This window comes from Alteromonas sp. KUL42 (assembly GCF_006538325.1).
Classification (GTDB): Bacteria; Pseudomonadota; Gammaproteobacteria; order Enterobacterales; family Alteromonadaceae; genus Alteromonas.
Genome location: NZ_BJKK01000020.1, coordinates 1 through 57,671, shown reverse-complemented (window position 1 = coordinate 57,671; position 57,671 = coordinate 1). Strand labels below are relative to the sequence as shown.

The following is a 57,671-nucleotide window of genomic DNA, read 5'->3' as shown; positions in this document are numbered from 1 at the left end:
TTGATATGAACTCTGCGTCTCAAATCAAATACGATGAAGCGCCCAAAAGTTTGATGACTCGCAGAGCGCCATCAACACTCAATGATGTGAACAAAACCCGTCTCTACAACAGTATGTATTATTCGGGGGGCTTTTTGCTTTCTGATGCTGAGCTAACCGAAGACAGCGCTACATTCTATGGTACGCAAGTCGATTACCGCAATAATGATGAAGCCATTGAAAGGCTAGGGCGCGTAATTGCATCAGAACTACCTGATAGTGTGAAGAGCTATCACATTATCGATAGTCGCGCTGGTTTGCCAATGGTTGATACTCAAGTTGACGCAGAGGCATTTATCTCAGCGGCACGATATGAGTCGGTAGACGCTGATATTAAAGAAACTTATGTAAGAACAACACCTACTAAAGCACAACTTGATGCTTATGATCCAGAAGTAATAAGTGGTGCTTTTTACAGTGCTGACTTTTTTTGGAACCAATCGTTTGGTAACCCTGAAGCTTTCTATTTGTATCAGATGGGGGCAATGCTAAATGGTGGGTACGCATTCAACAACAAGCTGTCAGTTATTGGTGGTGCACGTGTTACCCTGCTGGATAACTTTGATAAGTTTAATTACTTAGTTGATGGTGAAGAGGCCGCATTACCGCGAGTGAGAACGCGGGTAAGAGAATATGTCTCGCAAAATGATGTATGGCTAGATACAGCCTTTTTGCATTATAAGGACAACCTTTCAGAGAATGTTTACGGCCAAGTATATGCTGGCTATTTGGAAACTATGTTTGCAGGCGTGGGGGGAGAAATTCTTTATCGCCCTGTAGATAGTAATTTGGCTTACGGCTTTGATATTAACTATGTAAAACAGCGCGATCCTTTCAAGCAACTTGCAACGGAAGATTACGAAGCAATTACGGGCCATGCGAGTGTATATTGGAAACCTGAGTTTCTAGACGGCACACAAATAAGTGTAAGCGTTGGTCAGTTTTTGGCAAAAGACAAAGGCGTGAATATTGATTTTGCTAAACGATTCGACAGCGGGATTGTGGTGGGCGCGTATGCTGCATTTACCGATGTATCATCGCAAGAGTATGGTGAAGGGAGTTTCACCAAAGGGTTTTATATTTCAATTCCCACAGATTTATTCTTGTTAGAACCGGCAAAAGGACGAGGTTTATTCCCGTGGGTGCCGATTTCTCGTGATGGTGGGCAAATGTTGAGGCGCCCTGTTCGTCTTATTGATATGACGGAAATACGCTCACCTTTTTATGACTAACATTCAAAGGCTACGATGATCCTCTCGTAGCTTTTTTTGTGGCGGTTCTCATGGGTGAGTAAACATAAACCAATAATTGCTACCATAACGACCTGTTATCATGCGTACTCAATTATTTTTAGCATTCGAGCTAAAATCTGAAGGCGCTTCAGTATATAATGGGGAAATTCGCAAGAGAGTGCTAATTTTTTGAGCATAAAACAGTTAAAAAGTAACCTTTTTGTAGTTTCTTATTGAAATGATCCTGCCTTTGCTGTATAAAATGCGCCCTCTAATTTATAGTAATACGTCATTTGACCCAACGACTGTTTGAGTGCTGGGATCGACTGACGCGACAGTTATCGTTGTTCTGGAGACAAATACAATGTCAAGAGTATGTCAAGTAACAGGTAAGCGTCCAACGGTTGGTAATAACCGTTCACACGCAAGAAATGCGACTCGTCGTCGCTTTTTGCCAAACCTTCAAACACACCGTTTTTGGGTTGAGAGCGAAAACCGTTTTGTAAAGCTACGTTTGTCTGCGAAAGGCATGCGTATCATCGATAAGAAAGGTATTGATTCAGTACTTACTGATATCCGTACCCGTGGTGAGAAAATCTAAGGAAGCCGACAATGCGTGATAAAATTAAACTAGTTTCTTCAGCAGGTACAGGTTTCTTCTACACTACTGATAAAAACAAGCGTAACATGCCTGGCAAAATGGAGATCAAAAAGTATGATCCCGTTGTGCGTAAGCACGTTATGTTCAAAGAGGCAAAAATCAAGTAAAGCCCTTTTCTAAGAGCACTTGCTTTTGTCTCCACGAAAACCCAGCTTTTGCTGGGTTTTTTGCGTTTGATCGACAAGGAAATGGAGGCGGATCCTCAGGATCTGTCGGCAGCCCTTTGTGATCATAATAGTGTTTTGTACCTCGATCACTTAAGCGATGTTTAGCTGGTCTGAGATCCTTGCCTGTTTAATTGGACTAATGCGAATAAGGGTTAGCATCTAGTGCACTAACACATTAATATTGCGTATATTAAAAGAGTGTTTGGATAAAGACAGTGGCAAGAATTTCGCAGCGCGCTATGAACAATGTGGTTATTATTGCCATGTTGATAATGATAGCCCTGTTCAATTTAGACAGCTTCCTCCCCAAGCCTGACGTGGCGCAATCACGCACGCTTTTGCCAGAAGGGGCGTATGTCCTCAAAATTGAACAAGACGGCAATAGCTTAGAGCGCAGTGGTCAGCAATGGCGACAGAGCACACTTGCTACAACACTCTCTGTTGCTCCTGACCGACAATTCTCAGAGTGGCAGCGAGCTGCGATCACACCTGTTACATCCGTACCTGAAAGTGTTGTTCAGTCACAACCTCACGTGGTCGTAGTGTGGATTGCAGGTCAACCAAACGGTATTGTATATGGCTTTTATCCTAATACCACACCTACATTAGTTGAGTTTGAAGGCAATTGGTATTCTCTTACCAATGCAACTTTTACCACACTCTTACCTTGGAACAGCACTATCTAGGAATAGCGCAACCTTGGGATCGCCAAACCAGAGAATGATCAGCACTATCTAAACAGCGGAATATTAACATGCCTGAATTACCAGAAGTTGAAGTCAGTCGCTTAGGAGTTTCACCTCACTTACTGGGTAATACCATTACCCGCATGGTAATTAGGGAACGCAGAATGCGCTGGCCAATTCCAGAAGAGATCTCGCTTGCTGAAGGTCAAATAGTGATGGCGGTCAAGCGTCGTGCTAAATATCTCTTAATTGAAACCCAAGCAGGCACTATTGTGCTGCACTTGGGAATGTCAGGGAAATTACGGGTAATTGATAGTACCACTCCACTGGTCAAACACGACCACGTGGATATTGTTCTTAATACAGGAAAATGCCTGCGATTTAACGACCCTAGACGCTTTGGTGCCGTACTTTGGCAAGCGCCTAGTGCACCACTTGCCATGTTAGGTAATTTAGGGCCAGAACCGCTTACAGAAGATTTTGATGATAGTCGTCTATTTAGTTTATCTCGTAGTCGAAAAGGCCCAGTTAAGAACTTCATTATGGACAATAGCGTGGTTGTTGGCGTGGGGAATATTTACGCGAATGAAGCCCTATTTTTGGCTGGAATTGACCCTAGGCGCCCAGCTGGAAATATCAGTGCTCAGCGCTACAAGCGTTTAACACAAACCATCAAGCAAGTACTGGCAAAAGCGATTGAGCAAGGTGGCACAACATTGAAAGACTTTGCTCAAACAGACGGAAACCCAGGGTATTTCGCACAACACCTAAATGTATATGGAAGAAAAGGGAAGCCGTGCGAAGTGTGCGGTAAAGAAATACAAAGTAAGGTGATTGGGCAGCGCAATACATTTTTTTGCACACACTGCCAACGATAGTACTTTATGACGAACGATTAGGCTTTTTGGTGAAGTCTGTCTTGCAAAGCTTGTTCAACAACAGGGTGACAGAAGCCACCTACTGCCCCGCGATGCAATGCTACTTCCTTTACTAAAGTGGAAGAAATAAAAGAGTTTTCTTCTGCCGGCGTTAAAAATACGCTTTCTAGCTTAGGGTTTAGCCTTCTATTCATGTTAGCCAGTTGGAATTCATATTCAAAATCAGACACGGCACGTAGACCGCGAATCAGGATAGTCGCGTTTTGATGATCGGCAAAATCAGCCAGTAGCCCGGTAAAACCAACAACTTCAACATTGGGTAAGTGTTCGGTCACTTTTTTTATCATCTCAACCCGTTCTTCCAGCGTAAACAGTGGCTTTTTACTTGGGTTTGATGCAATGGCAACTATCACATGAGAAAACATCTGTGCTGCGCGCTCAATTAAATCAGCATGGCCGTTAGTGATTGGGTCAAAAGTGCCAGGATAAAGTGCTCTTGTATGCATAAGCTCGTGTCATTTGGTTGGAAAGTGATTATTGCTAGCTACGATCTGTTCGCTTTGCCTTAATGTATCACAATGAAATAAATTACCAATTAGCTGGGGGCATTAATTGCACCTTTATAACCCGAGAGGAAGTATTGCCATTGAGCAAATTCCCAGTGGAAAGTGGTGTTCTTTTCTTTTTCTTTGCGCAGTGAACGAAGTAGCCTGTCGAGGTTACTTTGCTTCCAACTTTCACCAGAACGCACTTCACAGCGGTCGAAATCAATTAGCCAGATGTGTCGGTTGTTATCCATCATGATATTTCGGATGTTGGCGTCATGGTGATAAACCTGACAATTGTGCATGGCCGCTAACGCTTTGCCTACATTAGACCAGTCGTCGTTTGAAAGCGGTGCTTCACAAAGCATATGATGCAAGTCACGGCTATAGGGAATATTTTGAGTGATGAGGTCAGCGCGATAGATAAGGCCACGACGATGAACTCGTGCAGCGACAGGTACGGGTACACGCAAGCCTTGGCGTTGCATAAGCGAGAGCAATCGAAACTCTTTAAACGCTCGGCTATGTTCAACACCGACAAAGAAGTATTGATCACTGAGCAACTTGCCAATCATACCGCCGCGCTTGTAATGCCGCAGCACCCACTGCTGTTGTTCGTGTTGTATGAAGATGGTAGTACCACGTCCTTTTGCTTGGCCTGTTACCTTATTTTGTAGTTGCCAAAAATGTGAGCTAAACATATCTTCATTGGGATGACTCACTAAAGTGTCATCAAATATAAAATAGTGCCCAGCACCGATGTCGCGTCGTATTGTCGCCATGTTGCCCACAAGTTATGGTAAATTTCACATTCTAATGATTTATTTTGGTTTTTCAGCAACGAGAGAGCGTCTGTGGTAAAAAAGATTTGTTTAATGCGTTTATCAGCAATAGGGGATGTCTGTCATGCGGCTGCTATGGTAACGCGCATTCAAACCCAGTGGCCCAATGCTGAAATTACGTGGGTCATTGGCAAAGTTGAATATCAATTGGTTAGGCTAATGCCAAATGTGCGCTTTATCATTTTCGATAAGTCACAGGGTAAGGCAGCTGTGAAAGCACTAAAAGATGCTGTAAAAGACGATGTTTTTGACGCATTACTAATGATGCAAGTGGCATTGCGCTCCAATATGGCATCGCGGGTGATAAAAGCGAAAAAGCGCATTGGATTTGATTGGGCGCGCAGCAAAGAATTGCATTGGCTATTCGCCAATACCCGTGTTGCGCCAAGAAAGCATGCCCATGTGCTAGACGGCTTTATGGATTTTGCGGACGCCTTGGGTGTACCAGAGGTTGATAAACCCAGTTGGTGTATTCCGGTATCTGAAGAAGACGAACGTTGGGGTGAGGAGCAGGCCAGTGAATTGGGGAAATATGTTGTTATTTCGCCCGCGGCAAGTAAAGCAGAGCGCAACTGGTTGCCAGAGCGCTATGCTCAAATCGCTGACTACATTCAAGAAAAGGGCGTAAAAGTGATACTTTGTGGTGGCCCGGGTAAGCTGGACAGAACTACCGCAGACGCCATCAAAAGTTTTGCCAAAAAGGACATACAAGATTTTACTGGTAAAACGTCGTTGCACCAGTTGCTTATGCTATTGAAACACGCTCAGCTGGTTATTGCGCCTGATACCGGGCCAGCACATATGGCAACCACCGTTGGTACGCCCGTCATTGGTTTGTATGCACACTCAAACCCCCGAAGAACGGGGCCATACAATGATCTACAGCACGTTGTATCAGTATACGACGAGTGTATTGAAGCGCAAAAAGGAAAGCTTTGGACTGCGTTACCCTGGGGTACAAGAGCAAAGGGTAGCGAGCTTATGAATAAAATAACCTTTGATATGGTTCAACAAAAAGTTTCGTTATTTGTTGGATAATTAATGTCGTTGTAAGGTAAAACTAACAACTAGAATCTACACTTAAACGAGCGCAGTCTTTCCTTTGCTATAACAGGGAGTCGTTACGAGATGAAAAAGCCAGCTTTGCGGTGGCTGTCAGCTGTTTTTGACCACTCAAATATACATTTAACACTGCTTGTTATCGCGGTGGTATTTTTGTGTGTGCACAAAGTTAATGCCGCAGAGCTCAATGTCATGGTTAACGAAAGTGTAGTAATGTCGGAGCTAGAGCGCACCGAACTGCGTCAAATTTTCACGGGGCATCGTCAGTACTGGCACGATGGCACGCGCATCACAGTATTTGTACTGCATGACAATAACGAACTGCACAAACGCTTCTGCCGCGACACGCTAAAAATGTTTCCTTATCAGCTGTCTCGCTTGTGGGATCAAATTACTTATTCTGGGCAAGGAGTAACGCCTGTGCGTGTATCGTCATACGAAGAGCTTGTGCAAGCGCTTGAGAATACAGAAGGGGCCATCGGGTATCTTGAAAGTGACAAAATAGCCAAATTACGGCATTTAGAGGTAGTCGAATGATAAGAAAATTTTTATTTTTCACTTCGCTTCTAGTTAGCACCGTCGTTCAGGCAAACTTTGAAGGCTTGTCGTGGCACGGTTATGTATCACAAGGTCTTACACAATCAAAAGACAGCTTATTTATCACCGATAACGATGACATCACGGGCGAACTTACTGAAGTTGGACTGAACGGTTATTACCAAGTGGTAGAAAATATTTCCATTGCAGGGCAAGTGAATTATTTGGACGGTGGGAATAGGTTTGAACAAGGTACACGATTAGATTATCTCTTCATTGATTGGAAGTTGCCGAATATCGGCAGTGGCTGGCAAGCTCAGGTTCACTTAGGCCGATTCAAAAATAGACATTGGCTGTATTCAGTAACGCGGGATGTACCGCAAACACGTCATACAGCAGTGCTCCCTCAATCGGTTTATTTTGATGGGTTTCGCGATGTTGCGTTGGGCAGCAATGGAGTGCAGACCAGTTTTTCTCGCTATGGCAAAGATAATATCTGGGAGCTCAATTGGAGCTACGGACGTTCATCTATCAATAATTCCCAGCGTGACTTTTTGTTAGGGGAAGAAGCAAAGGGCAAAATCAAACAAGATTTTGTGCATCAAGCCAGTGTGTTTTGGCAGCCTTCCACCATGGAAATGAAAATAGGTGCAAGTTGGCTGTCTTCTGATTTTACCTACAAAGCTGCCAAGGTTGACAATCGGTTGTCGGGTAAAGCCAATATTCAACGCTTTATGTTGTCTGCGCAGTATTTTTCAGAAAATTGGGAAGTGTCTTCTGAAATATTGCGTGAAATTCAAGACAGTGCTGGGCTTTTCGCTCCAGATTACACCGAAAAACGCACCGGTGAGGGTGGCTTTATTCAATTTCGCTATTTATTCAACAGCCAATTAAGTGCTCTGGTGGGCTACGACACTTATACCAATGATGTGTCAGACCCCAATGGTGAGAGGCTTGAGATGTTCACTGGCGGTCTTATTCCGGCTTATTTCGCCTACCAAGATACTGTGACAGTTGGTTTTAGTTACGACATTGCACCTAATTGGCGTTTACAAGGCGAACATCATTGGGCAGAAGGTGCCACACGCGTGGTGAGTTTACTGGATAGAAATGTTGCTTCCCATACCGATGAAAAGTGGAAAATGTGGTCGTTGCAATTGATGTATTGGTTCTAGGGCCGCGTGATGAAGGTTAAGGTTTCATTTACCACTAAAACCATCATCACGCTGTTGGCAATGGTGCTAACGGTAACCATTGTTATCTCGGCAGTATTGATTAAAGAGTCCGAAGAACGGGTATTGCTGCAACAAACCGAAAGTCAAATTAACAACCAACGCCGCGTGCAACTATTCGAAGAAATATTGCACAACAGAATGATTTTACTAATAGATATCATTAGCCACAAAAGCGGTACTCAGGCTAATTCACTGGAGGCCTTAGAGAATACTCTTAGCGACTTGAATGAGTATCTAACGCTGAATTTCCAGGTTGAACAAATCTATCTTTTTGGTGAGCAGGGCGTTGTCAATAACACCAATATAAAAGCAACGGAAGAAGTTACTCGTTTGGTAGAAACTACCCGTGCTACGTTTGAAAGTCGCTCTTTATTGTACTGCGCGTCAGTGTGTACACACTACATCTCTATTCCCATTATGACCGACACCAATACCGTCCCTGTTATTGTCGTTTCGGCCTCTATGCGAGAGCTTCTCTATTTGTTCAGCCGTGCTACAGACGTACACAAGGTTGCTATTGTTCAGCAAGCAGAAGACGCATTAGGCAAAACTCAGCTGGTTATTTCCAGCCAACAGTCGGCAGCTAATAGACAATATTTGCAACGCTTATTTGAAGCCCTACCTGAAGGTTGGAGTGTTGACGCATTAATCACACAAGGTTTATTGGCGCCACTAGATGACAAGCAGTTATTAATGAGTTTACTGCCATTTAACCATGCCACGGGGGATCACCCCTATTTGCTTATAGTGCAAGATGTGACGAATAAACAATTACAAAATGCACAATATCGCTACGTTGTTATTTCAACGGCCACGGCCCTATTTATTGTGTTTTCGTTTCTTATATACCTGTTTTTAAACCAATATCGCATTCGTCTTTTAGGTGTTAGCGAGCGTTTGCCTATGCTGGCAGAGCACAAGTTTGATGAGTTCTATGCGGTAACCGCAAAGCGCAGGAAAGCGCCGCTGTTTAATTTAACCGACGAGCTAGATGTGGTTGAAGATGCTGCGAATAATTTAGCCAGACAGCTTGAAAGCTTCGACGGTCAAATGGCCATTAACACCGCAAAATTAGAAAAAATGGCGATGTTTGATGTGTTAACGGGATTACCTAACCGCAACATGCTTACCTTTCAAATAGAAAAGCAATTAGATGGTACTGCAAAGGAAGATCAGTTACTTGCCTTGATGTTTATGGACTTAGATGACTTCAAAAAAGTGAATGACAGTCACGGGCATGATGTCGGAGATAAATTACTTAAAGCCGCTGCAATGCGGATCTCAAGGCCGCTTAGGGAAACCGATATAGCGTCGCGCTTTGGCGGTGATGAATTTGTTGTTTTGCTCTCACACATTGCAAATAAACAACAAGTAGACGATGTGGCGAAAAAACTTATAGATGAGTTTAAAGAGCCAATCATTGTTGAGGGCACGAGTTTTTACGTATCTATCAGTATAGGTATTGCCATTACGACCCATTCAATGGCAACACCGGCGGAATTGTTACGCCATGCTGATATTGCCATGTACGAAGCCAAAGAGAAGAAAGGGGCTGAATACCGTGTGTACGATGCCACCATGAATCAAAAAGTCATGCAAAAAGTAGAGCTGGAATCTGAAGCGCGAGAAGCACTTCGCGACAATCAATTTAGCTTAGCATTGCAGCCTCAAATTGAAATGCAAACTGGTAAGCTGGTGGGGTTTGAAGCGCTATTGCGCTGGACACATCCCACTAAAGGCCCAATCTCACCAGCCGACTTTATTCCTTTATTGGAAAGCACCTCATTTATGTTGGAACTCGACTACTGGGTTGTTACAAGGGCTACCTATTTGATCAAAGAGTTAAAAAACAGTGGCTATGGTGATATCAAGCTGGCTATCAACTTATCGGCTGGACAGTTCCTTGACCCCAATTTGCCCGATTTTCTACAACAACAAATCATCAATAACGAAATAGCGCCAGAGCAGGTGTGTTTAGAGCTAACCGAAACGGTGTTGGTGTCTGATATCGACAGAGCTACCAGTATAATGCGCACTATTCGCGAAATGGGCTGCATGATTGCCATTGATGATTTTGGTACGGGTTATTCATCGCTTAGCTATCTCAAGTCGCTGCCCGCTGACTTTATAAAAATTGACCGTTCGTTTGTCGCTAACATCGCTAGCAGCGCAGATGACAGAAACATTGTTCATTCGACCATTTCTATGGTGAGTAATATGGGCATGTTAGTGATTGCCGAAGGTATTGAAACACCGGAACAGTATGAACTGCTATGCCAATTCGACTGTCATATAGGGCAGGGCTATCTAATTAGTAAACCCATTCCTGAAGCTGATGTTTGGGATGTGTTGGGACACCGAGTAAATTTAGGTTACTGGCGCGAATCTGCTTAGAGCTTGCTGGCCGTTGAAGTGAACTGGCAGGGTTTAAATTAATAAACCATCGGCACTTTCTATGCAATCCTATGCAATGTTTCACTAAGTGTGCTAAATAATTTACAAGCTTAGTCGACGAACCCATTAAATACAGCGCATTAATGTGTACCCTTCAGTGCGCTTTCATTACACTAACGGTTTTTAAATACCTACAATCGGAGAATGGCATGTCTGCGGCATTTATTTCGCATTTGCAATCGCAAATTGAAGCCACAAAACAAGATGGTTTGTACAAAAAAGAACGTGTGATCACCTCACAACAACAAGCTGATATTGGCGTTGCCAATGGTGAGCTCGTTATTAACTTTTGTGCGAACAACTACCTTGGTTTGGCGAACAACGAGCGTTTAATTCAGGCGGCCAAAGAAGGTTTAGACAGCCATGGTTTTGGTGTGGCGTCGGTGCGCTTTATTTGTGGAACCCAAGATATTCACAAGCAGTTAGAATCGTCTATCAGCGACTTTCTCGGTACGGAAGATACCATTCTTTATCCATCGTGTTTTGATGCCAATGGCGGTTTGTTTGAAACCCTGCTTGGCCCAGAAGATGCGATTATTTCTGATGCGCTAAATCACGCCAGTATTATCGACGGCGTGCGCTTGTGTAAAGCGAAGCGCTACCGCTATGACAACAACGACATGGCGGCACTGGAAGCGCAATTGAAGCAGGCTGATGCCGATGGCGCGCGCTTTAAGCTAATTGCCACTGACGGTGTATTCTCAATGGACGGTGTTATTGCTGACCTTGCGTCCATTTGCGACTTGGCTGATAAATACAATGCCATGGTTATGGTTGACGACTGTCATGCTACGGGCTTCTTAGGTGAAAATGGCCGAGGCAGTCACGAATACTGCGGCGTAATGGGCCGTATAGATATAATTACTGGCACACTTGGTAAAGCTCTTGGTGGTGCGTCTGGTGGTTATACGTCAGGTAAAAAAGAAGTGGTGGAATGGTTGCGTCAACGTTCTCGCCCTTACTTGTTCTCTAACTCTGTTGCACCACCTATTGTTTCTGCGTCACTTCAAGTGTTTGAAATGATGAAAGACGGTGATGAGCTGCGTGCGAACTTATGGCGCAATGCAAATCACTTCCGCACGCGTATGGAAGAGGCGGGCTTTACACTTGCAGGTAAAGATCACGCTATTATCCCTGTGATGCTTGGCGATGCACGTTTAGCCAGTGAAATGGCTGATAAATTGCTTGAGAAAGGCATTTACGTGATTGGGTTCTCTTACCCAGTTGTACCAAAAGGACAAGCCCGTATTCGCACTCAAATGTCTGCGGGTCACAGCTTAGCGCACGTAGACAAAGCGGTAGACGCATTCATTGAAGTGGGTCGCGAAATGGGAGTGATTTCATGAAGTCCTTAGTAAAAGCTAAAGCTGAAAAGGGCATTTGGTTACAAGATACGCCTGAGCCAGAAGTTGGCCACAACGATTTGCTGATTAAAATTCGCAAAACGGCAATTTGCGGTACCGACATGCACATATACAACTGGGATGAGTGGTCACAAAACACGATTCCAGTGCCTATGGTAGTCGGCCACGAATATGTAGGTGAAGTGGTTGGTATGGGGCAGGAAGTCAAGGGTTTCAATATTGGCGACCGAGTTTCTGGTGAAGGCCACATTACATGTGGTCATTGTCGAAACTGTCGTGCAGGCCGCGTTCACTTGTGCCGCAATACCGAAGGCGTTGGTGTAAACCGTCCAGGTGCGTTTGCTGAGTACTTAGTTATTCCCGCGTTCAATGCATTTAAAATTCCTGACAACATCAGTGATGAATTGGCATCTATTTTTGACCCCTTTGGCAACGCTGTACATACCGCGTTAAGCTTTGACCTAGTCGGAGAAGACGTTTTAATTACTGGCGCTGGCCCTATCGGTATTATGGCTGCGGCCGTTGCCAAACACGTAGGCGCACGCCATGTGGTTGTTACCGATATTAACCCTTATCGCTTAGAGCTTGCGAAAAAAATGGGTGCTACTCGCGCTGTTGATGTGAGCAAAGAAAACTTGAAAGACGTTATGGACGACCTAGGCATGACCGAAGGTTTTGACGTGGGTCTTGAAATGTCAGGCGTTCCAGCCGCGTTTCGCGATATGCTGAATAAGATGAACCACGGTGGCAAAATTGCCATGTTGGGAATTCCGCCGCAAGATGTCGCCATCGATTGGAACCAGGTCATTTTTAAAGGCTTGGTGATCAAAGGCATTTATGGTCGAGAAATGTTTGAAACTTGGTACAAAATGGCCAGCTTGTTACAGAGCGGTTTAGATCTGTCGCCAATTATCACGCACACTTTTTCTATTGATGACTTTCAGAAAGGGTTTGATACCATGGGCTCAGGTCAATCAGGTAAAGTTATTTTGGACTGGCAAGTATGACAACATTCTCACACATTAGTGTTCAAGATGTAGCGGACTTTCAGGGCGACGTTGCTATTGTTGATATTCGCGACCCACAGTCGTATGCCAATGGACATATGCCAAATGCGGCGCCGTTGAATAACGACAATTTCGCGACTTTTATTGAACAGACGCCAAAAGACACCCCAGTGGTAGTTGTGTGTTACCACGGAGTGAGCAGTCAGCAAGCAGCTCAAGTGATAGCACAGCAAGGGTTTGAAACCGTCTATAGTATGGACGGTGGCTTTGAAGCATGGCGATTAGCTAACCCGGTAGTGACTGCTTAACATACGAAAAGGTGCCTTTGGGCACCTTTTTTCATATTTATGGCCTATCATGGTTTATGATGTCCCTTTCTGCTAAGTATTAATAACACAAGAAGGTTACAGGCTTTATTCATGGATCAGCCATTAATTGCTTTTAGTCAGCAGAGCGCTGCACATTTACTTGCCAATTATCTAACCAGCCAGCACATACCAGCCAAAGTTATTCTAGGTAGTGAAAAAGACGAATTTATTGTGGTGCTATCTGATGCAGAACATACCGAGTCTGCCCATGCTATTGCACAAGAGTTTCTGAATAACCCTAACGATCCGAAATATCAGCAAGCAGCTTGGGATAGTGGCAAAAATGTCCGGCTCGCACCGAGTGCTAGCGGCTTTTCTATTGGCAACATCATACGCGATGGATTAAATGCGCCATTTACTTCTACGGTTTTTTTGCTATGTATAGCGGTTTATGTCTTGTCATTTCTAGGGTTGTTTTCACCTATCGCGCAACATTTGTTAATGCAGCCAATATCAGTACTGTCACAAAACCATGAATGGTGGCGCTTGCTTGGCCCTGCGTTTATTCACTTCTCTGTACTACATATAGTGTTTAACCTTTTGTGGTGGGGGTCGCTTGGCGCAAAAATAGAACGAGTACTGGGCATAAGTATGCTACTTATTGTATTTGTTGTGTCGGCGGTGGTTTCAAACGTGGCCCAAGCAATGTTTAGTGTACCCGTGCAAGGTAATTTATTGTTATTTGGTGGGTTGTCTGGTGTGGTGTATGCCGTGATGGGTTTTGTGTGGTGGCTTGGGTGGTTACGCCCCAGTTGGGGGCTTTCATTACCAAACTCCATTGTGGGTTTTATGTTGGTGTGGTTAGTCCTGGGCTATGCGGATATTTTATGGGTAAACATGGCCAATGCGGCACATACTGCCGGTTTGATATCAGGTTGTTTACTGGCGGCGTTGCTAAGTATAGGTACAAAAAAAGCAAGCTAAGCTTGCTTTTAATCTAATGGCTGAATGGGTAACGGCTGCTGAGCTTTACCCTTAACCGCCTTGATACAGGTATTTGGTGAAAATGACATTTTTAACTACTTCACCGCCCGTTTCTTCTTTCATGTGATCTTGCAGCGCTTTTAAAATGGCGCGCCTGATATCTTCACGTCCGGTGAGAGACTTCACTTTTTCTTCTGGCTGTTGACCAAAAATCTCAATGGCTGTTGAGCGCAACAGTGGCATGTGGTGCTCGGCAATTTCCAATTGATTTACGTCGTAAATCATCAGTTCAACCGATACGCGAACATAACCTAACTTCTTGGCGTTATCGCTAACATAGTTGGTGACTATTTCTGGCTCTAAGCCTAAATAGGCGTAGTTAGACTTCTCTTGTGCCATAGTTGTACCGGCGCTGCAAAAAGCAATGCAACCCACAAGAAAGCTACGTATTAATAAAGACTTAAGCATGGATAAGACCAATGAACCCAAAATTAAAATAAATACACTACATAGTTTACGCAAATCTCAATGGAAACGCACTACTGCAAAAGTAGAAGTGTACTAAAAATATCCAAAGATAAGCTAGTTATTACCTTGTTGGTATTAAAACGCAATAGAAAATACGATATAAGCTACGAATTCACGCTTACACAATCAATTACACCGTTTTGATACGTGTTATGATATTAACAGTTTAATAATACGAGCTTTTTCACGTGAGTTTTAATGCCACTTTCCCTGTGGGTTTACCCGTTACATGGCTAAACCCTCAAGGGGTACACATTGGTGACGGCTGCCTAAAAGATTGGTTGCTTGATACGGGGTCGCTAACTGAGCGTGTGCAGTCGCAGTGTACCCACTTTTCGTTAGAGCTATTAGGTCAACAGCCTCTTGTGCCGCACAATAATGAGTTGGCTATTCTTTCGGGAAATGAAACTTCACACTATCAAGTGCGTGAAATTCTTCTGTGCGGTGACAATAACCCCTGGGTGTTTGCCCGTTCAGTTATTCCGCAAAGTTTTGTGGATGCCGAGTTGTCAAACTTAGGTCGCGAGCCACTGGGAAAACGTATATTCAACGACAGCCGATTTGCGCGTTCTACCTTCGAAATATGTTCGCTTGATGCTCTTGAGCTGGGTTTTAGCAAAAGCGCAACCTTGTGGGGAAGACGTTCGAAGTTTACGTTAGGGCAACAAAGCATGATTGTTGCTGAAATATTTTTGCCAAATTCACCTGCTTACAACGCCGCTTACGCAGTAGAGAAAACATGATGACGACATATAACTTAAACGCTTATGTACGTTTAATGCGTTTAGACAAGCCAGTGGGTATTTACCTTTTGTTATGGCCAACACTGTGGGCTCTGTTAATAGCTTCACAAGGGTTACCTGCTTGGGATATTACGCTGATTTTTGTTGCCGGTGTGGTTGTTATGCGTTCTGCTGGGTGTGTAATAAATGATTATGCCGATAGAAAAGTAGATGGCAGCGTTAAGCGTACGGCTCAGCGCCCGCTAGCTACCGGTGAGGTGACGGCAAAACAGGCCTTACAGCTATTTGGCGCACTGGTGGCTATTGCATTTATTTTGGTGTTGTTTCTCAACTGGCAGACTATTGCGTTGTCTGTGGCGGCACTTTTACTGGCATCCTCTTACCCTTTTATGAAGCGCTATACCCATTTACCACAAGTGGTGCTAGGTGCCGCATTTGGATGGGCAATACCCATGGCGTTTATGGCGGTACTTGAAACTATTCCTGTTTATGGCTGGTGGCTATTTGTCGCGAATCTTACATGGACAGTGGCTTATGACACCATGTATGCCATGGTTGACCGAGATGACGACTTGCAAATTGGGGTGAAATCTACCGCCATTTTGTTTGGTAAAAACGACGTGCGCATTGTGATGGGCTTACAAGTGGTGACGCTAGCTATATTAATTGGTGTTGGGCAGGCAATTGCTGCCTCGTGGCCCTATTATACGGCTCTGGCCTTTGCGGCTTTGCTGTGCGTTAGACAATATCAGCTTATTAGACGTAGACAGCGTGAAGGTTGTTTCACTGCCTTTTTGGAAAATCACTATATGGGGTTAGTGATCACCCTGGGCGTGCTACTGCAGTTTTATATTGGGTAAAAAGCGTCGCAGCACGCTGCCAAAGTGGGTAGCTAGTAGAATAGCCAGAAAAGCTGGCTAAACAGGCTTTATAGAAAATCTAGAATAGTTGCACTTCAGGGCATTTCTATTTTAAATCTATTGTTGCTCTAGTTTTGCCTCAAGTGCAGCAACACGCGCTTCCATTGCATCAAGCTTCTCGCGAGTGCGAATAAGCACTTGGCTTTGAATATCGAACTCTTGGCGGGTGACTAAGTCTAGTTTTGACAATTGCGATTGCAGTACTGTTTTCACTCTACCTTCTGCTTCTTCAGCCATATTCTTAACGCCTGGCGGAATAGCATCAGCAATTTGTTTTGCTAAATCTTCGAGTTTCTTCGGATCCAACATGGAATTCCCTTATAATGCGCAGCTTAATAAATTAACGCTATTCTATCGGTATCGGCACTACTTGCAAAGAAAACCGTGTTGAAGCCCATTTGCATCTTATTGTAGGAACTTAATGAAACTTAATGAAGCTCAAGAATCTGCCGTCACATTTGTATCAGGCCCATGCTTGGTATTAGCGGGGGCAGGTAGCGGTAAAACACGTGTTATTACCAATAAAATTGCTCATTTAGTAAGAAACTGCGATATGCCTGCGCGCTACATTGCCGCTGTAACTTTTACCAATAAAGCCGCCCGCGAAATGAAAGAGCGTGTGGCGCAAACCTTGGGTAAACCAGAAGCGCGTGGCTTAAAGGTTTCAACCTTCCATACCTTGGGGTTAAATATAATTAAGGCGCACGTAAAGCAGCTTGGATTGAAACCCGGCTTTTCGCTTTTCGACGACAAAGATTCAATGGCGCTTCTTAATGACTTAACCACCGACACAATAGATGGCGATAAAGATCAGCTACAACTTTTGCAAAGCTGTATATCAAATTGGAAGAATGACCTGATCCTGCCCGACGCACTGTTAAAACAGGCGCAAAGTACAGGTGAACGTGAATTTGCCGAAGCGTATAAACGCTATCAAGACAATTTAAAAGCCTATAACGCGCTAGATTTTGACGACTTGATCTTACTGCCTACCTTATTGCTTAAAACCAGTGAGGAAGTGCGCAGTAAATGGCAAAACAAAATTCGCTATCTGTTGGTAGACGAATACCAAGACACCAACACCAGTCAGTACGAACTAGTGAAGCTGTTAGTGGGGGAGCGAGCACGCTTTACTGTGGTAGGCGACGACGATCAGTCTATTTACTCGTGGCGTGGTGCAAAGCCTCAAAATTTGCACTTGTTGCAACAAGATTTTCCCCGCTTAAATGTTATTAAGCTTCAACAAAATTACCGTTCTTCCGGGCGCATACTGCACTGCGCTAACATTCTTATTCAGAACAACCCGCATTTGTTTGATAAAACCCTATTCTCTGAACTGCAATACGGCGAGCCACTGAAGGTTATAGAAGCCAAAAACGAAGAGCATGAAGCCGAACGGGTGGTTGCAGAACTACTCGCGCACAAGTTTATGAACCGCACGCAGTTCAAAGACTACGCCATTTTGTATCGCGGTAATCACCAAAGCCGGTTATTTGAAAAGTTGCTAATGAGCAACCGCATCCCTTACAAAATAAGTGGCGGAATGTCGTTCTTTGGTCGTGCTGAAGTAAAAGACATTATGGCGTACCTACGTCTATTGGTGAATCAAGACGACGACAACGCACTGCTTCGTATTATTAATACGCCGGGGCGGGGAATAGGGCGAGCCACGTTAGAAAAACTGGGCAACTTTGCTAATAGCTTGGGCGTGTCAATGTTTGAAGCGGCTACGCACCCAAACTTAAACAGTGTATTACCAGATAAGGCATTTCATGCGGTATCTGGTTTCGCGCGATGGGTGGTAGAGCTTTCAGACAATGCACAGCGTGGTGATACCGCAGAAGTGGTACGTACAATGATACGCACCATGGGCTACGAAGAGTGGTTGTACGAACAAAGTGCCAGCCCTAAAGCCGCTGAGATGGCCATGGCTAACGTAAGTACTCTGTTTGGTTGGGTAAATGGCATGCTGGAAGGCACCGACCTAGACAGCCCGATGACACTAACTGAAGTGGTGAACCGTTTAATTTTACGCGACATGATGGAACGCGGTGAAGATGATGGCGACGGTGACCAAGTACAACTCATGACCTTGCACGCTTCGAAAGGTTTGGAATTCCCCATTGTGTTTTTGGTAGGTATGGAAGAGGGCTTGCTACCTCACCAAAGCAGTATTGACGAAGACAACGTGGAAGAAGAACGCCGTTTAGCTTATGTGGGAATTACACGGGCACAAAGGGAGCTTATCTTTAGCCTAGCGAAAGAGCGCCGTCAGTTTGGTGAAGTGATCCAGCCTGAGCCTAGCCGCTTTTTGTTCGAGCTTCCTGCCGATGACGTACAGTGGGAAAACCAAAAGCCCAAAGCGACAAAAGAAGAGCGACAGCAGAAAGCGCAGGTGGGTATTGCTAATTTGCGAGATATCTTAGGAAAAAAACGACTAGCTTATTGAGATTGGCTTAGCGTTAGCCGTTCGCTAAGTCAGACATATCCAATACTTTGGCGTGCTTAAGAATTTTACCCTGCCCATAGGTGCATTCAATTTCGTTTAGCGCATCAAGCTGGGCTTGGGAATCAACACCCTCTGCAATAACTTCGAACTTAAGGTGTTCAGAAATGAGCATTACCGACTGAATAAGCTTTAAGTTGCGTTGCGAGCGCGGGAGTGATTTCACAAAACGGTGGTCGATTTTGATAAAGTCGAAGGGGTAGGCAAATAAATAGCTTAGCGATGCCAATCCACTACCAAAATTATCTAATACAAGCGTTACTCCAGCGCGTTTTAGCTTTTTAATGGCAGGCAAAATAAACTGTGAGCGACGGTTTAGGTCGTTTTCGTCAAACTCAAACACAATCTGTTTAGGTTTAACGCCTGAGGACTCAATAACACTGATCATTTGGTTCACCATCGAGGCTTGAAGCAAATGATTTATTGATACGTTTACCGCAATTTTATTGATGTCTTCGTCAGTATCTTTGTAATGATTTAGTAACTCACAGGCTTTGTTAAGTTGGAACAAATCTAAATCGAGGGTTAACCCACTTTGTTCTGCCACTTGTCTGAACTGCTCGCGGGCAATCTTGCCATAAGCGGGGTGCGACCAGCGAATATACATTTCGCGATAAAGTGTATGGTTGTCTTTTAAATCGATAACCGGCTGTAAGAAGTAGTCGAACTCTTCTTCTCGCAGTGCGCGTCTGAACTCGTTTTCTAATTCAAGCTCTTCAATAAGACGGTCGCGCATGCTTTTGTCAAACATAACAAAGCGGCCACGCCCAAGTGTTTTGGCCTGATACATTGCCGCGTCGGCGTCGCGCAATACCTCATCGGCACTGCGGTAGTAGCTTTCAAGATGCGCAATACCTACACTGGCGCCAGAGTACATTTCTCTGCCATCTAGCAAGAATGGCTCTGAAATAGACGAAATAATTCGCCTTGCAACTTCTTCAACGTCGCCTGCATCTTCAAAGTTATCTAATAGCACTACAAATTCGTCGCCACCTAAACGGGCCAGTAAATCGTGGCCACGAATACACAGGGCAATACGACGCGCAACTTCCACGAGAAATTCGTCACCAGCATGATGGCCAAGGGTGTCATTAATGACTTTGAAGCGATCAAGATCGATAAACAGTACCGCAAACATGTTCTCGCCATAACGCTGTTTGCTGGCAATCGCCAACTCCAAACGGCTGGTGAACATGGCGCGGTTAGGCAAGTCGGTTAACGAGTCGTGGTGCGCATCGTGAATAAGCTTAAGTTCTATCTCTTTACGCTCTTCAATTTGCTGCTTTAAGAACTTATTGGCGCGGTTTAGCTCGCCAGTGCGCTCTTTTACACGCTCTTCCAGTTCAATGTTGTAACGCTGCATCGACTCGGTATTGCGCTTGCGCTCCATGGCAACGGCAATATGGTGCGACACAAAACGCAAAAGTTCTTGGTCGCGCGAGGTGTACTTAGCATGTTTACCATAGGTTTGAACCGCAATAACACCGGCTATTTCACCGTCAACAATAAGCGGTGAACCCAACCATGAGTTAGCGCTATTGAGCATTTGCTGCGCTACCGACACGTCAATTTCACCACTTTCCGCTAACTGCAACACCCGTGGAGGGTTAAGTAGTTCGGCTTGCCCTGTACGTAACACTAGCTCTGTTAGCCCCAAGCCCAACGGGCGCGTGCGCGCCTGTTCTTGCATTACGTCACTAAAATACGGGAACTCAAGTACATCTTCTTCTTTGTTGTGAATAGCAATATAGCAGTTTGGTGCGCTAATAAGCCGCTCTAGAATTTCGTGAAGGCTGGAGTAAAAAACATTCATGTCGCCTTCAAGGTTTGCGGCAAGTTCTGATATTTCAAACAGCGCTTGTTGTAACGATTCTACCTTTTGGCGTTCCAGAATTTCTTCTTGAAGCTCGTCGTTAATTTTACGTAATTGGCGCGTGCGTTCGCGAATGGTGCGCTCGGTAAGTTCGCGGCTTTTTACTCGGTCTACCGTGGTTACAATGTGCTGCGACACAAACAATAAAACTTCTAAGTCTTCTGGGGTGTAGTGCACACCTTCGTCGTAGGTTTGAACCACCATGGCGCCAATAACCTGACTGCCGCGCTTTAGGGGAACACCAAGTAATTCAAAGGGCTGTGATCCCACTAACTTAAAGCCGCGCTCTTCGGCAATGCTGGCCTCATCGTCACGTTTGTAGAATAAGTGATCACCAGTTTTTAAAATGTACCCGGTCATGCCGTCCATTAAGCTGTCGGCTGGAAGCTGGCGTACGGTTTGTTCGTCGAACTCATCAACGAAGTAGGCGAAATCCACAATGCTACTTTCAGGTTCGTAGAAGGCTACAAAAAAGTTATCGGCATTCATAAAATCGGCGATGATTTCGTGAATGGCAGAATAAAGACGGTTGAGGTGGCTTACAGAACTGGCAAGTTCAGATATGTCAAAAAGCGCCTTCTGAACACGTTCAGCGCGCTTATACTTATCAGTAAGTTGTTGAAGCTGAGGAATTAACTCGCGTAGTTCCGCTTCGGTCAACTCATATTGCGTTGAATCTGATGACATTCCATTCGCCGGTGTGAAAAAAAGAAGGTTTCCCCGAGCGGTTAAACTAACCGATTAGCCGGGAAAACGCTACTTTTTTCAGCAATTTGATGACCGTTAGAAGACGTTAGATACCTTCGATCATGTATTCAATTGCTGCTTTAATTTCATCGTCTGAACAGTTGCCGCATGTACCACGAGGAGGCATTGCATTAATACCGTTCAAGGCATTCTGCCAAACGCCATCGAGGCCGCGCTCGTCAAGGCGTGGCTGCCAGTCGGCTGCTACGTGTAGTTTAGGTGCACCTAGTACACCTGCAGAGTGACACGCAACACAGGCAGAGTTATAAACGTCTTCACCTGACTTTGCACCGCCAGCGGCTGCCGCACCACCCGCTGCTGCTGCACCGGCTACGTGAACCTGACCAACCGGCTTAATGCGCTCGGCAATTTCATCGTTACTCATTTCTTGTGCTTGTGCTGCAAAAACGGTTAGCGCAGTAGCAGCAACAGTTAACCAAGTCTTTAATTTCACATCTGTCTCCAGGCAATGATGAATTTGTTTAAAATATAACTGGCCAGATTATAACGGTAAATTGGGGTTGGACAACTGTTTGCGGTCAATTACCCAGAAAAAGTAAGGATTTTTAATAAATGAACACGCAGCAAAGAAAGAGAATTTCATAAATCAGTTGATGCATGCCCACGGCCTAAGTATGATTACGCCCCGTTCGCCACCAGCGTTTAATAACGCACCATCATACAGGCGAACGCCACACAACGCACCCGTAGCTCAGCTGGATAGAGCGTTGCCCTCCGGAGGCAAAGGTCGCGCGTTCGAATCGCGCCGGGTGTGCCAGATACAAAAGAACCAGCCGTGTGCTGGTTTTTTTGTATCTACGGTATTTTCGAAGATGAGAACCTTAGTTCGACAAAATCGTAGGACTGGGCCGACACTCGGCGATTTTGAACGCGCTTTAGCGCGGCCCGAAGGGCGAGGCACAGGAAGCGCCGAGTAATCCTGTCGGGAGCGCCATGTCCCTATACAATTTACTCTACTTCGATAAAATCTATCGCAAGGTGCATGGCCAGTGCGCCTTCTCTATCTTTAACTAAATCTTGAAGCGTAAACTGATCGAGCTCACTGATGAACTTCTCTGCTGCATCTTGAAGAATTGATTTCAACCTGCATGTTGGGGAAATAACACACTTGTTAGTTGGTGACGCGAAGCACTCTGCAAGCGCAACGTCCTCTACAGTTAACCGAAAAACCTCACCAATACCTATTTGCTCGGGATTTTTGGCTAGTTTTATACCGCCCCCGCGCCCTTTTGTACCAGATATATACCCATGTTCAATTAGCAAAGTTATCACTTTTTTTAAGTGATTGAATGACACGAAATAGGCATCTGCAATCTCACTTGTCTTTACAAGTTGGTTTTTTCGCAGTGCGAGATAAATTAAAACGCGAAACGCCAAATTGGTGAAGGTATTGATTTTCATGGGATATCTAAAAAAACGATTAACTTGATTTACTAATTTTACAGTACCACAAAAATTAAATATATATTTGGAATGTGCATTATTGTATATTTTGTTCTAAGGTATAACAAAATGAAATATAGGTGCTCGTATGGTTATTCTTGGTTACTTAGCAGCTGTTCTCATGGGAATGGTCTTAGGCGTGATAGGAGGGGGAGGGTCTATCCTTACTGTGCCTATTCTCGTTTATCTTATGGGTGTAACTCCAGATATCGCCACGGGTTATTCTTTGCTGATAGTAGGCGCAACAGCTGCATATGGTGCAGTCAGGTATTTCAAGGAAGGCCTTGTTGATGTAAAGGCTTCTATTTTATTTGCCATTCCGTCCATTATTGCGGTGTATCTTACACGCGCATACCTAATGCCGGCCATTCCAGAAACCATCACCTTTCAATCGATTAGTGTCGATAAAAACCTTGGCATTATGGTGTTATTCGCAGCGTTAATGCTGGCATCAGCCGCGATGATGTTGAAAAAAGCATATAGCAAATCGGCTCCTTCAACTGAGGTTAAAACTAACAAGCAGCCAAATGTAGGGCTTATCATTGTTGAAGGCGCTGTGGTTGGTGTAATCACCGGTATTTTGGGAGCCGGTGGTGGTTTTCTTATTATCCCGGCACTCGTGCTTATTTTAGGCATGCCCATGAAAAACGCAGTGGGTGCGTCACTGTTCATTATCGCCTTAAAGTCATTGCTCGGCTTTATTGGCGACTTACAAACTGGAATTCAATTGGAGATGCCTTTGCTGCCGCTTATGTTGGTGGCCACGTTTATTGGGATGGCAATCTCCACCAAGGTGGCAGGAAAACTTGATGGTGCAGCTTTGCAGAAGTTCTTTGCATTTTTCACTTTAGTTATTGCCGTTTTCATTATGACCAAAGAGCTTCTTTAGGAGAAACCCATGAACGTTGAAACATTCTACGACGAAAAGACTGCCACGTTTACCTATGTTCTATTCGACCCCATTTCCAAAGAGTGTGGAGTTATAGACTCGGTAGCCGATTTCGATATTTTTTCCGGCCGGGCCTCAACGGAAAGTGCCGACAAGGTTATCGACTTCATCAACCAAAACCAGCTTACCAATAAGTGGATTTTGGAAACACACGTACATGCTGATCACATCACAGCGGCACACTACTTAAAGGCTAACGTCGGTGGGAAAATTGGAATTGGTTCTGGCATAAAAACAGTGCTTGATACATGGCTTGATGTATTTGAAACATCTAATGACACGCCGCGAGACGGAAGTCAGTTCGACGTTTTGTTCGAAGAAGGTGACAAATTCAACATCGGTGAATACGAAGTGAAGGTGTGGCATACACCTGGACATACGCCTGCATGCGCAAGCTTCTTAGTAGATGGCAAAGTATTTGTTGGTGACACTATGTTTGCACCGAATTTAGGTACAGCGCGTTGCGACTTTCCCGGTGGTAGTGCGGAGCAGCTTTACAATACTATTCAACGCTTCTTTACACTTCCTGATGATACCGTTGTTTATCTCGGGCATGACTACCCCAAAGAGGGTTCTGCTCCCTTATCAACGGTTTCGATAAAAGAAGCGAAAGAAACCAATAAGCAAATTCGTCCTGAAGTAACGCTTCAAGAATATGTGGAAAAGCGCGAAGCAAGAGACGCAACATTGGCGGTGCCAAAATTACTCTTGCCGGCTATTCAAGCAAACCTTCGTAATGGCCAATTTGGTGCGCCATCTGCTGGTGGTAAGCAGTTTATTAAAATTCCTGTAAACGCTATTTAGGAGGTGAGTTATGCAGTACGCAAACGTAACACCACAGCTGTCTGTTTCACCCCAAGTATCAGTTGATGATATTGAAGCGATAAAAGCAGCAGGGTTCAAATCTATCATTTGCAATCGCCCTGACGGTGAAGGTGCAGACCAGCCCACATTTTCTGAGATACAAACGAAAGCGACATCACTTGGGTTACCTTGTGTATACCAGCCGGTAGTAAGTGGAAAAGTAACTCAGCAAGATGCGATAAACTTTGAAGAAAATTTACAAAAATTAGAAGGCCCCGTATTTGCTTATTGCCGAACTGGTACTCGCTCTATCACGCTATGGGCAATGACAGCCGCTAAGACTCTTTCTTATGAAGAAATTCTCTGTCTATCACAGAAGGCGGGTTATGACTTAAGTGGGGTAGTTCGACGCCTAAAAAACGGTGGTGAGACGCCAAGCGATCATGCTGACCACTCTCACGCCGTTGTAATTGTAGGAGCTGGTGCGGGTGGTGTTGCCGTTGCGTCTAGCTTGAAGGCGCGATGCCCAGATTTAGACATAGCCATTGTTGAGCCTAATGAAGTTCACTACTACCAACCTGGTTGGACATTAGTGGGTGGTGGTGTGTTTAATGCGAATGAAACCGTGCGCACTGTAGCTTCTGTTATACCCAACGGTGTTAAATGGGTAAAAGCTGGTGTAGCGGCATTTGCGCCAAAAGAAAACATGATAGTGGTAGACGGCTGCCGCACAATTAAGTACGAGCATTTAGTCGTATGCCCTGGAATTAAGCTTGACTGGAATAAAATAGAAGGGCTGAGCGAAACACTCGGTGAAAATGGGGTAACGTCAAACTACCGGTTTGATTTAGCGCCGTATACGTGGGAACTGGTAAAAAACCTCAAGAAAGGTAAAGCTGTGTTTTCGCAGCCGCCAATGCCAATTAAATGTGCAGGGGCACCGCAAAAAGCCATGTATTTGTCTTGCGATCATTGGTTTAAAGAGGGCGTACTAAACGACATTAACGTTGAGTTTTACAATACGGGAGCCGTACTTTTTGGTGTCAAAGAATATGTACCGGCACTTATGGAGTACGTTAAAAAATACAACGCAGCACTTAACTTCGAACACCAATTGGTTAAGGTTGATGGTAAGGCAAAGGTAGCGTCATTCAAGAATGTGGCAAATCCAGAGGTGCCGCTTGTCGAAACCGAGTTTGATATGTTGCATGCGGTTCCACCTCAATCGCCACCTGACTTCATTAAGGTTAGCCCGTTGGTAGACAGTGATGGTTGGATTGATGTTGACCAATCCACATTACAGCATAAGGCATTCGCAAACATTTTTGCACTTGGTGATGCGATAAATGCGCCTAATGCCAAAACCGCGGCAGCTGCGCGTATGCAGGCGCCAGTGGTTGCTAATAATTTGCTTTACGAACGAGGTGTTTAAACAGGTAAAGCAATTTATAACGGCTATGGCAGCTGCCCGCTTACTGTAGAACGGGGCAAAGTGATTTTGGCCGAGTTTGGCTACGGCGGAAAAATTCTTAACAGTATGCCTACATGGGTGCTAGATGGCACTAAACCATCGCGCCTTGCTTGGTATTTAAAAGAGAAATTGCTGCCGCCTATTTATTGGGAAGGTATGTTAAAAGGCCGTGAATGGCTGGCTAAACCCGAATCGCAGCAAAGTGATAAGTAGTCTCGTTTACTTACTCACACGACACTTCATGCTTTTTCTATTTTAGATATGGTCGACACTACTTCGCCACCTCATTTGAGGTGGCGCTTTTAGGTCATTTATTATGAACCAAGATATACAAAGCAAAAATAGTATAACAAAGCTGCTTTTACTTGCGGCATTACTGGGTGTAGCTGCAACGGCCTTTTTAGACGTTGTGAACTACATGCAACACATTATTTTTAATAAACCACTAACGCGATATGAATTCATTGGGCGATGGGTCATTTACATGATCGACGGTGTGTTTTCTCATCAATCAATTAAATCGTCATCACCGCGGGTAGGGGAGCTAATGCTGGGGTGGTTTGGGCATTATGCAATTGGTGTAGGATTTGCGTTTCTTATGTTAGCCTTCACTGGGCTTAAGTGGATACGCAAGCCCACCTTTGCGCCCGCATTCATTGTCGGTTTAGTTACTTGCAGTATTCCTTTTTTCATTATGTACCCTGGAATGGGATATGGCGTAGCTGGTTTACACACACCGAACCCTACAATACTTCAAATAAAAGTATTGATATCGCATTTCATTTTTTCTATTGGCCTGTTCATTGCCGGTTGGGTTACAAAGCATCGATATAGCTTTGCTAGAAACAAATAAATAACCGTCTACGCTTTATGAAGAGCGCACTATTTATGAACTATTAAAATGAAAAAATATATTCAGCAGAAAGTGGGCGAGTAGAGCCGAAGTTACTCACATCATTGTTGCTTGCTATGCTGAGCTTCACTGAAGAAGCTAATAGTGAGCATGGTCCTAATCATCTATCGGTTTTTATGGGTAGTACGGAATTTTCTGGGCCCGGCTACGAGTACACATCTGAGCACGAGTTTTTCGTTACGCGATTAGGAGCCCTATACGAATTTCGATATAAAGGGTATACCTTGTCACCGCAGTTTCACTTTGACTATCACGAAGGCCTTGGAAGCTCGAAAGTTGTAGGTTTGGCAGTAGTTTTTGATTTTTAACCGCTTAAAAACAGTTCGCTACCCTGTTTAAGCTTAATAGGCTTTAAACTAAATTTTTCCTACGGCTTATGCCTTAGATAAATTGATATCAAACAAAAAACGTGATTGTGTCACATACACATAACTAACTTTGCTGTTAGCGAAGAGCGGTTCTTTGTTTTACAAAGTAAGTAAATACTTATTTGGGTTAGGTCGCTAACAGCATCTAGTTCTTTACAATAATGAGTAACTCACGGGTGACAGCATATTTTTAATTCACAAGTGCGAAGCTTTGTGGTTTCACTGCCCACCTTAAAGTTGATTAATAGGAACTTTGATGTAACTAACGTCGTTATTTTCTGGTGGCGGCAACTCACCCGCTCTCACATTAACTTGTATTGAAGGCAGAATAAGCCTTGGCATGCTTAGAGTGGCATCTCGTGTTTCTCGCATTTTTACAAACTCAGCCTTTGAAATGCCGTCTTTTACGTGAATGTTATATTCACGCTGTTCTCCCACAGTGACCTTACTTTCATGTGTACGGTGCTGAGTAGGATAGTCGTGGCAAACATAAATATTGGTTTCTTCGGGAAGTGCCAAAATGCGATGTATAGAGTCATAAAGCGTCGCTGCGCTACCGCCAGGAAAATCACATCTTGCCGTGCCTACATCGGGCATGAACAGCGTATCGCCAACAAATACAGACTCTTTATTTAGTAGGTATGCAATATCGGCTGGGGTGTGGCCAGGTACGTGCATTACTTCAAAGCGCAGATTACCTACTTCTAGTACGTCGCCTTCTTCAAATAACCTGTCAAACTGTGCACCATTAGGTAAGAATTCTTTCTCTAAATTAAACAGGGCCTTAAAGGTTTTCTGAACTTCAGTGATACGCGCACCAATACCAATTTTTGCATTGTACTTACGCTTAAAAAACTGGGGCGGCAGACAAGTGGTCGGCATGTGCGTGTGTTTCCAAAATCCACTCTACTGCTAATCCGCGCTTGTCGATAAAGTCTGCTATTTTTTCTGCACTTGCGGTATAAACACGGCCTGCACTGTAATCAAAATCTAAAACGGGGTCGATGACTACCGCTTTTGAAGACGTTTTATCTTCAACCACATAAGTAAAAGTTTCACTGTCATCGTCTAAGAAAGAAGTAATTTCAATATCCATAATACCCTCCTAAATTTAAAATTCGGTAGCATAAACGTTATGCCACCGGCTTATGACGTTTAGTTACAGTGCTTTTTTACAAAAATACCAGTCAACATAGTTGTAGCCAGCAGACTCTCGTCCTTCTGCATCTTCAATCGTGTGTGGAGGTGGTACTATTACTTCGTCACCTACTTTCCAATTTTCAGGCGTTGCACAGCTGTGCTCGTCGCTGGTTTGAAGTGCTTCAACAAGTCTTACAAACTCATTAATTGCGCGGCCATTACTCATAGGGTAGTACACCATAGCACGCAGTATGCCTTCTGGATCGATAATAAAGGTTGCACGAACTGCAGACGTGTCGCTAGCACCAGGTTGAACCATGCCGTACGATTTTGCTACTTCCATCGACAAATCAGCAATAATTGGGAAAGGAATGGTTACGCCAAACTTTTCTTTGATGTTACGAACCCATGCAATGTGCGAGTGTGTGCTGTCGATAGAAAGGCCTAGTAACTCAGTATTTAGTGAAGCGAATTTATCAGCCGCGTTAGCGAAGCCAATGAATTCAGTGGTACATACTGGCGTAAAATCAGCAGGGTGGGAGAACAGCACTAACCACTTACCTTTATAATCAGAAAGTGATTTTTGACCGTGCGTTGTCTTTGCACAAAAATCTGGTGCAGGACGGTTTAGTTGCGGAAAAGTTACGTTGCTTTGAGTTTCTGTAGTCATGATTAAGCTCTCTTTTATTTAAGGTGTATTTAACTTACACATTTAATGTAAAGGAGTTTATCAGATTTTTCTAATATGTTTTTCTGAAGTTTGTCATCGGTTTAATCGTTTAGGAAATCAGAATGCAAGTAATTAAGCAGAAAGGCAGCGTGAAAAGCGCAGTTAATGAGGGATAGGCTCCCTCATTAGTCAGTGGTTTACCTTTTAAGGTATCAAGTGATTTCTATCGGGCCTCAAAAAGGGTTTGCGGTATAGCCATCTTGCTGAAGCAATGCATGAGCAGTCATTGCTGATAACTGAACCTCAACACCTTCAACTAGCTCGCTGCTATTAATTCCGTGGGCAGCCGCACTTTGGCCACACAAAATTACGCGCACATTATTTTGCAGAAGCGCGTTAAGCAGAGGAACGTTAGCATTGGTAGTTTCAAATTTTTTCTGGTAAGCGGTGTTATTCAATAAATCGAAGGGCGCCTTGCCATGCACAACAAGTGCAAGCTGTAAGTTCTCTTTCTTAACGCCAGTTGCAGTATGCATGTTAATAAAGCGCGCCAAACTATCGAATTTACGGTTTACTTCACCAGTATTGGCTGCACTGGCTACGTCAAATGCAACTTTGAATACATCATTTTCAGACACGGTATGCGAGGGTACAGGTGCTGTTTTACCAAAACCTTTTATTACTGGGCCATCGCTAAATGCAGACATTTGTGCGTATGCGCCAGAGTGAAACCCGAATAAAGCTATTAAATAGCAAACCACAAGGTTTAATTTTTTGTTTTTAGTGCGCTTCTCATAGTAGTTACCTGTATGTTGAGTAAGAAGTGACATAAGACTTTTATAAATAATATTAACGCCAGTTGATACTTCGTTTACGATTAACGTATCGTTTATTAAGTTAATTGAATATAAGGATGCCGAAATGAAAATAGATATCGCACTTTTAGAAGGCCAAAAATTACAAGCGAGTTTTGGAAAACATCAAATTATCAGCGATCAAAGCGTGTCTGCAGGTGGCGATGAAGCTTACCCTGAGCCTTTTGATTACTTTTTAGCGAGCATGCCATTGTGTGCGGCGTTTTATATTCGCAAGTTTTGTGAAGCGCGAGACATTAGTACAGACGGTATAAGTTTAAGCCAAGAGCACAGTACTATTGGTGAAGATAAGTACCACAAGGCTTTTTCAATTAAAGTTACGTTGCCTGAAGGTTTTCCCGAGAAATATAAGAAGCCACTTCTAGCTGCGGCCAACAGCTGTACAGTGAAAAAAGTGATTCAGGCAATGCCAGAGTTCAGTATTCAAATTGAAGAATAGTGAGCTAGTTAAATGGCATATACCTTATGTGCTATTTAAAATGCATTACGCATGAAATACGAAAAGTATTACACGCCATTGCGCGCGGTAAATGCCGCAGACTTTAACCGCTGTATTTACTGCGGCTGTGAAATGGCGCGCAATGACTTTATCCCGCCCATAAAGTTTATACATGACTGGCGCAGTGGAAACCTTGACGTAGATTTCATTTCAGTGCCTTCATGCAATGAATGTTTCGACCTACTCAAAAATGAAAACAGTGGAACATTAGAGCCCAGAATAGCTGTATTAAAAACGCGATTAGCAGAGAAATACAAAAAGGCTACTAGGGTATTTAACCACTGGAGTATGGAAGAAATTGAAGAAATGGACGCCGCTTTTCAAATAAGCTTAAAAGGCGGTATGCGTTTAGGCAAAGAAACCCTTTCAAGGCTTAACTTTGCTGGGTTCGACTACGAGGTAAACGGCAATATAACGCGGGTGGGGAAAGTGCGTTGTGAGGTATTTAAAGTTTTCGATCAAGAATTCGATAGTTTTAGAGAGGCTTTAGCGTTTGCCTGCAAAACCTATCAAATAAAGAAAAGCCGGCTAAGCCAGCTTTATTTTGATAACGATGAGAGCTTTGATAAGGCGGTTGAGGCGTTTCATGCTTTGGTTGATAAGCATATTTAACGGAACGACTTTGAACGCGCTTTAGCGCGGCCCTCAGAACGAGGCGCAAGTTGCACCGAGCAGCCCAGTCGTGTGCGCCATTTTTAAATCAAACTGCAAACCCCTTCTTCTTGCACATATCCCTCTGTTTTTTAAGTGCTCTTAGCTCTTGTTTTAATCTTTCACCTTCTTTAGTACTGTAGCCCGCGCGCATTCTGCTGTTGATATGGTCAATGCGTTTTTCTATGCCAGCGCAAGCATAGTCAGATGGAGTGAAACTGTCTTTGGCAAGTGTTGTTGTGGAAACTAAGAATAAAAATAGTGAAATGGTCGTTTTGTTCATAATTCATCCTTAAATAGTCGAGTGATCTTAAGTCCAGTTTAATTGTTTAGGTTGAAGGCGTAGCGTTACCTTTGGGTTCGTGGCAGCCGCTAGCTACACTTTTTCAATTACTGTAATTGAATCTGCATAATTTTAGTTATGTCAGTTCATACTTAACTTTTTAATTGTAAAAGACCCTAATTATATTTTGGCTATTATTGGTTTATTGCTGAACTGTATTTAAGAATGGAATCGATTAAATGGGCACAAAAGGATTGGCTTTGAAAGTGGCTATCATCGCTGTTGCTATTATAGTTAACAGCGCAGTAGTGGTTTACTTTGCAAGAGACAGCTTTGACTTACCCAATTGGCTGAACCAACTAAGTTTAACGCTAAACGACGACATTGCCATCAAGCCACCTACTAACGAGGTGGGGAATGAATTTGATCAAGCATCGCAAACTACACCGCCCCCCGAAGTACCTAAGCGCGTGTTTGAGCATGCCCATTCGTACGCCACAAGATGTATCGACAAGAAAAAGCCTCCCGACACAAAGCGTTTGTACACGTGGTTAGGCAAAAACGGCATACGTCATATTAGCGATAAGCCGCGTGTGCTTGATGGCAGCACTGTGGTAGAAATTGCTGGCACCATTGAACCAGAAACCATTTCACTTAACTTTCTTACCCACAACTTGTCTTACGATGTGCAATCTGCTTTGCAAAACAGAGTGACGCATGCGATGCGCGCGTTCGCATCTATTGCACCTAAGGAATCCATTGTTCCCGTTGTGGCAAATATAAGAAGTTTTGAAGACAAAGTTGCGTATCAAAAGCACGTGTCTAAGATTGATGAAGCGCATGCAACCAGCGCAGGACTTTACACCGCAAACAACAACGAGTCTGCCGTATTAATACGAGGTACCGCTGAAACTATTAATACTGTTGTACATGAAGTTATGCACACTATTAATCGTCATTGGTATGGGCAAATGACGCGTTGGATGAACGAGGGTATGGCAGAGTTTGCTGAAGCGCCAAATAGTACTAACAAAAGCAGTTGGAAGAGGTATTTTGCAACCAACAGTCCAGTACCACTGACTACCTTGTTAAATGGCACAGAGTTAAATTGGCAAAACGAAAAGCAGAAATACTATGCGACAAGTTGGGCATTCGTAACGTTTTTGATGACTGAACATCGCGAGTTTATGAGCCGACTGTTACTAAAGGAAAGCGAGAATGGGTGTCAGATGTTGACGATTGAAGATGTGGCGAATTTATATGGAGGGAGTATCGCGCAGTTACAAAATGACTTTACTCGATGGATGCGAAAGGTTCTCGTTTAAAAGGTTTTTCAATTCGCTCACATAGTGCCTGCGGTGCGTTCTTAAAACCCAAAACTGAGTTCAGGTTGAAGTTTAAGTGCTAGCGCCAATCTTCCAGTTGTTGAAATGCTTTTATGCGATCTCGTTGTAATGCAAAGGCGTCGAATACATCGCTAAAACTGGTATTGTCTGGTCGAAGGTTCGGCAATGCTAAGTTTGCTTGGCTGAAAAACTCGGTTTGGTTGTGTTTCCAGCCTTGTTTCCACCATTCAAGAATAAAGTCCCGCGAGCCAGCTAATTTAATGCCTGTGGGTAACTTGTCTGACTTTTGTGAATTCACTTTGGTGTTGGCGGGAAGCAAATTCCACAAGTCATTGTTCGGCCACCTTGCAAATGGAAAGGCATGATCTACCGCAAAACTTGTTGGCTTAAGTTGTTTTCCCGACCAACAACACAATACGTCTTGGCTAGTCATTAAATCGTTCACGCGCTGTCGTATTCTTGATGTACTTCGGGTTGGATCATCCCATCTTAGGGCATTCAAATAGTCTAACTTGGTAAATGCCTTAGCCTTATTCTGGCCATAGCCCGCCATCAATGCCGACCACTCATTAATAAGAGCAGGCTCTATCCACACACTAAACTGGGTTAACGAGTCCCAAATATGCTTGGGCACATAAAAGGTTCCTAGTGATGCTAGAAATGCAAAGTCGATAACAAGCTGACTACCGGGCTTTTTAGTGCGATTAAGTTCCACATGAAAAACGGAGGTGTTTGTTCCTGGTAATGTGGTATATCTTGCCGGCATATTTTTGATGGTAGACGCAATATCTTTAAGAGCTTGATAGAGCGGCTTAACCACATCATCACCGGTGTAGCTGGCACCTATATAGAAGTCATTACTGGTATGCGAGGTTAGCTGCAACCATCCGTTTTCTTTTATAAAACCGAGCCCTTTACTGTTACTGCTATTTTGCTGCATAGCAAATTGATCAACTAAGGGCTTGTAGAGTTTTAACCAATACAAAGCCACTAGTCCAACAGGCAATGCTACGTGTTCGTCGGTGTGCTCGATAACCGCCCCTGGGTGGCCTTCAGCAATACGCAGTAATGTTCTCAGCAAACCAATTTTATAGGTTGAAGCTTTACTGTCGTTAACCACAATATTGCGAATTAACGGGAATGCGCCCGTACCGTCGTCAGGCAACGTAAGCAATACGGTTTGCCAGCTAACATCACTGCGGCCAAGCTTGTCAGGTGCTTGGTCAGGTGAGAGTAATTTATAGGTAAGCCCAAATTGACTGGCATATTGGGCTAGTTCATCTGCCGATACGGCGTACATGGTGCGCTCGTCTTGGCACTGACCATGGCGCAATGAAATTACTAATCTGCCATTAGGCTTAAGCAATGAAGACAGTTTTCTAAATGCTCTTTCACGTAAAGAAGGAGCAATGTGCATCCACACCGCGCTAAGTAAAATAAGGTCAAACTTCGTTTGTAGCTTATAAACTTCTGATAGCTCGGGGAGGGTGTCGGATAGCCAGTGAATAGGGCTGTTTACTTGGTAGGTTTGCGCAAGTTCACGAATATTTAAAGCTGGCTCAACAGCCACAACACTTAGCCCTTTGGCAGCCAAATAACGAGCGTCTCGGCCAGAACCCGCACCTACATCCAGCACTATGCCTTCTTTGGGGATCTCATCTAGCCAGTCTTTGTGCACCGACTCAAAGGATACGCTGTTATATTGCTCAGTCAGTGCTTTCGCATTCGTTGAGTAATATTCGATATTTGCCGTCAAATCATTAACTTTATTGCTGTTTACTGTGATTAATTTCTAAAGCATTTAGTAGGTAAACTCAAGTTATGCTTCACACAATATGTTTCTGACGAACGAACTGATTTTAGTTATTTATTGCGCTATGGTTATTGGATACCAAGTACTCTCGTAGGTATTTTTTTAAAAAGAATATAACGAAGTTTTGATTAATGGTGATTTAACGATTAAGGACACGGTATGGAATCTAAAGAGCGGCGTTATAAGGTTAGTCAATGTGAAAAGCGGTGGTTTACGTTAAAGAAAGTGGAAGGTAATTATCAGCAGCGCTTTTGCGATCAATGCAATAAGCATGTGCATTGGTGTAATACAGAAGATGAAATAAAAAACGCGATAAAAAATAAATGGTGTATCGCTACTGAAAATTCACTCGTTTATTCTGATAAGACCCATTCTAAGAGAGCCGAAAAAAACGCTTTGAATAGCCAGGGTCATCCTTATGCTGGAGTGACGGTTGGTAACGCAGAGAGCTACTATAAAGTAGATACAAAAAATAACGATTCAACGCTGCGCATTGAAGATCTATAAGGTATCACCAAGTACGAGAGCATGCTGTTTGAAGCGCTACAACAGCAGCGCTTCTTCATAAAAGTTTTTGTACTGTTCTCGCAATTCTACTTTGCGTATTTTTCCGGTGCTGGTCATGGGTAACGTTTCGCAAATAAAGACGTGTTTAGGGACTTCAAATTTACCTAGCTTGTCTTTGCAAAAAGCGTGAATGGCGGGTAGCGCTTCTTCAGTCAAATTCGCCCCAATAACACATACGCAAACGGCTTCTCCCCAATGTGGGTGGGGTACACCAATGGCGGCAGCGGCGTCTATTTCAGGCATTAAACACAACGTTTGCTCTACTTTTTGTGACGACACATTTTCACCACCCGATTTAATGGTGTCTTTCACTCTGTCGATAAACATAAGCTGGCCTTTAGCATCTATAAACCCAAGGTCGCCGGTGTGGTGCCACCCGTGTTTATATGCGGCTTGGCTTGCTTCTTTGTTCTTGTAGTAGCCATTCATTACCTGAGGGCCGCGCCATACAATTTCGCCAACTTCTCCTTGGGGGACTTCTTGGCCCTTGTCATTAATTACCGCTTGTTCTGTGCTGCACAGCGGCACACCCCAGTAATTGCCTTCTTCGTGTTCGGTAATACTGTTGTCTTTAAACAAGCACGACACTGGGCTGAATTCTGTTTGCCCGCTGCCTAAATGAATTTTGCAGCCAAATGCGTCGCGAATACGTTGTCGATTTTGTTGGCTCATGGGGGCCATACCGTAAATGGCTAGTTTGAAGTGACTGAAATCACGTTTGTCAAAATTTGGGGTTGCCATAATCGCATTCCACATCATAGGTAACAGCACAGTTGTTTCAATTTTTTCTTTTTCTAAGCTATCTGTTACCGCCATAGGGTCGAAGGAAGCGTGTAATACGCTACACCCGCTTCGAAGCATAATGGGGTATAAAATAGAAAGTGCAGTACAGTGAAACATGGGTAACACTAGTAGCATGTTGCACTGCGCGCTCAGTTCAAGTTCAATGGCGCCAGTAAGCGCTGATATAGTGAGTGACAAATGGGACGTTTCTACAGCTTTGGGTTTAGATGTGGTGCCCGACGTGTAAATCATGTGCGCGGTATCGCGGTCTTGAATAACTCTGTCTTCAATCTCAGCCGTGCTATGCCCTTCTATAAATGTTTCTAGCGCATAGGTGGCACTGCCTTTCTCTTTGCCAAGTGCAAGTGTGAATGCAATGTTGGTATTACCCGATGTACTGGCATTTACTAAATCTACCAGCATGTTGTCGTAAACCACTACGCTGGTCTCGCTGTGCTCTAGGTTAAAGCGCACATCGTCAACGCTTTGCATAAAGTTAATGGGAACAGCAATTACGCCAAGCTTGTAACAAGCAAAATAGGTAACAACAACATCTATTTGATTAATTGCCAGAATAGCCAGTTTGTCACCTTGCTTTACCCCTTGGTGCATCAAAGCATGTGCTAGCTGGTTCACTTTACTATTTAATTCGCTATAAGTTATTTGACGACGGGTACCTGCATAGTAGTCAACCAATGCGGGCAATGCGCCGCTGTCTCTTGCGCGTCGTCGCAGTAAATCACCCATCGCCACGCGTTCTACCAAATTTTTATGAAGTTGTTGTTGGTTCATGCTGATGTCCTTTTAGTTTTGTAAAACGCGTGGTGTAACGCTTCTATGAAAGCCGTTCCACGTGTCGCTGGTGGGCTGTTTAGTGTGCTTAAGCGGGTAAAGGGCAGGGGCCGACCCCATGCTTGAGCCGCCATCTACAAAAAGGGTTTGCCCCGAAATGAAATTAGCCCCTTTGCTAAGTAAAAAGCATACCGCGGCTGCAACTTCGGCCTCACTGGCTATTCTGCCTAAAGGTACAGCGTGTTTAAGGCTGCGAAGTGCTTGCTTCATGTCTTCGGGGTAAGTATCTAGGCCAGATGACGCTACCCAGCCGGGGGCTACAGTATTAACTCGAACACCGTAAGGGCCCCATTCCCAAGCAGCCGTTTTGGTGAGGTTTTCTACGCCTGCGCGTGCTGCACCTGAATGCCCCATGCCCGGCATGCCATTTTTGTTATCGGCGGTGATGTTTACAATGTTGCCGCCATGTTTGGCAAAGTGCTTGTTAAACAGGGTTTTGGCCATTAAAAAGCCGCCCACTAAATTAGTTTGTACTACTGCTTCAAAGCCCTTTTTAGAGATGTGAGAAAGTGGCGCTCTAAATTGCCCGCCTGCCATATTCACCAAGCCATGAACCCGTGTGTGCTGCTGCAATATAGAGTCTATGGCGTTATCAACCGCGTCTTCATCGCGAATATCTACGCTATGATAACTTGCCTTACCACCGTCTTCTTTAATCTCGGTTACAGTGTTTATTAACTTGTCTTCGCTTCTGCCAATAAGCACTACAGCAGCACCTAAAGACGCAAGTTCATGGGCGGTACAACGGCCAATACCGCTACCGCCCCCTGTGATCACAATAACTTGCTGTGCAAAGCTATCTGCCGCTAAGGCCGATTCATAAGGCATTATTTACCTCCGCTTTTAGTAAAAGGCAACAAAGACACGGGGACATCAAGTGTCATAGTCAGTAGGGTTTGTGCGGCTGATTTGCCTTGGCTATCGGTTCTAAGTGATGCAGTGCCGCCACCGCCAAGCGCTTTAGTAAGTAAAAAGTTGAAGCCATTAATGCCAGGTAGTTCAAAGCGTGTTACATCGCCGTCAATTGCATGGGCGAAAAATGCGTCCACAGCTTGTGCGGTAAGGGTGTGATACAAGTAAGGCACAATATTTGGGTGGCGAGCAATTACGCCAATATTCAGGTTATCGCCTTTGTCGCCACTGCGGGCGTAAGCCAGTTCTACCAAAGGTAGGCTCACATGTTTTTCAGTGTCAGCGTTGTAGCCAGTTGCTTCATTGTTGTAGTGTGTACCCGTTGCCTTTTCATTGGTGGCTGGTGTTTCGTATGCTTTGCTAACGATGCTGTCGTCGTTCTCTTTTACGCCCATTTGTAGGCTTACTGGCACCTTGCTTTTATCTAGCAAAAAGGAATGTACGCGAATGAGTGGTTGCGGTTTAGGGCGGCCTGCGCCAAAACCCGCCATGCCGGGGGCTGCTGAAGTGGCTAGGTAAGCCATTTCACTGGCAGCAAAGTACAAGGCTTTAATGTTGTTGTGGTGCAGGGTAAATTTGGCGATGACTTCACGGGTGTCACTTGCGCTTGCGTGGGGGCCAAAGGTGCTTTCGCTACCTAATATTTCTACGCAGGTGTTGGTGTAAGGTGCTAAACCTTTTTCGGTTAGGGCCTTTTCAGTTCGTGTGATGAAAGCGCGAATGTTAGTTTGCGCTTTTTGTTTGGCGTTAAAGCCAGCAATAAAAAAGCTACCCGTAAGTTTGTAGCCATCAACATAGGTTGCGCACACTTTGTATTTGTTGCCCGGCGCACGCCCTCTTGCTCCGCTCACCCGCACGGTTTGCCTGCTCTCTTGTGTTTGTGTCTCTTGTTCTAGTATCACTTGTGTGAAATCACACGCCACATCGGGCAGTAAATAATTAGCTGGATCGCCAATTTCGTAAACAAGTTGTTCAGCAACACTGGCTGCGGTAACTATGCCGCCTGTGTCTGGCGGTATGTGCACGGTAAAGTCGCCATTGGCGTATACTTCTGCAATGGGGTAGCTCATGTTGGCAAAGTCGGGCACGGTTTCCCAATCGGTAAAGTTTCCGCCAGTGCATTGGGCACCGCATTCAATAATATGCCCAGCAAGTGCACCTTGTGCCAAGGTATTGTAGTCATCCATTTGCCACGAATATTCGTGAATAAGTGGGCCAAGTACCAATGCACTGTCTACCACGCGCCCAGTAACGACAATGTCAGCACCAGCAGCCAGTGCATCTGCAATGGGCTTTGCTCCTAAATAAGCATTCATTGAGGCGAGGCTTTCTGGCAAGGGTTTGTGAGTATCGAGGTCAAGTGTGTTTTCACCTTCACTTGCCATTAATTCCTGATGTTTGGCAATTAGGTTGTCGCCGTATACGCCAACAATGTTCAACTTAATGTCTATGCTTTTGCACAGTGTTGTAAGTGCGTTTATACAGCCTGGTACATTCACACCACCTGCATTTGCTATTACCTTTATGCCTTTATCTGCGCAGTCTTTAAGTACGTCTTTCATGGCAACGGTGACAAAGTCAACAGCATAGCCCAGCGAGTCATCTTTCTTACTGGCTTGAGACAATATGGCCATGGTTACCTCAGCCAAATAATCGAACACCAGATAATCGATGTTGCCTTTATCAACCAGTTGCCTAGCCGACAATTGACTGTCGCCGTAAAAGGCAGACGCACCGCCTATGCGAACATGTTTTTTGCTCATGGAGTTGTCTCCTCTGAAGCTGTTCCTTTTGGCGATATTTTTTCTGCAGAGTTTTCTTCTTTATTAACAACCGAGGCAATTACTTGCTTCGACTTCACTTGTTCGCCTTCCTTTTGCACATTAAACGTCACAATGCCATCAGCCGCGGCTTTAAGAGGGTGCTCCATTTTCATGGCTTCCATAATGGCCACGGTATCGCCGGCTTTTACACTAGTACCTTCTTGGGCTAACAAAGCTACAATCACACCATCCATCACTGCGCGAATTTCAGCAGACTGTTGTTGTGCACTACCTAGCGTTTTATGGTGGGTTACTTGCGTTATGTGAAAGTGACCTGTGCCATCGTCAATAAACAAGTCATTGTTGGTTAAACCAAAGGTAATAGCGTGGCGTAGGTTGTTTTCTTCTATTGTAACGCAGTGATCATTACAGCTAATAAGGCGAAGTGTGGTCTGAACGGAAGAGGCCTTATCTTTCACAACGAAGGCGCCTTCATGCTGCGTGATAGAGACGTCTATGGTGTCTTCATTGCAGCGCATTTTTATCGGGTAGGAAAGAGGGGCGGCACTTTGCCAATAAGTTTTTTGTGCATTGCTGTTCTTTTTATTATGGCTGTGCACACTAAATAGCAAGGCCGCCTTAGCCAGTGTGGAAAATGACGGTGTGGCTCTTCCTTGAATGTCACCGTTGTTGGCGTATGTGTCGATAAACGCGGTAGTTACATCGTCACTAAGAAATGCGTTACTTTTTACTATATTGTGCAAAAAATGTTTGTTGGTATTCACTCCAATAAGCTTGGTGTCGTGCAGCGCTCGCGACAGCTTACGCGCTGCGTTAGCGCGGTTGTCCGCCCAGACAATAACCTTGGCAAGCATGGGGTCGTAATGGGCACTCACGGTTGTATTCTGCTTAAGACCATGGTCGGTTCTGGCGCTTTTGGCCTCTTGCCAAAATGCAATGGTGCCCGTTTGTGGCATGAACTGATTTCTTGGGTCTTCTGCGTATAAACGGGCTTCTATGGCATGACCATTTATGGTGATTGCTTCTTGGCGCAAAGGCAGCGCTTCACCGCAGGCTATGCGTAATTGCCATTCCACCAAATCTATACCGGTTATCATTTCCGTTACTGGGTGCTCTACTTGTAAGCGAGTGTTCATTTCTAAGAAATAAAATTGCTTATCGCTATCTACCAGAAATTCAACTGTACCTGCGCCACAATAGTTGCAGGCTTTAGCTGCGTTTACCGCGGCTTCACCCATCTTTTGGCGCAGTGTGTCATCTATAAAAGGCGAGGGTGCTTCTTCAATTACTTTTTGGTGACGACGCTGAATAGAGCAGTCGCGTTCGCCTAAATATACGGTGTTACCTTGTTGGTCAGCGAACACTTGAATTTCAATATGACGGGGCGCAATGAGCGCGCGCTCTAAAATAAGTTCGCTGCTACCAAAGGCGCTTTGCGCTTCTGAACGGGCCATCGCTATTTGCGCGGCTAAATCGTCGCTGTGTTCCTCTTTAATTAGGCGCATGCCTTTACCACCACCACCGGCACTGGCTTTTACCATTAGCGGAAAGCCAACTTCATTGGCTTTAGCAATTAAGGTGGCATCGCTTTGGTCTTCTCCTTCATAACCTGGAATGCAAGGTACATCGGCCGTTATCATGGCTACTTTTGAAAGTCGCTTGCTGCCCATAAGTGCAATAGCGTGTGCGCTTGGGCCTATAAACACCAGCCCTGCAGCTTCACAAGCGCGAGCAAAATCGGCATTTTCCGATAGAAAACCATACCCAGGGTGAATAGCGTCAGCTTTGGTAATGCTTGCGGCATTAAGCAACTGTTCAATATTCAAATAAGACGCGGTGGGCTCTGACGAACCAATATAAACCGCCTCGTCGGCCAGTGATACGTGCAGTGCATCTTTATCTGCATCGCTATATACGGCAACAGTTAAGAAACCTTGTTGGTGGGCGGTGCGCATAATGCGACAAGCAATTTCACCGCGATTTGCTATTAATATTTTTCGAATAGGTGTGGTCATAATGGGTTACTCGCACCAAGTAGCTTGGCGTTTTTGCATGAAAGCGCGTGTGCCTTCAACGCCTTCTGCAGAGGACAGTGATTGCACAAATTGCGTAGCAGCATGGTCAAGCAAGGTTTCAAGCGGTTGGCTGTCTAGTTCCAGCAATAAACGTTTAGTGGCTGCATTGGCCTGTGGAGCACAGCGTTTTATTTTCTGTAATAGTTTGCTGATGCATTCATGGCGTTGGTCAATGGTGAAAACCTCGTGTACTAAGCCCATATTATGAGCTTGCTGGGCGTTGAGTTTTTCTCCGGTCAGGGCTAAATGCTTGGTGTGATCAACACCAATACGCATTGCAACAAAAGGGGCAATTTGCGCGGGTATAACGCCTAACCCCGTTTCTGGTAGGGCAAAAAATGCGCTGTCGCAGGCAAGGGTAATATCGGCCACGCAGGCAAGACCAAATCCGCCGCCTAACACTGCCCCTTCAACCACGGCTATCACCGCTGTTGGTGCATGTTTTACTAGGGTGATCATGCGTCCAAAGCTGCGGTTAAAATGCCAAATGGCTTTGTCGCGTTCTGCTTCGTTAAGGGCTGATAGGTGCATGTCAGAAATATCACCGCCAGCACAAAAGTTCCCCTCGCTGCCTTCAATAACCACTGCGCGAATATCGCCTTGTTCCACCCTGTTAAAGCATTGCATTACTTCTTCTACTAGGGCCAAATTCATGGCGTTCTTTTTATGCGGGCGGTCAAAGCATATATGCATAACATCACTTTTTAGCGCTACGCGAATTTCCTTAAATGCATTGGGGTCAAATAGTGTCATAGTCGGTAATCCTTGAATCCGTAAACATTCAAAAGGCCTATAATCGGCCAATGCCAAAGCTGGTGGGGTTAAGTACTTTCTGTTTTGCGTCACAACAAATCGATAACACGAAGGCTAAAATTGGGCGGGTATCGCGAGGGTCAATCAGGCCGTCATCCCATAGCCTAGCCGAGTTAGCCAACGCCCGTGATTTGGCTTCCATTACACTAACGGTATGTTGCTCCAACGCATCGAGCTTTGCGGTATCTTCAGGGTTAATTTCTTTGCTTCGCGCCATTTTTGCTTGTGCCACAGTGCGCAATACGCTGCCCGCTTGTGCAGGCCCCATTACCGCCACCACAGAGCGCGGCCAGGCAAACATAAAGTCTGGCTCAATGCCGCGTCCGGCCATAGCGTAATTGCCCGCACCAAACGACCCACCTAATACAAGGCTTATTTTGGGTACAGTGGTATTGGTAACCGCTTGAATAAGTTTTGCGCCGTGTTTAATGATGCCTGCGCGTTCAGACTCGGTACCAACCAAAAAGCCGGTAGTGTTGTGCAAAAACACTAAGGGTGTACCGGCTTGTTCGCATAGCTGAATAAACTGCGCGGCTTTTGCTGCCCCTTTTGCGGTAATTGGGGCGTTGTTGCCAATAACGCCACAGCGTTTACCTTCAAGAGCCACAAAGCCACACACGGTGCCCATATCAAATTCGGGCTTAAAGTCGACAAAATCAGAACCATCGGCTATGCGTGCAATCACTTCTCGTACGTCGTAAGGGGTTTTGGCATCTTTAGGTACTACACCAAGTAATTCGCTTGCCGGGTGCAAAGGTGCAGGGTGCAAGGGCGCTAGGTGCAAAGGGGAGGGAGGCGTGCCCTTGTCCAAGTCTAAGTCCCGATTGACGTCAACTATGCCATTATTCCACTGCAGCATGGCAGTCACTTCTCTGGCAATTCGAATACTGTCGGCATCGTCTTCGGCTAAAAAGTCTGCTACTCCCGACACTTCACTGTGCATTTGAGCGCCGCCAATTTCTTCGTCGGTGGCTATTTCACCTGTTGCCGCTTTAAGAAGCGGTGGTCCAGCTAAATACACGGTAGATTGGTCTCGTATCATGATGACGTAATCAGACAAACCCGGTTGATAGGCACCGCCTGCAGTTGCACTGCCGTGTACAACGGTTATTTGGGGAATGCCCGCTGCCGATAAGCGCGCTTGCATAGCAAACCCTGCTGCGGAAAAACCAAACCAATCACCCAACGAAGTTAAGTCGCCACCGCCACTTTGTGACAATGCAATAACAGGCAGTTTTTGTTTTAGGGCAATGTGGTACATGCGAAGGCGTTTTTTGCTGCCAAGCTCTGTAATACTGCCGCCTTTGGTAAGGTAGTCATCCACCAACACAATGCAACGCGTGTTAGCGACATAACCAATACCGGCAATAACACCACCGCCCGCGGCGCTGCCATCCTTATCGCCCTCTTGCATGTAGCCGCACAAACTAGCCAGCGGTAAAAATGGCTTATCAGGGTCGAGTAGTAGCGACAGCCTGTCTCGGGGGGAAAGCAAACCTTTCTGCTCGTAACGTGGTGCCTTTTCTTGTGCTTGCGCTACCACTCGCGCTTCAATATCTTTAAACTCGTTAACAGCATCTGCCATAACGGCTGCATTCTCAGCAAACTCATCACTTTGCGTATTAAGAGTAGAGTGAATAACTGCCATAGTTTACCTGCTCCCTGTGGTTCGTTTATGCAAAGAGTGAGGCCCTGAATGTTGCAAATTTGGATCCTTAAAACAGGTAACGTCTTCAGACGATGGCGGAGTGCTGACGTGAGCAAAACTAGTTGTACTCACTGCTGATAAATATTCATCGCGCAACTGATTGACCAAGTTTGATACAGACACAATATTGTGAATGCCACTTACGCCATGACCTGCACTCCACATGTCTTTCCATGCATTGCTTCCGCCAAGATCTAAGTCGACACTGTCTTTACCCTCTATTTGGGTTAAGTCGACACCAGCGCGAGCAATGGAGGGTTTTAGAAAGTGACATTTAACGCCTGTAAAGGTGTCAGTAAAGATAAGGTCGCTTAGGTCAGAGGCTACCAACATTGCTTTATAATCGGGGTCGACTTCTGCTTCTTCAGTGGCAATAAAGCGCGTGCCCATGTAGCTGTAATTAGCCCCCAATACTTCAGCGGCTCTAACGCCATAGCCATCATTAATAGCGCCTGCGAGCGCAAGCGGACCTTGCCAGAATTCACGCACCTCGCGTACTAAGGCAAACGGATTCACTTCACCAGCATGACCACCAGCTCCAGCGGCAACCAAAATAAGTCCATCAACACCTGCGGCTATGGCTTTTTTCGCATGCGCTACTGTAATAACATCATGAAAAACAATGCCGCCCCACTCATGTACTGCTTCTGTAATGGCCTGTGGGTTACCTTGGCTGGTGATCACAAAAGGCACCTGATGCTTTTTCACTATGTCAAAATCGGCTTCAAGGCGTTTGTTTGACGGGTGAACCACCATATTCACTGCATATGGAGCTATTTTGGCAGAGGGATTACGCTGCTTTTCATCGGTAAGTGCATCAGTAATAGTGGTTAGCCAATCATCCAGTGCTGCTTGCGTGCGCGTGTTAAACGCAGGAAAGCTGCCTACAACGCCGCTTTTACATGCGCTAATAACCAGTTTGGGTGTAGACACCAAAAACATGGGGGCGCAAATAACCGGTAATGACATATTGTTAGTGAGTAGCTCGTGTACAGTATTTTTCATGTGTTTAGGTGCTATCTGCGTTTAGGGAAAATGTCCATGTACTTTGCAATAATGCCTAGCATCATTTCGTCACTGCCGCCGGCAATCGACAATATGCGGGTATCGCGGTATGCACGTGCTACGGGGTTGTCCCACATAAAACCCATGCCGCCCCAGTACTGTAGGCATCCATCGGTAATTTCACGCCAAAGTCGTCCGCTTTTAAGCTTGGCAATAGACGCTAAATAAGTGGCATCTTTGCCATCGATGTGTTCCTGACAGGCTTGCCAAGTTAGGGCGCGTAGGGCTTCCACTTCGCTTTGCAATTCAGCCAGTTTGAAGTGCACGGTTTGATTATTGATAACAGGCTGACCAAAGGTATGGCGCTCTTTTGCCCAGTTAATGGTGTCTTGAATGATGCGTTCCATGCCCTTCAATGCACTGGCTGCTGCGTACATGCGCTCTTCTTGAAATTGCATCATTTGCATAGTGAAGCCTTTGTTTTCTTCACCAATTAAATGGCGTTTCGGTACGCGAACGTCGTCAAAGAAAATTTGACCGGTATCACTGGCGCGCATGCCCAGTTTATTAAGTGGTTTGGATATGGTGATCCCCGGAGTATCAAGCGGCACAACAATAAGCGACTTATTTGCGTGTACTTGCCCGTCACTGGTGTTGGCTAACAGGCATATCCAATCGGCTTGAGTAGCGTTGGTGATCCACATTTTGGTGCCGTTAATGACGTAGTCATCACCGTCGCTTCGCGCAGTGGTTTTTAGCCCTGCTACGTCAGAGCCTGCACCCGGCTCACTGACACCAATACAGGCCACCATGTCACCAGCAATGGCTGGTGCAAGAAATTCGCGCTTTAGTTCGTCACTGCCAAAACGTGCTAATGCAGGCGTGGCCATATCGGTTTGCACACCAATTGCCATAGGAATTGAGCCACCATAGGCGCGGCCAATTTCTTCGGCAAAAACAAGGTTGTAGCTATAGTCTAAACCCGCACCACCGTATGCTTCAGGCTTTTGAATACCAAGTAACCCTAAATTACCCATTTTTTTAAAGAGTGTGTGAAGCGGGGCAATCCCCTCGTGCTCCCACTGTTCAATGAACGGGTCCATTTCTTGATTCACAAAGTCATGAACGGTTTTTCTTAATGCATCGTGCTCTTCGGTAAATTGCATCCCTTGTCTCCACAAAATTTGAGCGTAGCGCCATAGTAATTTTGTGAAAATAATGTTAACAGTGTGACTTGGGACATTTAATTGGTCATTTAGGCCATTGTTGTATTTTTTGGCAATAAAAAGGTGTTGCTGATAAAACCGCAAAAAGGAGTTGAACTTGTTAAATCACGTAACCTTATTCGCTAGTGAAAACAGCATGGGTTTGAGTATGGGGTTAACCCACGATGTATTGAAGTTTGCGTCTGACTTGCAAGAAAAGCTATTTGGCAGCCCTATCACCATTAAGCTAGTAACCATTGATGGCAAGCCAACGTCGACGTTCAGCGGGCTGGCGATTATTCCCGATTGCGCCTTGGCAGACATTACCGATACAGACTTGGTGATACTACACAGTGTATGGGGTGATGTAGACCAACTGCTTGAAAAACAAGCGCCACTTTATCCAAAGTTGCGCCATTGGCATCAGCAGAATATTCCTATTATGGCAGCAGCAACAGGCGCCTACTTTCTTGCACAGGCGGGCTTGCTTGACGATAGAATGAGTACCACTCACTGGCATAAGCAAGCGCACTTTTCGAAGACATTCCCTAAGGTAGATGTAAGAACGGATCGCTTTATTACGGCAACGGGGGAGCTGTATTGTTCTGCTGGCTTAAATGCGGGTATAGAGATTATAGTGTACCTTATATCTCGGCTTTCAAGTAAGCAGGTGGGGCAGGCCATCGAGCAAACCTTTCTAGTGGATTTTCGTCGTGGCGTAACCGGCGACTTGGTGTCGCTAAACCACCAAACGCACCACCAAGATGACGATATTCTCAACGTACAGCAGTGGCTTGAAATTCACTTTGCTGAGCCATTAACTATTGCTGACATGGCTAGTCGTGTAAACATGACAGAGCGCACGTTTAAACGGCGCTTTAAAGATGCCACAGGCGAGACGCCACTCAATTATTTGCAACAACTTCGCATTGAGCAAGGCAAAGAATACTTAAAACACAGCGACAAAAGTGCCGAAGAAGTGGCATGGGCAGTGGGGTATCAAGACCCCGGTCATTTCAACAGACTATTTAAGCGCACCTATGGCACCAACATATCCACATGGCGAAAACAGTATAGAAATAAAACGCTTGTGCCCAGCGACGCGGGTTAATTGGAGAAGCGGGGTAATTGGTGAAGAGAGTTAATTTCTGACGCGGGCTAAATAGCGAAGTAACTTAACTAGAAAAGTAAGGTAACCCAATACTCTTGGACCATTGTGATAGCCACGCTAAATCGGTTCAGGCAACCAAAAAGGCTTCTATAACTTCCAATAAATTACATCAAACGCTTTTAGCCTATGGCTTTTTTAATTGGTCAATATATAATCGACGCTGGTCTTTCTGATGGTGAGATTTTAACCATTAAAGGCAATCGATAATTTTAATTAGCTAACCAATAAAAGGGTGGTATTGAAGCATTTATACCCGGTTATTAGTCTTGTAATAAAATGGAGATTTACGTGAGAAAATGCATGTCAGCGGGTCGGAGTTGCGCAATATTATGCCTTACTTTGTTATTTAGTTTACCTTCTCAAGCTGCGTTAATTAGTGTGAGTGGTTATAGCTATAATACTTCACCGGGTTCAAGCTATGGCGATAGTGGTGGTGAATTAACAGATGGAATTACAGATAATATCGCTTGGGGTGAGGGTATTTCAATTGGATATAGTGACGTCAGCAACTTAGTTGGATGGGAGTATACTAACCCTAATATTACGTTTAATTTTACCACTGCACAGTTAGTTAGAAGTATTAGAGTGTTTGCTGCCGATAGCGACAGTTATGCTGGCGTTTCATTACCTATCTCAATAACGGTTTCAACGGCAGAAGGATTTAGCCAATTGTTTACCATTACAAATCCACCCGGCAATGGCTCAACCATTGCGTTAGATTTGGGAGGATTTGCCACAACTAGCAATGCCTTCACATTAACAATGGCTAGAAATTCACCTTGGACTATGCTTTCAGAAGTGCAATTTTTCTCCAACGATATAGTGCCTGCAGACAATGTACCAGAACCTAAAATGGGGTTGCTCTTACTTTTAGGGTTGGGTTTTATGCGTTTTAAGCAATTAAGTAAGTGCAAGCGGTAAGTCGTTAAATACAGCGCTAGAATATAAGACTAAAACACGCCCCGCCTTGTTCTGTATTACACACTTTAACTTGGCCCCCATGAGCTATCATAATTTGCTGGGTGAGGGCCAATCCGACGCCAGTACCATCGCGTTTGGTGGTGAAAAAGGGCACGAATACTTAGCCTATTATCTCTTCGTCTGTACTTATTGCGTGGATAACCGTTGGTGGAAATGCAGCAAGAGTGGCGCGTTGTGCCCCAATAACAGCACTTCGACATGAATAGGTTTTAGCAGCCTGCAGTTCGAAAATAAATAACCCCAATGGCATTGCTTTTAATAGCGCTATTGGGGCTTTTTTTCATCTGGGAAAAATTTCCTCACCTGCAAATATTCAGAACACTCTAAAAATGCGGTGTTCATTCACCTTTGATTCACTTCGCTGCCGTTATCTTAGTCACGCTTTAGTAACCCATGCCCTTAGCGCGTGCTAAGGAATAAATGAACAGCTTAAAAGGATGACAAGTAATGAACTTACGTAAACTCGTATACTCAACGATAATTGGGCTTGGTGTAACTGCCCTATGTGCCTGTGGTGGCAGCGATAGCAGCGAACCTATCATTCCCCCTGTAACAGGTGGTTCTGCACTACAGAATTTACTTGATTCAACCGTGGGACAAGATGTACCGGGCCTGATCTTAAGTGTGCAAGGTGATGACATTGATTTCATCGGCTCTGCCGGTATTGCAGATCTCGAAGCGCATACGGCTATGCAAACTTACTATCAAATGCCAGCAGGTAGCGCAGGTAAAAAACGCAACGGCGTTGCTAGTGGCTATGTTACATCACGAAGGTTTATTAAATATTGAAGATAAAATAGCGAATTATTTACCAAACAGTATTCTTGATAACATCCCTTACTCACAAGAAATCACTATCAGACAGTTACTTAACCATAGTGCAGGGGTACATGATTATTTGGATGAAGATACTTCGCCTGCTTGGTTTGAAGATGGTCAGAACAGTATCGGAACACTTAAGTCAGACATCGATGCATTGGAATATATCTATAATAAGCCCGCGTATTTTGCGCCAGGCGAAAGTGTACACTATTCTAATTCCCACTATTTATTGGCAGGTCTTATTCTAGACAGTGTATTAGGCGAGCATCACCACACCGCTTTGCGCAATAGAGTATTTATTCCTTTAGGTATGAACAATACTTACTATAGTGGTTTTGAGAACGACTTAGGCGAATCTATTCCAGGATATATTTTGCTTGATGGCGAAATGGTAAATACTAAGCCGTTTTACGCAAGCCTAGGCGTTGCTGATGCACCTTTGGTAACGACAGTTAACGACTTATCTACGTTACTGCGCGCGATAGTCCAAGAAGACAGCGTGGTGCCTGAAGAAGTACAAGAATTACTGATTGGTGAAGACAGTATTATAGACACACCGTATTCAATGGACTTTGGTTTGGGTGTATTCAGTGAGATAGTAGAAGGTCACCACGTATATCATCATGGTGGTGATGAAGCCGGTTATAAAACCATGAATTTACACATTGTTGATAGTAATACGACCATCACTTTATTTGCTAATTGCAATGGCTATGAAGCCTGTGTAGTGAAAGTAGATAATCTGATGCAAAACGTGCTGGCAGAGGCAATGCAATAGGTTGGTACAGGCCGTGTAGGCATTTGCTTAATACCTACCTAAGTAATAAACAAGCTATGTAAAATCAGCGTTTGCGGGCTTTTATAAACCAAGTTTGAAGTAAAAAGCAGGAGAGAAAAGGATGTCAGACAATGTCTTATCAATATTGCTCATTGAAGATAATTTGGCATTGGCTAAACAAGTAACGCGATTTGTTGAAGGCTTAGGCTGGCACGTTGATTTTGCTGATAAAGGCAATCAAGGAATTACTCTTGCCACTGAGAATATATACGACGTTATTGTGCTTGATTTAAACCTACCAGATTGCGATGGCTTAACGGTATGCCAAAAAATTAAGCAATCACAACAACGCGTTACACCTATTTTGATGCTAACTGCCCGCGATGCATTTGAGGACAAAGCGAAAGGCTTTATGTCGGGTACAGACGACTACCTAACGAAGCCCTGTGACCTTCGAGAGCTAGTGTTTCGCTGCCAAGCACTGGCTCGTCGTCCTCAACTGCACACCAATACCGTTATTGAAAAAGGCGGGTTAACACTAGATACCAAGGCGTTTTCCGTTGAATACAATGGCAGCAACATCAAGGTCACTAAAGTTGGCTTTCAAATTTTGTATGAATTGGTGAAAGCCTACCCCAACCCTGTAGCAAGAAGCGATTTAATTAGTACGCTGTGGAATAATGAGCTACCAGAGAGCAACCCATTAAAATCGCATATGTACAATTTGCGTAAAGCGCTCGCTCAGTCTTCTTCATCACTTTCGCTTTCCACTATTGGTAACATTGGTTACAAACTTGAAGGTTTAAACAATGTTTAAAGGGATCCGTGGACAGTTGTTTTTTGGGTTCGGAGCACTGGTGGTGGTGATCAATCTCTTCTATTTTCGCATGACAGTTTTGTTTGTGGATGTAACGGAGAGTTGGGTGTCGCATTACATCTTATCCAGTGAAGCTGCGTTAATTACGTCGCCTAACCACAATGTGTCCGAAGTAGAGCTGAGTCGCCCTGAGCAGTTTTTGAAAAATGATATTTCTATATTGCGCAGTGAGGACGTTGCTGAAATGGGGATACTCATCCCCAGTATTTTTGATGAGAATCTATATAGTTTTGAATACAAGGAAGCAAAGGGGTTTGCTTTCTATGTGCCCTTAACGGCTCCCCTAACAGTAAATGGTCAACCCACTCCGGTGCACAATGTATACGTTACGCTGAATACACAAAACACAGCGGTTCTTTCTTACTTTTCATCTGTATTCGGTGTGTTTCTGTTCAGTGCTGCCATTGGTGTAATACTTCTGACTGTACTTAGTACGTGGTTCATAGCTGCAAAGTTGGCTGCCCCTATTATTTCACTAACCAACAAAGTGGCATCGCAGGAAGTTGATGCAAAATGTCAGATAGACGAAGCAGATAGACAAGATGAAATTGGGAGACTCGCTCAAACCTTTGAGAAAACATTCCTTGCTTTGCAGCAGGCTTGGCGAAGAGAGCACGATTTTGCTAATGATGTGAGTCACGAACTGCGCACACCAATTGCGCTTATTCAAAATACCTTGGTGCTAAACGAAAGCCAGTCAGAAGGGAATGCGTCTATGTCTGAAGATGACAGGCAGCTTATTTCGATGTCTGCGCATACACTGCACAATACGGTAGAAGTGCTATTGTCATTGGCGCGAAAAGAGAATTTGGTATTCGAGTCAATCTCTCTATTACCCATTATCGAACGCACCATATTGGCTTTATATGGTGCCAACACAGCGCACCATTTTGATGTAGACGTAAATGTGAAGCCAAATATAACCGGAATTGGGAATGCGCACTTAATTACCCTGTTATTCCAAAACCTTATTAATAACGGTTTCTATCACGGTGGGCAGCGAAGTGACAGCGAGGACCAACAGCGCATGCGTATATTTTCAAATGAGGCGGGAATTGTATTTGAAAATGACATTGCGGATGTTCGCTCAAGCAACTATCAGGGTTTAGGGCACGGCCAATATTTGGTACAGAGAATTGCACAAGTGATGGGTTGGCGCATTGCTATTCATCATACCGCTAACCATTATTCGGTAACCGTATCTCCTTTGAGGGAATAAGATTGCTTGTTTGCTCAAACAAGCGCGCCCCTACAAAAGCGAACCATACAATTTGGCCTAGGCCAAATAACGCGCCGGCTTCACGGAAAGCAGGGATGAGGGTTACGCACCCCATTAGGCCAACTAGCAAGCCATAATAATGTATGGCGGGTTGAGAGAGTTTATGCCTGAGACCGTGTAAACTCAAAGTGAAAAGCCAACAGCCGCCTACCCATTCAACGCCATCGCCCAAACCTATTTGAATACTGTATAAGGCAAACCATACCGATGATTGCTCTTGAGTGGGCAGCATTAGAAGATATTCGATAGACAATATGGCAATGAGACCACAGATAATAGCGTAACACCCCCAAACGAATCCAAACATCATACTTAGATAATAGGTTAGCGTTTGCCGGCGAGAAATTAGTTTATTGATACCATTAACGAGCACCAGCAAACTTAAGCCAAATAACACGAAAATTGTGCTATACCAAAGCTGAAAATAGCGGCCGTTCGATAAAATAAATGCCAAGCGCTGGTGGGGGTTGAGGTTTATTCCTGGCTCTATATAGAAAATCATTACAAACCCAACCACAAAGCACACTGCACAAAGATATGCGGCAATACGGGAAGCGGTAAAAGATTTGTTGGCGCTGTTCACTCTCGATTCACCCTTTGTGTGATAGTGTGGCGTTTTAAATTTGTTAAGGATATTCCTTTGTTACGCATAGTATATACGGCCATTCTTTTCGTTGTATTGGCAGCTCATTGTAAAGCATCAGATATTAACGCATTGCTTGAAGCAACTAAGCAAAATATTAATCAATACTACGTACTATCGGAAAGCATTCCCAACATCACAACGAGTTTAGACAATACTGAGCTTCAACACGCATTGGCTAATGCAACTAGCGAGCAAGAAATTGGTAACATTCTCACTGCTCACTTAGAAGGCTTTGATAAACACTTTACCGTACAACCTATCCCCACTGCCAATACGAAAGAAAAAGCCACTTTCCCCAAAGAGCCTTGGTTCACTAAACTCGACCGCAAAAACGCTGGGCTTAGACATGTAGAAATTAAACAAGGCAATATTGGCTATATAGAGTTTTGGGGCTTTGCCAACTTAAACAACAACACGCAACAAAAGTTCAATAATGTCATGCAGTTATTGAGTGATGTTGATGGCCTAATTATCGACTTGAGGGAAAATGGTGGAGGAAGTGGTGAAATGGTTAGCTGGTTAATCAGCTACTTTGTAAAAGGTAGAGTTCACACCAACTCTTTCTATACGCGCTATACTGATGTTAGCAATGATTTTTACACAGAAAAAAACATTGATGGCGGCAAGCTTGAGTCAGTCCCTCTTTATATCTTAGTTGGCCAAAATACCTTTTCAGCCGCAGAAGAGTTTGCTTATAACTTAAAACATATGGGCCGCGCCACTATCATAGGTGAGCCTAGCAAAGGAGGGGCTAACCCGTGGAGATGGTTCCCGCTGACAGATAATATGCGTATTGGAATTCCTGCAACACGGGCGATTAACCCTATCACCCAAACCAACTGGGAGGGGAAAGGGGTAATACCGAATGTTGAAGTTAATGAGCAAGATGCGCTAGAAAAAGCCTATGAAATAAGTTTGAAAACAGTACTCGAGAACACAGAAAGTGCGTATCAAAAGCAGGATATAGAAAATGCGCTAAGTGAACTTAGACTTGATAAGTGAATAGCGATCATAAAGATCATGGTGAGAGAGCAGAAAGAGCTGACAGCCGACAAAAAATAAGCCGCGACAACGCGGCTTATATCAATATCAGTTTGGTACAGTACAAGCTGTACTTACTTGGCGCTTAGAAGTTGTAACGTGCGTTTAAGCCTAATGTGCTTAAGTCGTCAGAGGTTTCGTAACTTACACCTACCGCGAAAGCTGGGCTGAAGAAGTAATCCGCACCTACCAAAAATGATGTATCGCTACCGCTGTCAGTGTCGATGAACTTAATTGCGCCGCGTAGTTCAACGTTGTCAGTAACCATAGAACGAGCGCCGGCAGTTAAACCGTAGCCATCTTCATCTTCCGACTCGCCTGAGCCTGAAATCTCAACTTTCTCATAGCTCACAATACCAAAAAGGTCTGTGGTGTTTGAGATAGCATAACGGTAGCCAAGGCCAAGCGTTAGCATGTCTAGATCAACTTCAATACCTAGGATGTCGTCATTTTGTTGTGAGTATTCACCCGTTACAAATACGTCATCAGTAACCAGTTTTGATGCTGAAATAGCGAAGCCATCTGGCTCATATTCAAAGTCTGACTCATCAAAGTCAGTCGTGATGTAACTACCTTGAACAAAATCCCAAGCAGGTGCTGCGGCAAATGCGCCTGTTGATGCAACACTCAGTGCAACTGCGAGTGCAATTTTTTTCATTTCTCTTCCTTATTGTAAAAGTGTTTGGTTGTTAAACCAGTGTGTGCGCATAGAAATCTACCGTTCATTTTGTCAAAGAAATCCATACGCTTAGGCAACGGCATGAATGTAAGGGCTATTGAAAGAGAAATCATCCTTTATTCAGTGGTGTAGTGTTACAGAATGTAACTAAAGGAAGTGTCAGTGTGTGATATGACTTTCAGTAAAACTAATGATAATAATTATCATTTGTGTAAATTGTTTTATTCATTATAATGCGCAGCCATCACAATGAATTACAACAATGCTGGGTACACTATGAAACGACTTTCCTTATTTGCACTTACACCAATTGCTTTTGCTATGTCTGTTAGCGCTCAAACTGCGCAAAATGACGGCTCGGAAATAAAAGAAGCGGATGTAGAGAAAATTCGTATTGTAGGCGTACGTCAAAACCGCGTTAGCCGTGGTGCAACGGGATTGACGATGGAAATTAGTGAAACGCCACAGTCCATTAGTATCTTATCTGAAGACCTTATGCAGTCTTTTGGTGCGTTCAATATTAACGATGCGTTGAAACTAGCACCCGGTATCAACGTAGAAGAGTGGGAAACCAACCGAACTAACTACACTGCCCGTGGATTTGAGATTAAAAACACACAAATAGATGGTGTAGGTTTGCCCAACGACTGGGGTATTGTTACCGGTGCCGTTGAAGCTTATGGGTACGAACAAATTGAAGTGATCCGCGGTGCAAACGGATTGCTTACCGGTGTGGGTAATGCATCAGGTACCATCAACTATGTACGCAAGCGCCCTAAAAATGAAGAGGGCGGCGAAGTTGCAGTTAGCGCGGGCTCATACAACTTTAAACGCGCGCAAGGTGACTATTCTGTTTTGCTAACAGAAGACGGCCGTTGGGCTGCGCGCGTAGTGGGCAGTTACGAGAACAAGGAGTCTCACCTAAACGGACTAGAAAACGAACGCAGCTTTTTATACGGGGTAGTTGACGGGCAGCTAACCGACAACGCTACCGTTACCTTTGGCTTGTCAGTTCAAGACGCGAATACCGATGGCAACACCTGGGGCGGCTTAGTCTTCAATTACACAGACGGTACGCAAGCAGAGTGGGATGTAAGCGATACGACAACTCAAGAATGGACCAAGTGGGATACTGAAACTACTAACGCGTTTGTTGAGCTAGACTATGTGTTCGACAACGATTGGCAACTATTGCTTAGCTATAACTATCGTGACTTTGAAGATCAAAGTAAGCTGTTTTACGCCTACGGTACTATCGATAAAGACACTGGACTTGGCCTTGTTGGTTGGCCAGGGCGTTATGACTCAGAGCGTGATTCACACCTTGTTGAAGGGCGTGTATTCGGGTCATTCGAACTATTTGGCCGAGATCATGAAGTGAATTTCGGCGTTAGCCATGCGACCAGCGATGATGTTTCATTTGTACATGCATTTGACTATGGTACAACTCCGGCGTATGGCCCAACCCCCGCATTTCCTTATGATTTAAACGCTATTCCAGAGCCAGATTGGCTGGGTGTGTCTGAGTATTCAAACATCGAGCAAACCTTAACGCGTTATTTCGGCTCTGCAAAGTTTAGCGTAACCGATGAAATGTTCGTAGTTGCAGGGTTCAACGCTATTGATTTTGAACGCAATGGTAACAATGCCGGTGCAATTATCGACAATTCAGAAAGCGAGGCGAGCCCTTATCTAGGTGCCACCTATGCGGTTACTGAAGACGTAAACGCGTATGTAAGTTATTCAGATGTTTATCAGCCGCAAGAGCAGTATGACATTAACGGCCAATATTTAGATCCAACCAAAGGCAAGAACTTTGAAGCGGGTTTTAAAGCACAGTGGTTCGACGACAAATTACTAACAACGTTCGCCTACTTTACTGCTGAGCAAGATAACCTTGCAGCGTACGCAGGTACTAACCCAGATACGCTACAGTATTACTACAAAGGTGTGTCAGTTGAATCTGATGGTTTTGAAATTGAAGTGGCCGGACGTGTAACTGACGACCTTCGCGTTAACGCTTCTTATACCAATATTGATGTGCAAGATGAACAAGGGAATGATGCTAACACGTGGGCACCACGTGACGTGGTTACTTTCCAGTTGGCGTATACCGTACCAGTTGCCCCAGAAGTTGAGCTAGGCTTTGGTGGTAGATGGCAATCTGAAATCAGTAATGTTGACTACAACGTTGAGCAAGGGGCTTATTTCCTTGGTAATGTTTATGCCTCGCAAGCGTTCAGTGAAAACCTAACAGTACGTATGAACATCAATAATATTTTTGATAAGAAGTACATCAATAGCTTACACACTATTGGTTATTATGGGGCGGGAATTAATGCACAGCTAAGTGCGGCCTACACCTTCTAATTGACCTCGATTAATGCACTGTAAAGCACCTTAAGTACGGAAAACGCGGCTCTATGCCGCGTTTTTTTATTTTCGAAGCAAAGCCAAGAGTCTCCGACGGCTAAATGGCTCTCGTTGATTAGTTTTACATCAACTGCTACATTGAGAACGTTATAACGTTCAAAACCAATTCATTAAATAAAGGGACTTGTGATGAAATTGTTATCTTTTCGACTATTCAAATGTGTTTTACTTAGTTTAGGTTTAAGTGCAGGCAGTCAGGCATTCGCCCAATTAGATAAACCTGATATGGAACGTATTGATGTGGTGGGTGAAAAAACAACACCACAGCTAAAGCGTGACTTTGACAAACAACGCTTCGCATTTCTTGAGATGTACAACACCATCAATGAGGTGGCGAAATTCGATATGCTGTGTGAATATCGCAAGCCTATTGGAAGCCAAATTGCACGTAAATTGTGCGAGCCGCGCTTTGTGAAAGATTTTAGAGCCATGCTTATAAAAACGTCTTCTACAAAGCCGGGTATTGATTTTAATCGCTTACCTGATGATGGCCATGTACGTTTCTTAACACAAGATACAAGAGAAGAAGCCTTTGAGCATGTTGCTGCGTTAATGGCAACACACCCTGAGTTACTTGAGAGCTTTATAAAACTCGATGCTATTCATCAACGCATTGAAGAGCGTAAAAATCAGTGAGGTAACTCAATAGAAAGGAATATTTTATGACACATACATTAAAGAAAGCCACAGCATGGT

Annotated in this window: 58 protein-coding genes, 1 tRNA gene and 1 pseudogene (1 of these 60 running past the window's edge); 36 read left to right on the top strand and 24 right to left on the bottom strand. The window is 44.4% G+C overall.

All coding sequences use genetic code 11. From position 1 onward, the window contains the following. The 5 genes from EYR97_RS19055 to mutM form a co-directional block, all read left to right on the top strand. Window positions 1–1,271 carry the 3' portion of a YjbH domain-containing protein gene (locus EYR97_RS19055; RefSeq protein WP_131095343.1) on the top strand. The gene continues 832 nt to the left of window position 1, outside the view, so 1,271 of the gene's 2,103 nt are visible here — the last part of the coding sequence; its start codon lies beyond the left edge, outside the window; it ends in the stop codon at window positions 1,269–1,271. A 364-nt stretch (window positions 1,272–1,635) separates the two neighbouring features. Then, window positions 1,636–1,872 (top strand): 50S ribosomal protein L28, encoded by a 237-nt coding sequence (gene rpmB / locus EYR97_RS19050; protein ID WP_014947757.1) that lies wholly within the window; start codon window positions 1,636–1,638, stop codon window positions 1,870–1,872. An 11-nt stretch (window positions 1,873–1,883) separates the two neighbouring features. Then, window positions 1,884–2,039, top strand: a complete 156-nt coding sequence (rpmG, locus tag EYR97_RS19045; RefSeq protein WP_012516577.1) for a 50S ribosomal protein L33 — start codon at window positions 1,884–1,886, stop codon at window positions 2,037–2,039. A gap of 275 nt (window positions 2,040–2,314) precedes the next feature. After that, window positions 2,315–2,785, top strand: coding sequence for a hypothetical protein (locus EYR97_RS19040; RefSeq protein WP_131095342.1), 471 nt, complete (start codon window positions 2,315–2,317; stop codon window positions 2,783–2,785). Window positions 2,786–2,853: 68 nt separating this feature from the next. Further along, entirely contained in the window at window positions 2,854–3,663 is an 810-nt protein-coding gene (mutM, locus tag EYR97_RS19035; RefSeq protein WP_131095341.1) for a bifunctional DNA-formamidopyrimidine glycosylase/DNA-(apurinic or apyrimidinic site) lyase, read from the top strand. 17 nt (window positions 3,664–3,680) lie between these two features. Here the strand turns inward: mutM and coaD are convergent, their stop codons facing one another. Beyond that, entirely contained in the window at window positions 3,681–4,169 is a 489-nt protein-coding gene (coaD, locus tag EYR97_RS19030; protein ID WP_131095340.1) for a pantetheine-phosphate adenylyltransferase, read from the bottom strand. Window positions 4,170–4,258: 89 nt separating this feature from the next. Beyond that, the gene (locus tag EYR97_RS19025; RefSeq protein WP_181409157.1) at window positions 4,259–4,990 is read right to left on the bottom strand and encodes a 3-deoxy-D-manno-octulosonic acid kinase; all 732 of its coding nucleotides are present in this window, start codon (window positions 4,988–4,990) and stop codon (window positions 4,259–4,261) included. 93 nt (window positions 4,991–5,083) lie between these two features. Between EYR97_RS19025 and EYR97_RS19020 the strand changes: the two genes are divergently transcribed. The 8 genes from EYR97_RS19020 (at window position 5,084) to glpG (ending at window position 14,001) form a co-directional block, all read left to right on the top strand. Continuing rightward, window positions 5,084–6,088, top strand: a complete 1,005-nt coding sequence (locus tag EYR97_RS19020; protein ID WP_131095338.1) for a glycosyltransferase family 9 protein — start codon at window positions 5,084–5,086, stop codon at window positions 6,086–6,088. Between the two features lie 90 nt (window positions 6,089–6,178). Continuing rightward, on the top strand, window positions 6,179–6,649 hold the full coding sequence (locus EYR97_RS19015) for a hypothetical protein (protein ID WP_131095337.1): 471 nt from the start codon (window positions 6,179–6,181) through the stop codon (window positions 6,647–6,649). Next, window positions 6,646–7,824 carry a hypothetical protein gene (locus EYR97_RS19010; protein ID WP_131095336.1) on the top strand — a complete coding sequence of 393 codons (1,179 nt, stop codon included), beginning with the start codon at window positions 6,646–6,648 and terminating at the stop codon, window positions 7,822–7,824. The genes EYR97_RS19015 and EYR97_RS19010 overlap by 4 nt, the downstream gene beginning before the upstream one ends. Before the next feature lie 9 nt (window positions 7,825–7,833). Continuing rightward, window positions 7,834–10,278 (top strand): bifunctional diguanylate cyclase/phosphodiesterase, encoded by a 2,445-nt coding sequence (locus EYR97_RS19005; protein ID WP_131095335.1) that lies wholly within the window; start codon window positions 7,834–7,836, stop codon window positions 10,276–10,278. A 209-nt stretch (window positions 10,279–10,487) separates the two neighbouring features. Further along, entirely contained in the window at window positions 10,488–11,684 is a 1,197-nt protein-coding gene (kbl, locus tag EYR97_RS19000) for a glycine C-acetyltransferase (protein WP_131095334.1), read from the top strand. After that, the gene (gene tdh / locus EYR97_RS18995) at window positions 11,681–12,709 is read left to right on the top strand and encodes an L-threonine 3-dehydrogenase (protein WP_131095333.1); all 1,029 of its coding nucleotides are present in this window, start codon (window positions 11,681–11,683) and stop codon (window positions 12,707–12,709) included. Before kbl ends, tdh begins: the two co-directional genes overlap by 4 nt. Beyond that, on the top strand, window positions 12,706–13,017 hold the full coding sequence (glpE, locus tag EYR97_RS18990; protein WP_131095332.1) for a thiosulfate sulfurtransferase GlpE: 312 nt from the start codon (window positions 12,706–12,708) through the stop codon (window positions 13,015–13,017). The genes tdh and glpE overlap by 4 nt, the downstream gene beginning before the upstream one ends. Window positions 13,018–13,128: 111 nt before the next feature. Then, the gene (gene glpG / locus EYR97_RS18985) at window positions 13,129–14,001 is read left to right on the top strand and encodes a rhomboid family intramembrane serine protease GlpG (RefSeq protein WP_131095331.1); all 873 of its coding nucleotides are present in this window, start codon (window positions 13,129–13,131) and stop codon (window positions 13,999–14,001) included. A gap of 51 nt (window positions 14,002–14,052) precedes the next feature. On the opposite strand, the gene EYR97_RS18980 is transcribed toward glpG, so the two are convergent. After that, window positions 14,053–14,469, bottom strand: a complete 417-nt coding sequence (locus EYR97_RS18980; RefSeq protein WP_131095330.1) for a flagellar basal body-associated protein FliL — start codon at window positions 14,467–14,469, stop codon at window positions 14,053–14,055. A gap of 248 nt (window positions 14,470–14,717) precedes the next feature. Here EYR97_RS18980 and EYR97_RS18975 point away from each other — a divergent pair, with 248 nt between their 5' ends. Both EYR97_RS18975 and ubiA read left to right on the top strand, forming a co-directional pair. Next, window positions 14,718–15,272: a chorismate lyase gene (locus EYR97_RS18975; protein ID WP_131095329.1), complete on the top strand. Its 555-nt coding sequence runs from the start codon at window positions 14,718–14,720 to the stop codon at window positions 15,270–15,272. Beyond that, window positions 15,269–16,132, top strand: a complete 864-nt coding sequence (gene ubiA, locus EYR97_RS18970) for a 4-hydroxybenzoate octaprenyltransferase (RefSeq protein WP_242635128.1) — start codon at window positions 15,269–15,271, stop codon at window positions 16,130–16,132. The genes EYR97_RS18975 and ubiA overlap by 4 nt, the downstream gene beginning before the upstream one ends. Window positions 16,133–16,249: 117 nt before the next feature. Here the strand turns inward: ubiA and EYR97_RS18965 are convergent, their stop codons facing one another. Further along, complete coding sequence (locus EYR97_RS18965; RefSeq protein WP_131095328.1) at window positions 16,250–16,501, bottom strand: ubiquinone biosynthesis accessory factor UbiK; 252 nt, start codon at window positions 16,499–16,501, stop codon at window positions 16,250–16,252. 112 nt (window positions 16,502–16,613) lie between these two features. On the opposite strand from EYR97_RS18965, the gene rep reads away from it, so the two are divergent. Further along, window positions 16,614–18,641, top strand: a complete 2,028-nt coding sequence (gene rep / locus EYR97_RS18960; RefSeq protein WP_131095327.1) for a DNA helicase Rep — start codon at window positions 16,614–16,616, stop codon at window positions 18,639–18,641. A gap of 13 nt (window positions 18,642–18,654) precedes the next feature. On the opposite strand, the gene EYR97_RS18955 is transcribed toward rep, so the two are convergent. Both EYR97_RS18955 and EYR97_RS18950 read right to left on the bottom strand, forming a co-directional pair. Beyond that, complete coding sequence (locus tag EYR97_RS18955; RefSeq protein WP_131095326.1) at window positions 18,655–21,258, bottom strand: EAL domain-containing protein; 2,604 nt, start codon at window positions 21,256–21,258, stop codon at window positions 18,655–18,657. A gap of 106 nt (window positions 21,259–21,364) precedes the next feature. Then, window positions 21,365–21,772 (bottom strand): cytochrome c5 family protein, encoded by a 408-nt coding sequence (locus EYR97_RS18950; RefSeq protein WP_131095325.1) that lies wholly within the window; start codon window positions 21,770–21,772, stop codon window positions 21,365–21,367. Window positions 21,773–22,019: 247 nt separating this feature from the next. Between EYR97_RS18950 and EYR97_RS18945 the strand changes: the two genes are divergently transcribed. Further along, a tRNA-Arg gene (locus EYR97_RS18945) sits at window positions 22,020–22,096 on the top strand. A gap of 191 nt (window positions 22,097–22,287) precedes the next feature. Here the strand turns inward: EYR97_RS18945 and EYR97_RS18940 are convergent. Beyond that, a complete protein-coding gene (locus EYR97_RS18940; RefSeq protein WP_131095324.1) occupies window positions 22,288–22,740 on the bottom strand; it encodes an Rrf2 family transcriptional regulator in 453 nt (150 codons plus the stop codon). Between the two features lie 130 nt (window positions 22,741–22,870). Here EYR97_RS18940 and EYR97_RS18935 point away from each other — a divergent pair, with 130 nt between their 5' ends. From EYR97_RS18935 to EYR97_RS18915, 6 genes are all read left to right on the top strand, one after another. After that, the gene (locus EYR97_RS18935; protein WP_131095323.1) at window positions 22,871–23,671 is read left to right on the top strand and encodes a sulfite exporter TauE/SafE family protein; all 801 of its coding nucleotides are present in this window, start codon (window positions 22,871–22,873) and stop codon (window positions 23,669–23,671) included. A 9-nt stretch (window positions 23,672–23,680) separates the two neighbouring features. Continuing rightward, a complete protein-coding gene (locus tag EYR97_RS18930) occupies window positions 23,681–24,535 on the top strand; it encodes an MBL fold metallo-hydrolase (protein WP_131095322.1) in 855 nt (284 codons plus the stop codon). Between the two features lie 10 nt (window positions 24,536–24,545). Then, window positions 24,546–25,967 (top strand): bifunctional protein tyrosine phosphatase family protein/NAD(P)/FAD-dependent oxidoreductase, encoded by a 1,422-nt coding sequence (locus EYR97_RS18925; protein ID WP_242635127.1) that lies wholly within the window; start codon window positions 24,546–24,548, stop codon window positions 25,965–25,967. Window positions 25,968–26,027: 60 nt separating this feature from the next. Beyond that, entirely contained in the window at window positions 26,028–26,219 is a 192-nt protein-coding gene (locus tag EYR97_RS22540; RefSeq protein ID WP_242635126.1) for a hypothetical protein, read from the top strand. Between the two features lie 103 nt (window positions 26,220–26,322). Continuing rightward, window positions 26,323–26,859, top strand: coding sequence for a DUF2938 family protein (locus tag EYR97_RS18920; RefSeq protein ID WP_131095321.1), 537 nt, complete (start codon window positions 26,323–26,325; stop codon window positions 26,857–26,859). A 116-nt stretch (window positions 26,860–26,975) separates the two neighbouring features. Continuing rightward, window positions 26,976–27,227, top strand: coding sequence for a hypothetical protein (locus EYR97_RS18915; protein WP_242635125.1), 252 nt, complete (start codon window positions 26,976–26,978; stop codon window positions 27,225–27,227). Window positions 27,228–27,518: 291 nt separating this feature from the next. Here the strand turns inward: EYR97_RS18915 and EYR97_RS18910 are convergent. From EYR97_RS18910 to EYR97_RS18900, 3 genes and pseudogenes are all read right to left on the bottom strand, one after another. Beyond that, window positions 27,519–28,383: pseudogene (locus EYR97_RS18910) on the bottom strand (MBL fold metallo-hydrolase). A 63-nt stretch (window positions 28,384–28,446) separates the two neighbouring features. Next, entirely contained in the window at window positions 28,447–29,097 is a 651-nt protein-coding gene (locus EYR97_RS18905) for a peroxiredoxin (protein WP_131095320.1), read from the bottom strand. A 233-nt stretch (window positions 29,098–29,330) separates the two neighbouring features. Beyond that, on the bottom strand, window positions 29,331–29,804 hold the full coding sequence (locus EYR97_RS18900) for a DsrE family protein (protein WP_131095319.1): 474 nt from the start codon (window positions 29,802–29,804) through the stop codon (window positions 29,331–29,333). Window positions 29,805–30,018: 214 nt separating this feature from the next. On the opposite strand from EYR97_RS18900, the gene EYR97_RS18895 reads away from it, so the two are divergent. Both EYR97_RS18895 and EYR97_RS18890 read left to right on the top strand, forming a co-directional pair. Then, window positions 30,019–30,411 carry an OsmC family protein gene (locus EYR97_RS18895; RefSeq protein WP_131095318.1) on the top strand — a complete coding sequence of 131 codons (393 nt, stop codon included), beginning with the start codon at window positions 30,019–30,021 and terminating at the stop codon, window positions 30,409–30,411. A gap of 51 nt (window positions 30,412–30,462) precedes the next feature. After that, window positions 30,463–31,083 (top strand): hypothetical protein, encoded by a 621-nt coding sequence (locus EYR97_RS18890; protein WP_131095317.1) that lies wholly within the window; start codon window positions 30,463–30,465, stop codon window positions 31,081–31,083. Between the two features lie 88 nt (window positions 31,084–31,171). Here the strand turns inward: EYR97_RS18890 and EYR97_RS18885 are convergent, their stop codons facing one another. Continuing rightward, window positions 31,172–31,405, bottom strand: coding sequence for a hypothetical protein (locus EYR97_RS18885; protein ID WP_131095316.1), 234 nt, complete (start codon window positions 31,403–31,405; stop codon window positions 31,172–31,174). Between the two features lie 239 nt (window positions 31,406–31,644). On the opposite strand from EYR97_RS18885, the gene EYR97_RS18880 reads away from it, so the two are divergent. Beyond that, complete coding sequence (locus tag EYR97_RS18880; RefSeq protein ID WP_131095315.1) at window positions 31,645–32,730, top strand: hypothetical protein; 1,086 nt, start codon at window positions 31,645–31,647, stop codon at window positions 32,728–32,730. Between the two features lie 79 nt (window positions 32,731–32,809). Here EYR97_RS18880 and EYR97_RS18875 read toward each other — a convergent pair whose 3' ends face one another. Further along, the gene (locus tag EYR97_RS18875) at window positions 32,810–34,507 is read right to left on the bottom strand and encodes a class I SAM-dependent methyltransferase (RefSeq protein WP_131095314.1); all 1,698 of its coding nucleotides are present in this window, start codon (window positions 34,505–34,507) and stop codon (window positions 32,810–32,812) included. Window positions 34,508–34,723: 216 nt separating this feature from the next. On the opposite strand from EYR97_RS18875, the gene EYR97_RS18870 reads away from it, so the two are divergent. Then, window positions 34,724–35,071 carry a hypothetical protein gene (locus EYR97_RS18870; RefSeq protein ID WP_131095313.1) on the top strand — a complete coding sequence of 116 codons (348 nt, stop codon included), beginning with the start codon at window positions 34,724–34,726 and terminating at the stop codon, window positions 35,069–35,071. 36 nt (window positions 35,072–35,107) lie between these two features. Here EYR97_RS18870 and EYR97_RS18865 read toward each other — a convergent pair whose 3' ends face one another. Genes EYR97_RS18865 through EYR97_RS18830 form a run of 8 tightly spaced genes read right to left on the bottom strand, consistent with a single transcriptional unit; the run spans window position 35,108 to window position 46,229 of the window. Further along, window positions 35,108–36,706, bottom strand: a complete 1,599-nt coding sequence (locus EYR97_RS18865; RefSeq protein ID WP_131095312.1) for a class I adenylate-forming enzyme family protein — start codon at window positions 36,704–36,706, stop codon at window positions 35,108–35,110. Between the two features lie 12 nt (window positions 36,707–36,718). Further along, entirely contained in the window at window positions 36,719–37,594 is an 876-nt protein-coding gene (locus tag EYR97_RS18860) for an SDR family oxidoreductase (protein WP_131095311.1), read from the bottom strand. Beyond that, window positions 37,594–39,441, bottom strand: a complete 1,848-nt coding sequence (locus EYR97_RS18855) for an acyclic terpene utilization AtuA family protein (RefSeq protein ID WP_131095310.1) — start codon at window positions 39,439–39,441, stop codon at window positions 37,594–37,596. The genes EYR97_RS18860 and EYR97_RS18855 overlap by 1 nt, the downstream gene beginning before the upstream one ends. Beyond that, window positions 39,438–41,477 (bottom strand): acetyl-CoA carboxylase biotin carboxylase subunit, encoded by a 2,040-nt coding sequence (locus EYR97_RS18850; RefSeq protein WP_131095309.1) that lies wholly within the window; start codon window positions 41,475–41,477, stop codon window positions 39,438–39,440. The genes EYR97_RS18855 and EYR97_RS18850 overlap by 4 nt, the downstream gene beginning before the upstream one ends. A 6-nt stretch (window positions 41,478–41,483) precedes the next feature. Next, window positions 41,484–42,290 (bottom strand): enoyl-CoA hydratase/isomerase family protein, encoded by an 807-nt coding sequence (locus tag EYR97_RS18845; protein ID WP_131095308.1) that lies wholly within the window; start codon window positions 42,288–42,290, stop codon window positions 41,484–41,486. 37 nt (window positions 42,291–42,327) lie between these two features. Next, window positions 42,328–43,998 carry an acyl-CoA carboxylase subunit beta gene (locus tag EYR97_RS18840; RefSeq protein ID WP_131095307.1) on the bottom strand — a complete coding sequence of 557 codons (1,671 nt, stop codon included), beginning with the start codon at window positions 43,996–43,998 and terminating at the stop codon, window positions 42,328–42,330. 3 nt (window positions 43,999–44,001) lie between these two features. Continuing rightward, the gene (locus EYR97_RS18835) at window positions 44,002–45,063 is read right to left on the bottom strand and encodes a nitronate monooxygenase family protein (RefSeq protein WP_207308072.1); all 1,062 of its coding nucleotides are present in this window, start codon (window positions 45,061–45,063) and stop codon (window positions 44,002–44,004) included. An 11-nt stretch (window positions 45,064–45,074) separates the two neighbouring features. Then, entirely contained in the window at window positions 45,075–46,229 is a 1,155-nt protein-coding gene (locus EYR97_RS18830; RefSeq protein WP_131095306.1) for an acyl-CoA dehydrogenase family protein, read from the bottom strand. A 157-nt stretch (window positions 46,230–46,386) separates the two neighbouring features. On the opposite strand from EYR97_RS18830, the gene EYR97_RS18825 reads away from it, so the two are divergent. Next, a complete protein-coding gene (locus tag EYR97_RS18825) occupies window positions 46,387–47,379 on the top strand; it encodes a GlxA family transcriptional regulator (RefSeq protein ID WP_131095305.1) in 993 nt (330 codons plus the stop codon). Window positions 47,380–47,739: 360 nt separating this feature from the next. Then, window positions 47,740–48,360 carry a PEP-CTERM sorting domain-containing protein gene (locus EYR97_RS18820; RefSeq protein WP_165478101.1) on the top strand — a complete coding sequence of 207 codons (621 nt, stop codon included), beginning with the start codon at window positions 47,740–47,742 and terminating at the stop codon, window positions 48,358–48,360. A 16-nt stretch (window positions 48,361–48,376) separates the two neighbouring features. Here the strand turns inward: EYR97_RS18820 and EYR97_RS22755 are convergent, their stop codons facing one another. Together EYR97_RS22755 and EYR97_RS21970 are read right to left on the bottom strand one after the other, a co-directional pair. Next, window positions 48,377–48,514, bottom strand: a complete 138-nt coding sequence (locus EYR97_RS22755; RefSeq protein ID WP_131095303.1) for an ATP-binding protein — start codon at window positions 48,512–48,514, stop codon at window positions 48,377–48,379. Window positions 48,515–48,520: 6 nt separating this feature from the next. Continuing rightward, complete coding sequence (locus tag EYR97_RS21970; RefSeq protein ID WP_165478100.1) at window positions 48,521–48,664, bottom strand: hypothetical protein; 144 nt, start codon at window positions 48,662–48,664, stop codon at window positions 48,521–48,523. 203 nt (window positions 48,665–48,867) lie between these two features. On the opposite strand from EYR97_RS21970, the gene EYR97_RS21965 reads away from it, so the two are divergent. The 4 genes from EYR97_RS21965 to EYR97_RS18795 all read left to right on the top strand — a co-directional run bounded on the left by EYR97_RS21965 (window position 48,868) and on the right by EYR97_RS18795 (window position 52,116). Then, window positions 48,868–49,209 carry a hypothetical protein gene (locus EYR97_RS21965; protein WP_165478099.1) on the top strand — a complete coding sequence of 114 codons (342 nt, stop codon included), beginning with the start codon at window positions 48,868–48,870 and terminating at the stop codon, window positions 49,207–49,209. Continuing rightward, a complete protein-coding gene (locus tag EYR97_RS18805; protein ID WP_242635129.1) occupies window positions 49,178–50,020 on the top strand; it encodes a serine hydrolase in 843 nt (280 codons plus the stop codon). Before EYR97_RS21965 ends, EYR97_RS18805 begins: the two co-directional genes overlap by 32 nt. A 121-nt stretch (window positions 50,021–50,141) precedes the next feature. Next, complete coding sequence (locus tag EYR97_RS18800; protein ID WP_131095301.1) at window positions 50,142–50,837, top strand: response regulator transcription factor; 696 nt, start codon at window positions 50,142–50,144, stop codon at window positions 50,835–50,837. Then, window positions 50,830–52,116, top strand: coding sequence for a HAMP domain-containing sensor histidine kinase (locus tag EYR97_RS18795; RefSeq protein ID WP_131095300.1), 1,287 nt, complete (start codon window positions 50,830–50,832; stop codon window positions 52,114–52,116). Before EYR97_RS18800 ends, EYR97_RS18795 begins: the two co-directional genes overlap by 8 nt. Here EYR97_RS18795 and EYR97_RS21960 read toward each other — a convergent pair. Then, window positions 52,076–52,759 carry a hypothetical protein gene (locus EYR97_RS21960; RefSeq protein WP_165478097.1) on the bottom strand — a complete coding sequence of 228 codons (684 nt, stop codon included), beginning with the start codon at window positions 52,757–52,759 and terminating at the stop codon, window positions 52,076–52,078. The genes EYR97_RS18795 and EYR97_RS21960 overlap by 41 nt on opposite strands. Window positions 52,760–52,816: 57 nt before the next feature. On the opposite strand from EYR97_RS21960, the gene EYR97_RS18790 reads away from it, so the two are divergent. After that, window positions 52,817–53,824, top strand: a complete 1,008-nt coding sequence (locus EYR97_RS18790; RefSeq protein ID WP_165478096.1) for a S41 family peptidase — start codon at window positions 52,817–52,819, stop codon at window positions 53,822–53,824. 124 nt (window positions 53,825–53,948) lie between these two features. Here the strand turns inward: EYR97_RS18790 and EYR97_RS18785 are convergent, their stop codons facing one another. Continuing rightward, on the bottom strand, window positions 53,949–54,521 hold the full coding sequence (locus tag EYR97_RS18785; protein ID WP_131095298.1) for an outer membrane beta-barrel protein: 573 nt from the start codon (window positions 54,519–54,521) through the stop codon (window positions 53,949–53,951). A gap of 297 nt (window positions 54,522–54,818) precedes the next feature. Here EYR97_RS18785 and EYR97_RS18780 point away from each other — a divergent pair, with 297 nt between their 5' ends. After that, on the top strand, window positions 54,819–56,912 hold the full coding sequence (locus EYR97_RS18780; RefSeq protein WP_131095297.1) for a TonB-dependent siderophore receptor: 2,094 nt from the start codon (window positions 54,819–54,821) through the stop codon (window positions 56,910–56,912). A gap of 192 nt (window positions 56,913–57,104) precedes the next feature. After that, on the top strand, window positions 57,105–57,611 hold the full coding sequence (locus EYR97_RS18775; protein ID WP_131095296.1) for a hypothetical protein: 507 nt from the start codon (window positions 57,105–57,107) through the stop codon (window positions 57,609–57,611). The last annotated feature ends 60 nt before the right edge of the window (window positions 57,612–57,671 follow it).

Coding starts and splice junctions, on each gene's coding strand:
- rpmB (WP_014947757.1), top strand. CDS start 1,636: ATGTCAAGAGTATGTCAAGTAACAGGTAAGCGTCCAACGGTTGGTAAT.
- rpmG (WP_012516577.1), top strand. CDS start 1,884: ATGCGTGATAAAATTAAACTAGTTTCTTCAGCAGGTACAGGTTTCTTC.
- mutM (WP_131095341.1), top strand. CDS start 2,854: ATGCCTGAATTACCAGAAGTTGAAGTCAGTCGCTTAGGAGTTTCACCT.
- coaD (WP_131095340.1), bottom strand. CDS start 4,169: ATGCATACAAGAGCACTTTATCCTGGCACTTTTGACCCAATCACTAAC.
- EYR97_RS19025 (WP_181409157.1), bottom strand. CDS start 4,990: ATGGCGACAATACGACGCGACATCGGTGCTGGGCACTATTTTATATTT.
- EYR97_RS19020 (WP_131095338.1), top strand. CDS start 5,084: ATGCGTTTATCAGCAATAGGGGATGTCTGTCATGCGGCTGCTATGGTA.
- EYR97_RS19015 (WP_131095337.1), top strand. CDS start 6,179: ATGAAAAAGCCAGCTTTGCGGTGGCTGTCAGCTGTTTTTGACCACTCA.
- EYR97_RS19010 (WP_131095336.1), top strand. CDS start 6,646: ATGATAAGAAAATTTTTATTTTTCACTTCGCTTCTAGTTAGCACCGTC.
- EYR97_RS19005 (WP_131095335.1), top strand. CDS start 7,834: ATGAAGGTTAAGGTTTCATTTACCACTAAAACCATCATCACGCTGTTG.
- kbl (WP_131095334.1), top strand. CDS start 10,488: ATGTCTGCGGCATTTATTTCGCATTTGCAATCGCAAATTGAAGCCACA.
- tdh (WP_131095333.1), top strand. CDS start 11,681: ATGAAGTCCTTAGTAAAAGCTAAAGCTGAAAAGGGCATTTGGTTACAA.
- glpE (WP_131095332.1), top strand. CDS start 12,706: ATGACAACATTCTCACACATTAGTGTTCAAGATGTAGCGGACTTTCAG.
- glpG (WP_131095331.1), top strand. CDS start 13,129: ATGGATCAGCCATTAATTGCTTTTAGTCAGCAGAGCGCTGCACATTTA.
- EYR97_RS18980 (WP_131095330.1), bottom strand. CDS start 14,469: ATGCTTAAGTCTTTATTAATACGTAGCTTTCTTGTGGGTTGCATTGCT.
- ubiA (WP_242635128.1), top strand. CDS start 15,269: ATGATGACGACATATAACTTAAACGCTTATGTACGTTTAATGCGTTTA.
- EYR97_RS18965 (WP_131095328.1), bottom strand. CDS start 16,501: ATGTTGGATCCGAAGAAACTCGAAGATTTAGCAAAACAAATTGCTGAT.
- rep (WP_131095327.1), top strand. CDS start 16,614: ATGAAACTTAATGAAGCTCAAGAATCTGCCGTCACATTTGTATCAGGC.
- EYR97_RS18955 (WP_131095326.1), bottom strand. CDS start 21,258: ATGTCATCAGATTCAACGCAATATGAGTTGACCGAAGCGGAACTACGC.
- EYR97_RS18940 (WP_131095324.1), bottom strand. CDS start 22,740: ATGAAAATCAATACCTTCACCAATTTGGCGTTTCGCGTTTTAATTTAT.
- EYR97_RS18935 (WP_131095323.1), top strand. CDS start 22,871: ATGGTTATTCTTGGTTACTTAGCAGCTGTTCTCATGGGAATGGTCTTA.
- EYR97_RS18930 (WP_131095322.1), top strand. CDS start 23,681: ATGAACGTTGAAACATTCTACGACGAAAAGACTGCCACGTTTACCTAT.
- EYR97_RS18925 (WP_242635127.1), top strand. CDS start 24,546: ATGCAGTACGCAAACGTAACACCACAGCTGTCTGTTTCACCCCAAGTA.
- EYR97_RS18920 (WP_131095321.1), top strand. CDS start 26,323: ATGAACCAAGATATACAAAGCAAAAATAGTATAACAAAGCTGCTTTTA.
- EYR97_RS18915 (WP_242635125.1), top strand. CDS start 26,976: ATGCTGAGCTTCACTGAAGAAGCTAATAGTGAGCATGGTCCTAATCAT.
- EYR97_RS18905 (WP_131095320.1), bottom strand. CDS start 29,097: ATGACTACAGAAACTCAAAGCAACGTAACTTTTCCGCAACTAAACCGT.
- EYR97_RS18900 (WP_131095319.1), bottom strand. CDS start 29,804: ATGTCTGCATTTAGCGATGGCCCAGTAATAAAAGGTTTTGGTAAAACA.
- EYR97_RS18895 (WP_131095318.1), top strand. CDS start 30,019: ATGAAAATAGATATCGCACTTTTAGAAGGCCAAAAATTACAAGCGAGT.
- EYR97_RS18890 (WP_131095317.1), top strand. CDS start 30,463: ATGAAATACGAAAAGTATTACACGCCATTGCGCGCGGTAAATGCCGCA.
- EYR97_RS18885 (WP_131095316.1), bottom strand. CDS start 31,405: ATGAACAAAACGACCATTTCACTATTTTTATTCTTAGTTTCCACAACA.
- EYR97_RS18880 (WP_131095315.1), top strand. CDS start 31,645: ATGGGCACAAAAGGATTGGCTTTGAAAGTGGCTATCATCGCTGTTGCT.
- EYR97_RS18870 (WP_131095313.1), top strand. CDS start 34,724: ATGGAATCTAAAGAGCGGCGTTATAAGGTTAGTCAATGTGAAAAGCGG.
- EYR97_RS18865 (WP_131095312.1), bottom strand. CDS start 36,706: ATGAACCAACAACAACTTCATAAAAATTTGGTAGAACGCGTGGCGATG.
- EYR97_RS18860 (WP_131095311.1), bottom strand. CDS start 37,594: ATGCCTTATGAATCGGCCTTAGCGGCAGATAGCTTTGCACAGCAAGTT.
- EYR97_RS18855 (WP_131095310.1), bottom strand. CDS start 39,441: ATGAGCAAAAAACATGTTCGCATAGGCGGTGCGTCTGCCTTTTACGGC.
- EYR97_RS18850 (WP_131095309.1), bottom strand. CDS start 41,477: ATGACCACACCTATTCGAAAAATATTAATAGCAAATCGCGGTGAAATT.
- EYR97_RS18845 (WP_131095308.1), bottom strand. CDS start 42,290: ATGACACTATTTGACCCCAATGCATTTAAGGAAATTCGCGTAGCGCTA.
- EYR97_RS18840 (WP_131095307.1), bottom strand. CDS start 43,998: ATGGCAGTTATTCACTCTACTCTTAATACGCAAAGTGATGAGTTTGCT.
- EYR97_RS18835 (WP_207308072.1), bottom strand. CDS start 45,063: ATGAAAAATACTGTACACGAGCTACTCACTAACAATATGTCATTACCG.
- EYR97_RS18830 (WP_131095306.1), bottom strand. CDS start 46,229: ATGCAATTTACCGAAGAGCACGATGCATTAAGAAAAACCGTTCATGAC.
- EYR97_RS18820 (WP_165478101.1), top strand. CDS start 47,740: ATGTCAGCGGGTCGGAGTTGCGCAATATTATGCCTTACTTTGTTATTT.
- EYR97_RS21965 (WP_165478099.1), top strand. CDS start 48,868: ATGAACTTACGTAAACTCGTATACTCAACGATAATTGGGCTTGGTGTA.
- EYR97_RS18805 (WP_242635129.1), top strand. CDS start 49,178: ATGTTACATCACGAAGGTTTATTAAATATTGAAGATAAAATAGCGAAT.
- EYR97_RS18800 (WP_131095301.1), top strand. CDS start 50,142: ATGTCAGACAATGTCTTATCAATATTGCTCATTGAAGATAATTTGGCA.
- EYR97_RS18795 (WP_131095300.1), top strand. CDS start 50,830: ATGTTTAAAGGGATCCGTGGACAGTTGTTTTTTGGGTTCGGAGCACTG.
- EYR97_RS18785 (WP_131095298.1), bottom strand. CDS start 54,521: ATGAAAAAAATTGCACTCGCAGTTGCACTGAGTGTTGCATCAACAGGC.
- EYR97_RS18780 (WP_131095297.1), top strand. CDS start 54,819: ATGAAACGACTTTCCTTATTTGCACTTACACCAATTGCTTTTGCTATG.
- EYR97_RS18775 (WP_131095296.1), top strand. CDS start 57,105: ATGAAATTGTTATCTTTTCGACTATTCAAATGTGTTTTACTTAGTTTA.